The organism is Arhodomonas aquaeolei DSM 8974 (assembly GCF_000374645.1).
Lineage (GTDB): Bacteria > Pseudomonadota > Gammaproteobacteria > Nitrococcales > Nitrococcaceae > Arhodomonas > Arhodomonas aquaeolei.
The window spans coordinates 112,738-169,331 of sequence record NZ_KB894804.1 but is presented as its reverse complement, the minus strand read 5'-3'; the positions used below and the strand labels follow the sequence as shown (position 1 = coordinate 169,331).

Annotated in this window: 54 protein-coding genes and 1 pseudogene (2 of these 55 only partly in view); 27 read left to right on the top strand and 28 right to left on the bottom strand. The window is 69.9% G+C overall.

Annotated features, from left to right (window positions below; all coding sequences use genetic code 11):
• From C516_RS0107615 to C516_RS0107590, 6 genes are all read right to left on the bottom strand, one after another.
• Positions 1–568, bottom strand: partial view of an NUDIX hydrolase gene (locus tag C516_RS0107615; RefSeq protein WP_018717771.1) — the 5' portion only. Its footprint begins 104 nt before the window's first position; the window shows 568 of its 672 coding nt (coding positions 1–568); it begins with the start codon at positions 566–568; its stop codon lies off the left edge, out of view.
• A 365-nt stretch (positions 569–933) separates the two neighbouring features.
• The gene (locus C516_RS18940) at positions 934–1,950 is read right to left on the bottom strand and encodes an NAD-dependent epimerase/dehydratase family protein (RefSeq protein WP_040409329.1); all 1,017 of its coding nucleotides are present in this window, start codon (positions 1,948–1,950) and stop codon (positions 934–936) included.
• Positions 1,951–2,115: 165 nt separating this feature from the next.
• Positions 2,116–4,458 (bottom strand): xanthine dehydrogenase family protein molybdopterin-binding subunit, encoded by a 2,343-nt coding sequence (locus C516_RS0107605; protein WP_018717769.1) that lies wholly within the window; start codon positions 4,456–4,458, stop codon positions 2,116–2,118.
• The gene (locus C516_RS0107600) at positions 4,455–4,922 is read right to left on the bottom strand and encodes a (2Fe-2S)-binding protein (RefSeq protein WP_018717768.1); all 468 of its coding nucleotides are present in this window, start codon (positions 4,920–4,922) and stop codon (positions 4,455–4,457) included. The genes C516_RS0107605 and C516_RS0107600 overlap by 4 nt, the downstream gene beginning before the upstream one ends.
• 265 nt (positions 4,923–5,187) lie before the next feature.
• Positions 5,188–5,958 (bottom strand): carboxymuconolactone decarboxylase family protein, encoded by a 771-nt coding sequence (locus tag C516_RS0107595; protein ID WP_018717767.1) that lies wholly within the window; start codon positions 5,956–5,958, stop codon positions 5,188–5,190.
• A 245-nt stretch (positions 5,959–6,203) separates the two neighbouring features.
• Positions 6,204–7,097 carry a LysR family transcriptional regulator gene (locus tag C516_RS0107590; protein WP_018717766.1) on the bottom strand — a complete coding sequence of 298 codons (894 nt, stop codon included), beginning with the start codon at positions 7,095–7,097 and terminating at the stop codon, positions 6,204–6,206.
• 101 nt (positions 7,098–7,198) lie between these two features.
• Between C516_RS0107590 and C516_RS0107585 the strand changes: the two genes are divergently transcribed.
• The 5 genes and pseudogenes from C516_RS0107585 to C516_RS21680 all read left to right on the top strand — a co-directional run.
• Entirely contained in the window at positions 7,199–7,846 is a 648-nt protein-coding gene (locus C516_RS0107585; RefSeq protein ID WP_018717765.1) for an NADPH-dependent F420 reductase, read from the top strand.
• Between the two features lie 183 nt (positions 7,847–8,029).
• Positions 8,030–8,740, top strand: a complete 711-nt coding sequence (locus tag C516_RS0107580; RefSeq protein ID WP_026321016.1) for a dihydrofolate reductase family protein — start codon at positions 8,030–8,032, stop codon at positions 8,738–8,740.
• A gap of 119 nt (positions 8,741–8,859) precedes the next feature.
• Positions 8,860–9,336 (top strand): (R)-mandelonitrile lyase, encoded by a 477-nt coding sequence (locus C516_RS0107575; protein ID WP_018717763.1) that lies wholly within the window; start codon positions 8,860–8,862, stop codon positions 9,334–9,336.
• Between the two features lie 56 nt (positions 9,337–9,392).
• Positions 9,393–10,154 carry an SDR family oxidoreductase gene (locus C516_RS0107570; protein ID WP_018717762.1) on the top strand — a complete coding sequence of 254 codons (762 nt, stop codon included), beginning with the start codon at positions 9,393–9,395 and terminating at the stop codon, positions 10,152–10,154.
• Between the two features lie 60 nt (positions 10,155–10,214).
• A pseudogene (locus C516_RS21680) lies at positions 10,215–10,313 on the top strand (twin-arginine translocation signal domain-containing protein); the annotation flags it as partial.
• 9 nt (positions 10,314–10,322) lie between these two features.
• Here C516_RS21680 and C516_RS21365 read toward each other — a convergent pair.
• Entirely contained in the window at positions 10,323–10,523 is a 201-nt protein-coding gene (locus tag C516_RS21365) for a hypothetical protein (protein ID WP_211210586.1), read from the bottom strand.
• Between the two features lie 265 nt (positions 10,524–10,788).
• Between C516_RS21365 and C516_RS21360 the strand changes: the two genes are divergently transcribed.
• The 10 genes from C516_RS21360 to C516_RS0107520 all read left to right on the top strand — a co-directional run bounded on the left by C516_RS21360 (position 10,789) and on the right by C516_RS0107520 (position 19,106).
• A complete protein-coding gene (locus C516_RS21360) occupies positions 10,789–11,298 on the top strand; it encodes a zinc-binding dehydrogenase (protein ID WP_211210585.1) in 510 nt (169 codons plus the stop codon).
• A 224-nt stretch (positions 11,299–11,522) separates the two neighbouring features.
• Positions 11,523–11,882 (top strand): cyclophilin-like fold protein, encoded by a 360-nt coding sequence (locus C516_RS0107560; protein WP_018717760.1) that lies wholly within the window; start codon positions 11,523–11,525, stop codon positions 11,880–11,882.
• 144 nt (positions 11,883–12,026) lie between these two features.
• Complete coding sequence (locus C516_RS0107555; protein ID WP_018717759.1) at positions 12,027–12,443, top strand: (R)-mandelonitrile lyase; 417 nt, start codon at positions 12,027–12,029, stop codon at positions 12,441–12,443.
• 43 nt (positions 12,444–12,486) lie between these two features.
• Positions 12,487–13,368 (top strand): aldo/keto reductase, encoded by an 882-nt coding sequence (locus C516_RS0107550; RefSeq protein WP_018717758.1) that lies wholly within the window; start codon positions 12,487–12,489, stop codon positions 13,366–13,368.
• Positions 13,369–13,530: 162 nt separating this feature from the next.
• Entirely contained in the window at positions 13,531–14,520 is a 990-nt protein-coding gene (locus C516_RS0107545; RefSeq protein WP_026321015.1) for an aldo/keto reductase, read from the top strand.
• 207 nt (positions 14,521–14,727) lie between these two features.
• Positions 14,728–16,155 carry an MFS transporter gene (locus C516_RS0107540; RefSeq protein WP_018717756.1) on the top strand — a complete coding sequence of 476 codons (1,428 nt, stop codon included), beginning with the start codon at positions 14,728–14,730 and terminating at the stop codon, positions 16,153–16,155.
• Positions 16,156–16,186: 31 nt separating this feature from the next.
• Positions 16,187–16,417, top strand: coding sequence for a tautomerase family protein (locus C516_RS0107535; RefSeq protein ID WP_018717755.1), 231 nt, complete (start codon positions 16,187–16,189; stop codon positions 16,415–16,417).
• A 95-nt stretch (positions 16,418–16,512) separates the two neighbouring features.
• Positions 16,513–17,529, top strand: coding sequence for a zinc-dependent alcohol dehydrogenase family protein (locus C516_RS0107530; protein ID WP_026321014.1), 1,017 nt, complete (start codon positions 16,513–16,515; stop codon positions 17,527–17,529).
• A 154-nt stretch (positions 17,530–17,683) separates the two neighbouring features.
• Positions 17,684–18,634 carry a quinone oxidoreductase family protein gene (locus C516_RS0107525; RefSeq protein ID WP_026321013.1) on the top strand — a complete coding sequence of 317 codons (951 nt, stop codon included), beginning with the start codon at positions 17,684–17,686 and terminating at the stop codon, positions 18,632–18,634.
• A gap of 100 nt (positions 18,635–18,734) precedes the next feature.
• Positions 18,735–19,106 carry a DUF2255 family protein gene (locus C516_RS0107520; RefSeq protein WP_018717752.1) on the top strand — a complete coding sequence of 124 codons (372 nt, stop codon included), beginning with the start codon at positions 18,735–18,737 and terminating at the stop codon, positions 19,104–19,106.
• Between the two features lie 138 nt (positions 19,107–19,244).
• On the opposite strand, the gene C516_RS0107515 is transcribed toward C516_RS0107520, so the two are convergent.
• The 6 genes from C516_RS0107515 to C516_RS0107490 all read right to left on the bottom strand — a co-directional run bounded on the left by C516_RS0107515 (position 19,245) and on the right by C516_RS0107490 (position 24,844).
• On the bottom strand, positions 19,245–20,045 hold the full coding sequence (locus C516_RS0107515; protein ID WP_018717751.1) for a lipoate--protein ligase family protein: 801 nt from the start codon (positions 20,043–20,045) through the stop codon (positions 19,245–19,247).
• Entirely contained in the window at positions 20,035–20,277 is a 243-nt protein-coding gene (locus C516_RS0107510; RefSeq protein ID WP_018717750.1) for a biotin/lipoyl-containing protein, read from the bottom strand. The genes C516_RS0107515 and C516_RS0107510 overlap by 11 nt, the downstream gene beginning before the upstream one ends.
• 3 nt (positions 20,278–20,280) lie before the next feature.
• Positions 20,281–21,303 carry an alpha-ketoacid dehydrogenase subunit beta gene (locus C516_RS0107505; RefSeq protein ID WP_084594124.1) on the bottom strand — a complete coding sequence of 341 codons (1,023 nt, stop codon included), beginning with the start codon at positions 21,301–21,303 and terminating at the stop codon, positions 20,281–20,283.
• 18 nt (positions 21,304–21,321) lie between these two features.
• On the bottom strand, positions 21,322–22,308 hold the full coding sequence (locus C516_RS0107500; protein ID WP_018717748.1) for a thiamine pyrophosphate-dependent dehydrogenase E1 component subunit alpha: 987 nt from the start codon (positions 22,306–22,308) through the stop codon (positions 21,322–21,324).
• Between the two features lie 248 nt (positions 22,309–22,556).
• Positions 22,557–23,690: an NnrS family protein gene (locus C516_RS18930; protein WP_018717747.1), complete on the bottom strand. Its 1,134-nt coding sequence runs from the start codon at positions 23,688–23,690 to the stop codon at positions 22,557–22,559.
• A 2-nt stretch (positions 23,691–23,692) separates the two neighbouring features.
• Complete coding sequence (locus C516_RS0107490; protein ID WP_018717746.1) at positions 23,693–24,844, bottom strand: cytochrome P450; 1,152 nt, start codon at positions 24,842–24,844, stop codon at positions 23,693–23,695.
• Positions 24,845–25,151: 307 nt separating this feature from the next.
• Here C516_RS0107490 and C516_RS21610 point away from each other — a divergent pair, with 307 nt between their 5' ends.
• Positions 25,152–26,270, top strand: coding sequence for a methyl-accepting chemotaxis protein (locus tag C516_RS21610; protein ID WP_018717745.1), 1,119 nt, complete (start codon positions 25,152–25,154; stop codon positions 26,268–26,270).
• A gap of 165 nt (positions 26,271–26,435) precedes the next feature.
• On the opposite strand, the gene C516_RS0107480 is transcribed toward C516_RS21610, so the two are convergent.
• Complete coding sequence (locus tag C516_RS0107480; protein ID WP_018717744.1) at positions 26,436–27,089, bottom strand: hypothetical protein; 654 nt, start codon at positions 27,087–27,089, stop codon at positions 26,436–26,438.
• 47 nt (positions 27,090–27,136) lie between these two features.
• Positions 27,137–27,562 carry an OsmC family protein gene (locus C516_RS0107475; RefSeq protein ID WP_018717743.1) on the bottom strand — a complete coding sequence of 142 codons (426 nt, stop codon included), beginning with the start codon at positions 27,560–27,562 and terminating at the stop codon, positions 27,137–27,139.
• Positions 27,563–28,232: 670 nt separating this feature from the next.
• Here C516_RS0107475 and C516_RS0107470 point away from each other — a divergent pair.
• A complete protein-coding gene (locus tag C516_RS0107470) occupies positions 28,233–29,333 on the top strand; it encodes a branched-chain amino acid aminotransferase (protein ID WP_018717742.1) in 1,101 nt (366 codons plus the stop codon).
• A gap of 51 nt (positions 29,334–29,384) precedes the next feature.
• Here the strand turns inward: C516_RS0107470 and C516_RS0107465 are convergent, their stop codons facing one another.
• The 3 genes from C516_RS0107465 to C516_RS0107455 all read right to left on the bottom strand — a co-directional run bounded on the left by C516_RS0107465 (position 29,385) and on the right by C516_RS0107455 (position 34,026).
• Positions 29,385–30,377: an ABC transporter permease gene (locus C516_RS0107465; RefSeq protein WP_018717741.1), complete on the bottom strand. Its 993-nt coding sequence runs from the start codon at positions 30,375–30,377 to the stop codon at positions 29,385–29,387.
• Positions 30,374–32,917 (bottom strand): ATP-binding cassette domain-containing protein, encoded by a 2,544-nt coding sequence (locus C516_RS0107460; protein ID WP_018717740.1) that lies wholly within the window; start codon positions 32,915–32,917, stop codon positions 30,374–30,376. The genes C516_RS0107465 and C516_RS0107460 overlap by 4 nt, the downstream gene beginning before the upstream one ends.
• A gap of 62 nt (positions 32,918–32,979) precedes the next feature.
• Positions 32,980–34,026 carry an ABC transporter substrate-binding protein gene (locus tag C516_RS0107455; protein WP_018717739.1) on the bottom strand — a complete coding sequence of 349 codons (1,047 nt, stop codon included), beginning with the start codon at positions 34,024–34,026 and terminating at the stop codon, positions 32,980–32,982.
• Between the two features lie 251 nt (positions 34,027–34,277).
• On the opposite strand from C516_RS0107455, the gene C516_RS18920 reads away from it, so the two are divergent.
• Entirely contained in the window at positions 34,278–36,212 is a 1,935-nt protein-coding gene (locus tag C516_RS18920; RefSeq protein ID WP_018717738.1) for a D-apionate lactonase family protein, read from the top strand.
• Here the strand turns inward: C516_RS18920 and C516_RS0107445 are convergent.
• Positions 36,209–36,934, bottom strand: coding sequence for a transcriptional regulator NanR (locus tag C516_RS0107445; RefSeq protein ID WP_018717737.1), 726 nt, complete (start codon positions 36,932–36,934; stop codon positions 36,209–36,211). The genes C516_RS18920 and C516_RS0107445 overlap by 4 nt on opposite strands.
• A gap of 375 nt (positions 36,935–37,309) precedes the next feature.
• Between C516_RS0107445 and C516_RS0107440 the strand changes: the two genes are divergently transcribed.
• The 6 genes from C516_RS0107440 to C516_RS0107415 all read left to right on the top strand — a co-directional run bounded on the left by C516_RS0107440 (position 37,310) and on the right by C516_RS0107415 (position 44,794).
• The gene (locus tag C516_RS0107440; protein ID WP_018717736.1) at positions 37,310–38,578 is read left to right on the top strand and encodes a ribulose-bisphosphate carboxylase large subunit family protein; all 1,269 of its coding nucleotides are present in this window, start codon (positions 37,310–37,312) and stop codon (positions 38,576–38,578) included.
• Positions 38,575–39,921 carry a four-carbon acid sugar kinase family protein gene (locus tag C516_RS0107435; protein WP_018717735.1) on the top strand — a complete coding sequence of 449 codons (1,347 nt, stop codon included), beginning with the start codon at positions 38,575–38,577 and terminating at the stop codon, positions 39,919–39,921. Before C516_RS0107440 ends, C516_RS0107435 begins: the two co-directional genes overlap by 4 nt.
• Positions 39,922–39,965: 44 nt before the next feature.
• Positions 39,966–40,793 carry a phosphogluconate dehydrogenase C-terminal domain-containing protein gene (locus C516_RS0107430; RefSeq protein WP_018717734.1) on the top strand — a complete coding sequence of 276 codons (828 nt, stop codon included), beginning with the start codon at positions 39,966–39,968 and terminating at the stop codon, positions 40,791–40,793.
• 93 nt (positions 40,794–40,886) lie between these two features.
• A complete protein-coding gene (locus C516_RS0107425) occupies positions 40,887–41,759 on the top strand; it encodes a cyclase family protein (protein ID WP_018717733.1) in 873 nt (290 codons plus the stop codon).
• A 232-nt stretch (positions 41,760–41,991) separates the two neighbouring features.
• Positions 41,992–42,603: a DUF1826 domain-containing protein gene (locus tag C516_RS18915; RefSeq protein WP_018717732.1), complete on the top strand. Its 612-nt coding sequence runs from the start codon at positions 41,992–41,994 to the stop codon at positions 42,601–42,603.
• A gap of 52 nt (positions 42,604–42,655) precedes the next feature.
• A complete protein-coding gene (locus C516_RS0107415; protein ID WP_018717731.1) occupies positions 42,656–44,794 on the top strand; it encodes a TonB-dependent receptor plug domain-containing protein in 2,139 nt (712 codons plus the stop codon).
• A 325-nt stretch (positions 44,795–45,119) separates the two neighbouring features.
• Here C516_RS0107415 and C516_RS18910 read toward each other — a convergent pair whose 3' ends face one another.
• From C516_RS18910 to C516_RS0107375, 8 genes are all read right to left on the bottom strand, one after another.
• On the bottom strand, positions 45,120–46,070 hold the full coding sequence (locus C516_RS18910) for a LysR family transcriptional regulator (protein ID WP_018717730.1): 951 nt from the start codon (positions 46,068–46,070) through the stop codon (positions 45,120–45,122).
• 105 nt (positions 46,071–46,175) lie between these two features.
• The gene (locus C516_RS21675) at positions 46,176–46,292 is read right to left on the bottom strand and encodes an MFS transporter small subunit (RefSeq protein ID WP_018717729.1); all 117 of its coding nucleotides are present in this window, start codon (positions 46,290–46,292) and stop codon (positions 46,176–46,178) included.
• A gap of 25 nt (positions 46,293–46,317) precedes the next feature.
• A complete protein-coding gene (locus tag C516_RS0107400) occupies positions 46,318–47,745 on the bottom strand; it encodes an L-lactate MFS transporter (protein ID WP_018717728.1) in 1,428 nt (475 codons plus the stop codon).
• Between the two features lie 131 nt (positions 47,746–47,876).
• A complete protein-coding gene (locus C516_RS0107395) occupies positions 47,877–48,080 on the bottom strand; it encodes a formate dehydrogenase subunit delta (RefSeq protein WP_018717727.1) in 204 nt (67 codons plus the stop codon).
• A 38-nt stretch (positions 48,081–48,118) separates the two neighbouring features.
• Entirely contained in the window at positions 48,119–49,024 is a 906-nt protein-coding gene (gene fdhD / locus C516_RS18905; protein WP_084594121.1) for a formate dehydrogenase accessory sulfurtransferase FdhD, read from the bottom strand.
• Entirely contained in the window at positions 49,021–51,912 is a 2,892-nt protein-coding gene (gene fdhF, locus C516_RS18900; protein WP_051088201.1) for a formate dehydrogenase subunit alpha, read from the bottom strand. The genes fdhD and fdhF overlap by 4 nt, the downstream gene beginning before the upstream one ends.
• 18 nt (positions 51,913–51,930) lie before the next feature.
• Positions 51,931–53,475, bottom strand: coding sequence for a formate dehydrogenase beta subunit (locus tag C516_RS0107380; RefSeq protein WP_018717724.1), 1,545 nt, complete (start codon positions 53,473–53,475; stop codon positions 51,931–51,933).
• A complete protein-coding gene (locus tag C516_RS0107375; RefSeq protein WP_018717723.1) occupies positions 53,472–53,939 on the bottom strand; it encodes an NAD(P)H-dependent oxidoreductase subunit E in 468 nt (155 codons plus the stop codon). The genes C516_RS0107380 and C516_RS0107375 overlap by 4 nt, the downstream gene beginning before the upstream one ends.
• 279 nt (positions 53,940–54,218) lie before the next feature.
• On the opposite strand from C516_RS0107375, the gene C516_RS0107370 reads away from it, so the two are divergent.
• The gene (locus C516_RS0107370) at positions 54,219–55,544 is read left to right on the top strand and encodes an MFS transporter (protein WP_018717722.1); all 1,326 of its coding nucleotides are present in this window, start codon (positions 54,219–54,221) and stop codon (positions 55,542–55,544) included.
• 16 nt (positions 55,545–55,560) lie between these two features.
• Here the strand turns inward: C516_RS0107370 and C516_RS0107365 are convergent, their stop codons facing one another.
• Positions 55,561–55,977, bottom strand: a complete 417-nt coding sequence (locus tag C516_RS0107365; RefSeq protein ID WP_018717721.1) for a MerR family transcriptional regulator — start codon at positions 55,975–55,977, stop codon at positions 55,561–55,563.
• Between the two features lie 56 nt (positions 55,978–56,033).
• Here C516_RS0107365 and C516_RS21000 point away from each other — a divergent pair, with 56 nt between their 5' ends.
• Together C516_RS21000 and C516_RS0107360 are read left to right on the top strand one after the other, a co-directional pair.
• The gene (locus C516_RS21000; RefSeq protein WP_156831161.1) at positions 56,034–56,342 is read left to right on the top strand and encodes a hypothetical protein; all 309 of its coding nucleotides are present in this window, start codon (positions 56,034–56,036) and stop codon (positions 56,340–56,342) included.
• Between the two features lie 61 nt (positions 56,343–56,403).
• A protein-coding gene (locus C516_RS0107360; RefSeq protein WP_018717720.1) for a cation diffusion facilitator family transporter crosses the window boundary here: on the top strand, positions 56,404–56,594 show its beginning. The gene runs 769 nt beyond the window's last position; the window shows 191 of its 960 coding nt (coding positions 1–191); the start codon lies at positions 56,404–56,406; the stop codon falls past the right edge of the window.

Here is a 56,594-nt window from a genome sequence, read left to right as displayed (position 1 = left end):
GCGCACCAATGCGCTTGCGAAAGTTGCGCTTGTCCAGCGGTTCGCCGCCGATGACCTCGTAAACGCCCTGCAGGTGGCTGAGGGTAAAACGCTCCGGCATCAGCTCCAGGGCGATGGTGGAATAGGCGAGCTTGGCCGACAGCCGGCGGTGCGCCATGGCCACCATCTCCGCGTGATCGAAGGCGAGCGGCGGGAGCGCGTCCACCGCGTGCCAGGCGGCGTCCGGCCCGTCCGGCAGCCCCGCCGCCACGCTCGCCGGCACCAGCGCGAAGTACGCCACCGCCACCACCCGCCCGCGGGGATCGCGTCCGGGACGGCCGAAGGTGTAGAGCTGCTCGCGGTAGACACGGTCCAGTCCCACGTCGCCGCCGAGCACCCGCTGGGCCCCCTCCTCCGGGGACTCATCGTCGCGAAGCAGCGTGCCGGGCAGCGCCAGGCTGCCGGCAAACGGCGTGCGGTGCCGGCGCTGCAGGCGCACCCGCAACGCGTCGTCGCCGACACTGAAGACCACCACATCCGCGGACACCCCCAGCCAGCCGGCCGGGCACACCGCCTCCGCCTCGCGCACCGTCGTGTCCCTCCACGTACAGGAGCCTCCAACTTAGTGTCGAATCAACACTATGTCAATTCGGTTGCACCCGCCCTCACCGGTACCGCCGCACCGCCGGAGCGCACGAAAACGAGAAGACACCATCACCGGATGCGAGGATATGCGCCCTGCCCGGGGTAGACACGGCCGCTGCCATGGGAACGGCGGTCATGGCGCATCACGATCAGGGCGACGCCCGGATGAAGGGCCATCGGCCGCCGCAGAGGCAACCCCGACACCATGGACCGGGGCCTCTATCGATCGTGGCCAGAAAGGGCGTGCCGCCTGTGTACGACGAAGATGACGCGATCAATGCCGTGGGAACGTCCCTGCGGCCGGTGCCCCTACCCCTGCCCGACGGCACCGCCGAAGGGATGGCCCTTCAGCCACTCGCAGGTCTCGGCGATGGTCGTGGGGATATCGCGCATGGCCACACCCAGGCTGTCGCGGCGGGTGAAATCGAAGCGTGTCGGCGCTTCGGGCTCGCCGTCGAGCGGCGCAGGCAGCCCGGACGCCGGCACATGCCGGGCGAACTCCGCATAGAGGTCACGCCACGACCAGCTGTCGTACACGGCGAAATAGCGGCCCTGCGCCCGCGGATCCTCGTAAGCGGCGAGGAACAGCGCGGCCACGTCGGCCACGTGGGAAACGGACATGGACCCCGCCGGCACGGACTGATGCCAGCCCTGCTCACCGCGGCTCAGCCGCACGAGGAGGCTGTGACTGCCGTTCTCGAGGTGCCGGGGCAGGACCACCGGCCCGAGCATCATGGTCGGCAGGAGGATGCACAGCCGCTGGCCGTGGCCCTCGCAGAACTCGCGGACCGCGCGCTCCATCACGATCTTCTCGGCGGCGGTGAACTTTCCCGCCGCGATCTGCCGCTCCGGATCCGAGACGGCGTTCGCCTCGGTCTTCACCGCGACGGGTTCGGGCGGGTTGGTGCTCGAGGTCGAGGAGCACAGGATGACGTTGCCGACCCCCTGGCGGTCGGTGGCGCGCAGGACGTTAAGGCATCCCTCCTCGACGGGTCGGACGATCTCGTCGTAGCCCCGCTGGCGGTCGAGCCCGCTCGCCGGCGTGCCGTCCTGCGCCCGATAGATCGGCGGGAGGCAGGCGATGAACACCGCATCGGCCCCCTCGAGCGCGGCATCGAAGCTCGTGCTGTCCCCGGCGTCCGCGGAGAACAGCGTCAGCCGCTCCCCGGCCCCCGGCAATGCCATGAGATAGCGGCGTTTATCGTCGTCGCCGGCATCGCGCATCGTGCCGTTGACGTGATAGCCCCGTTCGAGTGCCGCCTTGACGATATTGGAGCCGACCAGGCCGCTGGCTCCCGCCACGCAGAGTGTTTTCCGGCTAGTCATGTCGAATTCCGATCCGTTCTGGATGATGTGCAGGCTGAAGCCGTGACCTCCGCCCCGGCACCCCGGGCTCGCGGGGCCGTGCCCGCCGCGGATCCGCTCCAGAAAGGCGCCTGCCGTGGGGCCGGCGCAGGCACGGTCCGTGGCGGGTCACGGGAAGACCGCCCATCAGGCGGACAGCTGGTCGCCGACCGGCAGCCGGCGGATGCGCCTGCCTGTCGCGGCGTGGATCGCATTGCACAGTGCCGGCGCCACCGGCGGGAGCCCGGGCTCTCCGACGCCGCCGATCGCGGCCTCGCTGTCGGGGTTGATCAGATGCACACGCGTCTCGCGAGGCGCCCTGTCGATGCGGGGGACCAGGTACTGGTGGAAGTTGTCCTGCTGGACCCGTCCCTCGCTGAAGGTGATCTCGCTCTGCATCGCGATACCGATACCCATGACGCAGGCCCCCTCGAGCTGTGCCCGTATGCGCTCGGGATTGACCTGGGGACCGCAGTCGAAGGCGATGTCGGCACTGTGGATGATGAGGCCGCCGCCGTCGCCGAGCTCCACGTCGAACACTACCGCCGTGTACGAGACGAAGCTGTTGTGCACGGCCAGTCCCAGTCCCCTGCCCTTCGGCAGGTCGCGCCCCCACCCGGCCTCGGCCGTGGCCTTCTCGATGACGGCGCGCATCCGGCCGATATCGATGGGGTAACGCTCGGGGTTCTCGCCGTAGTTCCACTGATCGCCGAAGGTCCGGGGGTCGATCTCGCGGGAGGGCCCCAGCAGCTCGAGCAGATAGTCCCGGTGATCACGCCCGGCGGCCTCGGCGAGCTCCGCGGCGAAGCTCTGGATGGCAAAGGCGTGGGGCAGGTTGTAGACGGACCGGAACCAGCCGATTCGCACGTGTGCCGGCGCCTCGGGATTCTCCAGGCGGATGGCCGGGATATCGAAGGGCATGGTGTTGAACCCCTGCCCCAGCTCGAACGGGGCGATGTGCTCCGGGTCGGGGGCGAACAGCGAGCCGATGCTCGGCGACAGGGTTCGGTGGCGCCAGCCGAGTGCCCGACCGTCCGCATCCAGGCCCGCCTCCAGGCGGTCGACGGAGACCGCGTGGAAATACGTGTGGTGGAGGTCGTCGTCCCGTGTCCACTGCACGCGTACCGGTCGGCCGTCGAACGCCTTTGTCAGGCTGGCGGCCTCCTGGGCGAAGTCCGGCTTGGATTTGCGCCCGAAACCACCGCCGAGCAGCGTCACGTTGACCGTGACGTCCTCCGGCTCGAGCCCGAGCCGCTTGGCCACCCCGGAGCGGGTGGCGCCCGGGTTCTGTACCGGGGCCCAGACCTCGGCGCGGCCGTTCACGATGCGCGCCACCGCCACCGGCGGCTCCATCGGCGCCTGTGCCATGTGCGGCATGTAGTAGGTGGCGCTCACGCGCTCCGCGGCATCCGCCAGGGCGCTTTCGATATCCCCCTCGTCACGGATCACCTTGCCCGGCGCGCGGGCGGTCTGCTGCAGCTGCTTGCGGTAGGCCTTCGAGTCATAGGCGGCGTTATCGCCGGCGCTCTCGAGGTTCCAGTCGATCTTCAGCGCCTTGCGCCCCTGGATCGCCGCCCAGGTGTTCTCGGCGACCACGGCGACACCGCCCAATGGCTTGAAGCCCGCCGGCTGACCGGTGCCGTCGATCTCCACCGTCCGCAAGACGCCGGGGACCTTTAGCGCCTCGCCGTCGTCGACGCTGCGCAGCATGGCGCCGTAGACCGGCGGCCGCGCCACGACGGCATACAGCATGTCCTCGAACGCGACATCGGCGCCGTAGACGGCCTGCCCGGTGACGATATCCTCGCCGTCGATCGCCTTCGGGCGCACGACACTGCCCCGCTTCACGTCGTAGGCGGGACCGGCATCCTCGCCGATGTAGCGCCACTCGGACTGCGGCTTGAGCTCGAGACGCTCCCGCGGCGGCACCGACAGCTCCCGGGCCGCGGCGGCCAGATCCCCGAAACCAAGCTCCCGGCCACTGGCAGCGTGGACCACGGCGTGCACCCGGGCATGGCACTCGGAGGCCGGCACGCCCCAGCGCTCGGCAGCGGCGCGCTCCAGCATCATCCTCGCGGCCGCGCCGGCGCGACGTATCGGCGCGAACCAGTGGCGCATGCTGCGCGAGCCGTCCGTGTTCTGGTTACCGTACTTCTCCTGGTCCGCCGGTGCCTGCTCGACACGCACGCGGTCCCAGTCGGCACCGAGCTCGTCGGCGGCCACCATCACGAGGCTGGTGCGTATGCCCTGCCCCATTTCGGCACGATGGTTGGTGACCGTGACCGTGCCGTCCGCGTCGATGCGGATGAACACGTTCGGGTCGTCGACCCAGCCATGGGGCATGGCGTCGGCGCCATACTCCTTCTCCTCCTCGCCGAGCGCGAGGTCCCAGCGGGCCGCGAGCACCAGGGCGCTCCCGGCGGCCAATCCCTTGAGAAAGTGACGGCGGCTGACGTTGGCGAGCAGCAGATCGTCCACCGGGGTGTTCATGCCTCGTCCTCCTGCGTTGCCGCGGCCCTGTGGATGGCCTGGCGGATGCGGGCGTAGGTGCCACAACGGCAGATGTTGCCGCTCATGGCCTGGTTGATCTGCTCGTCATCCGGTGCCGGGTTGTCCCGGAGAAGTGCGGTGGCACTCATGATCTGGCCGGCCTGGCAGTAGCCGCACTGGGCGACGCCGAGATCGAGCCAGGCCTGCTGGACACGCCGGCCCACCGCATCCTCGCTCATGGCCTCGATGGTCGTGACGGCCTTGCCTTCGGCCTGGGAGACCGGTGTGACACAGGAGCGAACCGGTTCGCCGTCGAGATGGACGGTGCAGGTGCCGCACAGCGACATCCCGCAGCCGTACTTCGTGCCCGTCAGGCGACTGACGTCACGCAGATACCAGAGCAGCGGGGTCTGGGGGTCACCGTCGAAGCGGTGGGTCTTTCCATTGACGGTAAAGGTACTCATGGTCGTTCCTCACGATTCAGTGCGGGCATGTCATGCCGGCCCCGCTAACCGTGTTTGCCTTTGATCGAGTGTGGATATGGGAGACGCGCGAAACGGACCATCGCGCGCGGCCGAGCCGGTGGTCACGCTCCCGCCCACCCGGCGGCGGATGCACGGCGTGTCCCCGGCCGGGCCCCGGAGGACGGCCCTGCAAAAGTCGCCATAGGCACGGTGCCCGGGAACCGGACACCGTGCAGATTGCATAGAAGGCGCTACCGGACGTCTTTCATTCCCCTTTCCGCGATTCGAAAACGTCCCGGGCAACGGGCAGCGCCGAGAAGACATTGGGCCAACCGGCGTAGAACGCCAGGTGCGAGAGCATCGCCGAGGCCTCGTCCTTGGTGAGGCCGTTATCCATCGCGCGGTTGAGATGGAACGGGATCTGCTCCACATGGCCGGCGGCGATCAGCGCGGACACCGTGACGAGACTGCGCTCGCGTGGCTCGAGCGCCGGGCGCAGCCACAGGTCACGGAAGAGGAGCTCCTCGGTATTGTCCACCACGCCCTGGGACACATCGCCATAACGCTTCTGCACGTAGGCCTGGCGTTCCGCCTCCGCCTCCTTGTCGAGGGGGAGCATCTCCTGCGGCGCCGCAGCCGGGAGCTCGTCACGGGAGATACCGCGCTGCTCGTACACCGCCGCCGCCGCATCGACGGCGGTCATGGCGTTCTGCCACCCCGCATAAAAGGCGAGATGCGTGATGGTCTCGGAGATCGCCGCGGGGCTGACGCCGTTGTCGAGGGCGACACGGATGTAGTTCGGCAGGTCCTCGCCCTGGTTACGGGCGATGAGCGCCGCCACCGTGACGAGGGACCGGTCCCGTTTCGATAGCGCATCGTCCTGCCACTCACGCCCGAGCAGGTCGTCCCTGGTATAGCGCTCCAGGGCCGGGGCAACACTGGAGAGCTTCCCGGTATCGACGTCGACGCCCGGCTGCGCCATGGCGGCCGGTGCGGCGAGAGACAGGGTGAACGCGGCGAATACGGCTGCTCGCATGGCTCGTTCCTCAGTGGCTACTGAATACCGCGGTTGGGAAACCCGGTGGCAATCACACCGTCCGAGGACCGTAACTGCCTGCCGCCGTTGGATTAACCAGCCCGGCTCCATAGGAGCCATGAGTCGCACTCATCAATACGGGGAAGCGCTCCCCCTCTTTCCGGCGGGGTGAGAGCCGCGTCAGCGAACCGCCGGATTCACCCGGGTCGGTACGGCCCCCATTGCGGGGCCGTCCGGCGACGGGCTCATTCCCCGTGACGCATCGCCTCGAGAATGACGTTGAAGGCCGGCGAGGACCGCCGGCGGTGTGGATAGTAGAGGTAGTAACCGGGGAACGGCGGACTCCAGTCCTCCAGCACCGGCACCAGCCTACCCTCGTCGATATGCTCGCGCACGAGGCCCTCGGGTACGTAGCCGATCCCGTAACCCTCGAGCGCCGCGTCAACGATCGGGCCGATGGTATTAAAGGTCAGCTGCCCGTTCACCCGGACATGGAGCTCCCGCCCGTCCTTCTCGAACTCCCAGGCATAGATGGAACCGTGCGTGGGCAAACGCAGGTTGATGCAGCAGTGGTCCGTGAGGTCCCGCGGCACCCGGGGCAGCTCCCGCCCCTCGAAATAGGACGGCGCCCCCACGGCGAGCATGCGGAAATCCGGTCCAACCCGCACGGCGATCATCCCTTCCGACACCTGCTCCCCGAGGCGCACGCCCGCGTCGAACTTCTCCGCCACGACGTCGGTGAGGGCGTAGTCCGTGACCACCTCGACATTGATATCCGGATAGTGCTTCAGCACCGGCGCCAGCTTCGGCCAGATGACGGTGTCCGCCGCGTGATCGGTCGCGGTGATCCGTATCGTCCCGGCCGGTCGGTCCCGCATCTCGACCAGGGCCTCCAGCTCGTTCTCGATCTCCGCGAAGTGGGGGGCGATGCGCTCGAGTACACGCTCGCCTTCCGTCGTGGGGCTGACCCGGCGCGTGGTGCGCATCAGCAGGCGGATGCCGAGGCGCTCCTCCAGGCCCCGCACGGCGTGGCTCAGGGCAGACTGCGAGACGCCGATCTGCGCCGCGGCACGGGTGAAGCTTCCCACGCGAGCCACGACGACGAAGGACATCAGGTCGACAACATTCTCTCTCAGCATTGATGAACCTTCCTCATTAATCCTTTCTGATTATAGGGGGTTTTCCCGGGACCGCGGGGTGCTACTTTCCCGGCCAGGCAAATCGGCGATCGGAGGCACCCATGAAGATCGGGATACTCGGCTCGGGTTTGATGGGCGGGACGCTCGGGACCATCTGGGCAATGGCGGGGCACGAGGTGACGTTCAGCTACGCGCGAACCCCGGGGAAGCTCGATCGCCTTGCCCGGGGGGCCGGTGCGCGGACCGGAACACCGGCGGAGGCCGTGCAGACCGCCGATGCGGTCCTGCTCGCGGTGCACTGGTCGCGGGTGGAGGACGTGGTCTCCCGGGCCGGGGACATGGACAACACCATCGTACTCAACTGCTGTGTCCCCCTCGACCGCCAGAACCGCGACCTCGTGGTCGGGACGACGACGTCGGGGGCGGAGGAACTGGCACGCCTGCGACCCGACGTGCGCTTCGTTTCCACGTTCAACACCAGCCCGAGCGAGGCGTTGTTCAACGTCTTCAGCGCCCGTGACGAGTCACCCCGCCCCCATCTTCTCTACTACGGCGACGACGCGGACGCCAAAGCGGTAGCCGGGCGGCTCATCGCGGACGTCGGCTACGAGCCGCTGGATGCCGGCCCGCTCCGAACCGCACGCTTCGTCGAGCCCTTCGCGATGGTCACCGCCGAGCTCGCCTACGCCCAGCCGGGCGGCCCGGAACTCGTGTACCGCTTCGACCGGATTCACCGGCACAGCGAATGAGCTAATGAGTGGTGCTCATGACTCCAAGAAACGTACCCCCGTTTATTCGCATCACCCGGCGGACTACGGTTTCCCTCGTAGTCATAGCGCCTGACGTGGATTCGCAAGGCCACTGAATCGCTGCCGACGTGAATAACCCTGCCCGCAACCCGGGCGATGAGCAACCCGAGCCAGCAAGGATCCATGCGCCCGAAGATTACCTGCCACATGATTACCTCTCTCGACGGCCGTCTCTGCCCGGAGCGATGGAGCGATCCGGTGGGCAGTCGCGTCATGGACCTCATCGACGCGCATTACGACACCGCCGCCGAGCGGCTTGGTGGCGAGGGCTGGATCGTCGGGCGCCGGACGATGACCGACTACGTCGATCAGAACCAGAGCCCCCCGCTCCTGGAGACCCCCAGGGAGCGCCCGGCTTACTTCCAGGAACGCGCCGGCCGGGACGTCGCGGTGGCCATCGATCCCTCGGGACGCCTGCGCTTCGACCAGGGCGAGGTCGACGGGGATCACGCGGTGGTGGTGCTCTCGCAGCGGGTCCCGGACGAGCACCTCGAGCGGCTCCGGGAAGCGGGCGTCTCCTATGTGTTCGCCGGCCCCCACGGCGACGACCTCGCCGAGGCGATGGAGATACTGGGTGACGCCTTCGGAATCGGCCATCTCGTCCTCGAAGGCGGCGGGGCGACCAACGGCGCGTTCCTGTCGGCTGGCCTCATCGACGAGGTGAGCACGCTGATCTGCCCGGCGATCGACGGGCTCGCCGGCATTCCGGCCATATTCGAACACTCGGACCCGTCGGGCAGGGCGCCGTCGGAGGGGCAACACCTGCGCCTGCTCTCCTGCCAGACCCTGTCGGGCGGCGTGATCTGGCTGCGACACGAGATCGCGCACGGCTGACCCGGAACGGCACCGCACCGGGCGGCGGCCACCGCCTCGGCGACGACCGTGCCACGGGCGTATCGCGATCCGCACGGGTGTACACGCACCGACACTCGGAGTGACAAGGGAGCCTGTCCATGAAGACCTCCACCCTGACGCTGACCGCGATCCTGACCCTGGCCTGTGCCGGGCGCGCCCTCGCCGAGGGCATGCAGGTCTCCAGGAACGGTAGCCGCGAGGGCTTTATCGGCTCGGGCGAGCACTTCACCGGGACCGCCTACGTGGAACCGCTGTTCGCGGCCAACGATCCGTTCCGGTCCAACGGCGGCGAGGTCACCTTCCTGCCCGGCGCCCGTTCGAACTGGCACACCCACCCCGCCGGGCAGGTGATCATCGTGACCGGCGGTACCGGCTGGGTCCAGGAGGAAGGCGGCAGAAAGGTCGTCATGCAGGCGGGAGACGTCATCTGGACACCACCGGGAGTGAGGCACTGGCACGGCGCGACCGACACGACCGCGGTCACGCACATCGCCGTCCAGCAGTTCAAGGACGGCGAGAACGTCATCTGGGGCGAGCCGGTCAGCGACGAACAGTACGCCGGCGGCACGGAATAGCCCTTCCCGGCCCCGCCGTTGGGGGCCGGTCTCGAACAGCAACGCGGAGGTTCCGAATGAACCACGATTTCACCGGAAAAGTCGCGCTGGTCACCGGCGCCGCGTCCGGCATGGGGCTGGCGACGGCCAGGGCATTCGCGAATGCGGGGGCCTCGGTCACGCTGGCGGATATCGACGGCGCGGGCGTGAGCGCCGCGGCCGAGGAGCTCGCCGAAGGCGGCGCACGGACGCTCGCGGTGACCTGCGACGTGACCCGGGAGAGCGCCGTCCGGGAAATGGTTGAGCGGACCGTCGCGACCTTCGGCCGCCTGGATGCCGCCTTCAACAACGCCGGCGTGCAGTCCATCGCCACCGAGACCGCCGATCTGGAAGGCGAGGAGTTCGACCGGGTACTCGGCATCAACCTGCGCGGCCTGTGGTCGTGCATGAAGTACGAGCTGACCCAGATGCGCAGCCAGGGCAGCGGCGCCATCGTCAACTGCTCCTCGCTCGGCGGCCTGGTCGGTGTCCCCGGCCGCGGCGCCTACCACGCCGCGAAGCACGGCGTGCTCGGACTCACCAAGAGCGCGGCGCTGGAATACGCGGACCGCGGGATCCGCATCAACGCGGTATGCCCCGGCATTATCGACACGCCCATGGTCGCCGGCATGAAGGACACGGAGACCGAGGCCATGGACACTCTGATGGAACAGGTCCCGGCCCGGCGCCTGGGCACGGCGGACGAGATCGCCGAGCCGGTGCTCTGGCTCTGCGGTCCGGGATCGAGCTTCGTCGTCGGCCACGCCCTGGCAGTCGACGGCGGCTATACCGCCCGGTGAACGGGGCACGGGAGACGCGCCGGCGCTGAACGGTCAAGGTCCGCGACGCACCCACAGTCCATGAGCACGCGGGACCCCCGCGGGAGAAAGGAGATCGACATGGATCATTTCAAGCACATATCGAGAAGGGATTTTCTCCGGAACTCCGCACTCGCCGGCGGCGGTGCGCTACTGACCGGTTCGGGCGCCGTCCTCGCCCAGAACGGCACGGGCGGCGGCGAACGGCACGGCGATCAGGCGCAGCCCGTCGGCGCCAAGGGGTACGCCGCCCGCGACGAATCGGGCTCGCTGAGCCCCTGGACGTTCCAGCGCAGGGCGCTGCGGGCGCGCGACATACTGGTCGACATCCAGTACTGCGGGGTGTGCCACTCGGATATCCACCAGATCCGGGGCGACTGGGGTCCCCAGCAGTATCCCCAGGTCCCCGGACACGCTGTACACGTACGGCTACCCCGACCCGCTCGCCCCGACGGGGATCACCCAGGGCGGCTACGCCAACAACATCATCGTCGAGGAAGACTACGCGATCCGGATTCCCGAGGGGATCAGTCTCCAGCACGCGGCCCCGCTGCTGTGTGCCGGGATCACCACGTACACCCCCCTCCTCAACCATTCCGTGCGCAAGGGGGACCGGGTGGGTGTTGCCGGCATCGGCGGCCTCGGCCACCTGGCCGTGAAGCTGGCCGTCTCCAGGGGCGCGGAGGTCTACGCATTCACCACCTCCGAGAGCAAGGTCGAGGACATCCGTGCCTTCGGCGCGAAGGAGGCGGTGGTCGTGGAATCGGCCGAATCGCTCCGCCCCTACTACAACACGCTGGACACCATGATCTCGACGATACCGGCCGCCTACGAGGTCGGCGCCTACATTCCCCTGGTGCGCGCGCACGGCACGTACACGCAGGTGGGCGCACCCGGCGAGGCACTGTCCTTCGATCAGATGGTGTTCCTCTTCAACAGGGTCACTTACGAGGGCTCGCTCACCGGGGGCATCCCCCAGACCCAGGCGCTCGTGGACTACTGCGCCGAGAACGGGATTCACCCGGAGATCGAGGTCATCCAGGCGAACAAGGTGAACGACGCGTGGTCGGACGTCCTGGACAAGGCGGCGCGATACCGCTACGTGATCGATGCGACGACCATCTAGGGACGCCGCATCCGGTCCGCCCCCCGGGGAACGGGCGTGCCCGTCCCACGGGGCAGATACAACGGCGGGTCGGCCCGCCCCGCCCTGATCGGTGATGGCGGCCATTCGGCATGTTGAGGGCCCTGGACCGACGATTCCTGCGCACCGCGATCGGCGGCGTCGCCCTGCTCGGGGCGTGCGTTGCGTACGCCGGGAACACGCGATCCGAACCGACGGAGGACACCATGAGGATACGCATCACGGTGGAGGACACGGAGCTGGTGGCGCGCCTGGAAGACACGCCGGCGGCCCGCGACTTCGCCGCCATGCTGCCCCTCGAGCTCACCCTCGAGGACTTCCATGCGACCGAGAAGATCGCGGACCTGCCGTCCCGGCTGTCGACGGAGGGCGCCCCCAAGGGGGTGGACCCCGACGTGGGCGACGTCACCTACTACGCCCCGTGGGGCAACCTGGCCCTGTTCTACCGCGATTTCGGCTACGCGAACGGACTGGTCCGGCTCGGCCGGATCGAGGGGGACGTGAGCGCGCTCGAGGCCAGGGGAGCGCTGCGGACCCGCATCGAGCTGATCGATCCCCCGCAGTGAACGCGGCCGACCCGCGCGGTACGGCCTTCCCGTCCGATTACCGGGACACCCGGCAGCGGAACCCGGTTCGCACGGCGCCGTCCTGATGACGGCACCCCGTAACCCTGCCCCCATCGGGGGCCCCCTACCAGAGGAGCAAATACCATGCACGACATCCATCGAGCCGGATCACGGCCCTCCAGCGCCGGCCCCGCCGACTACTTCAGTGGCACCGTGCGCATCGACCCGCTCTTCCAGTCGGCCGAGCCGGCACGCGCCTCCGGTGCAAGCGTGACCTTCGAGCCCGGCGCGCGCACCGCGTGGCATACCCACCCCCTCGGCCAGCACCTGATCGTCACGTCCGGCTGCGGCATCGTGAAGTGCGAGGGAGAACCGGCAAGGATCATCCGTCCCGGTGACGTGATCCAGTGCCCGCCGAACGAGAAGCACTGGCACGGCGCCATGCCCGGCACCGCCATGACCCATATCGCTATCCAGGAGTCGCTCGACGGCACGCCCGTCCACTGGCTGGAGAAGGTCACCGACGAGGACTACGACGCCGCGGTCGCGTCGGCGGAGTAAGGGCCTTGTCGCTCGGCCCCCATTTCAACCGAGGACACCTCCCATGAAGGGACCGATGCTGACACTGGGCAATGGACTCGGGATGCCGGCCTTCGGGCTCGGCGTCTTCCAGTCCGGCCCGGCGGAGACCGTCGAGGCGGTCAGGACCGCACTGGCGGACGGCTACCGCCTGATCGACACCGCCACCCGGTACATGAACGAGGCGCAGGTCGGCCAGGGCATCCGCGAGAGCGGCGTGCCCCGGGACGACCTCTTCGTCCAGACGAAGCTCTGGATCAGCGACTACGACTACGACCGGGCCCTGCGGTCGTTCGACCGCTCGATGGAGGAGCTCGGCCTGGAGACGCTCGATCTCTATTTCCTGCACTGGCCGGTGCCGAAACACTTCGAGCGCACCCTCGAAAGCTGGAAAGCGGCAGTGAGGCTGCTGGAGGAGGGCCGGGTCAGGGCGATCGGCGTATGCAATGCCTCGCCCGACGATATCCGGCGGCTCACCGAGGCGAGCGGCGTCACACCGGCGGTCAACCAGGTCGAGCTGCATCCGTATCTGGCCCAGCCGGAACTCCGGAAGGCGAACCGCGAGATGGGGGTCGTCACCCAGGCGTGGTCGCCGATCGGCGGCATCAAACGCTACCTGGGTGAGGCGGCGGCGACGGGCGACCCGCTTCGGGACCCCGTCGTCGTCTCGCTGGCCGAGCGGTACGGCAAGACCCCGGCCCAGATCGTGCTGCGCTGGCACATCGAGCTCGGCAACTCGGTCATCCCGAAGTCGGTCCGTGCCGGCCGCATCCACGAGAACGGCGACATCTTCGACTTCTCGCTGACACGTGACGAGGTCGCCGCGATCGAGGCCCTCGACCGGGGCGAGAGAGGCGGCCCCGACCCCGCCGAGGTCACGCCGGAGACGTTCGGCAGCGGGGACTGATCCGGGCCCTGACGGGCGACACCCGGGTGACCGCAGGGCCCCGCAGTGACGCGGGTGCCCCGCGCCGCCCCCCCGGCCGCGGGGGAACGGACAGGGTTATTGGCGGCCCCGGGATGGCCGTCACACCGGGACATTCTCTTCACGCAACGGAGTGGCACGACCATGCACAAACGCAGACTTGGAAGCAGGGGACCGGAGGTCTCGGCCATCGGGCTGGGCTGCATGAGCGTATCCGGCGCCTATGGCGAAACGCCGGACAGGCAGGACATGGTCCGCCTCATCCGCACGGCCGTGGAGCGCGGCGTCACCTTCTTCGATACCGCGGAAATCTACGGCCCCTTCCGCAGTGAGGAGATCGTCGGCGAGGCGCTGGCGCCGTTCCGTGACCAGGTGGTGATCGCGACCAAGTTCGGCTGGAACATCGACCCCGACACCGGCGATGTCCTCGGCGGCCTCAACAGCCGCCCGCAGCAGATCCGGCGGGCCACCGAGGGGATGCTGAAACGTCTGGGAACGGAGTGCATCGACCTCCTCTACCAGCACCGGGTCGACCCCGAGGTGCCCATGCCGGAGGTCGCAGGCACGGTGAAAGAGCTGATCGACGAGGGCAAGGTCAGGCACTTCGGCCTGTCCGAGGCCGGCGTGCGTTCGATCCGCGAGGCGCATGCGGTTCAGCCCGTCACCGCGCTGCAGAGCGAATACTCGCTGTGGACGCGGGACCCGGAGGCCGAGATCCTCCCCCTGCTGGAAGAACTCGGGATCGGACTCGTGCCGTACAGCCCGCTGGGCAAGGGCTTCCTCACGGGCGGCATCGGCCGGGGGACGCGGTTCGACGGCTCGGACCTGCGTGCCCGCATCCCGCGCTTCGAGCAGCAGAACCTGGAGGCCAACCTGGCGTTGGTCGACGTCCTCCGCCGGATCGCCGAGCGCCGGAACGCCACGCCCGCCCAGATCGCGCTGGCCTGGTTGCTGACCCGCCGGCCGTGGATCGTCCCCATACCGGGCACCACCAGGCCGGCACGCGTGGAAGAGAACGTCGAGGCGACGACGGTGACACTGACCGACGACGATCTCCGCGAGATCGAGGACGCCGACTTCACGGTCCAGGGGGCACGCTATCCGGACGACCTCATGAAGCTCTCCGGCCGGTGACGCGCTCCGCCCTTCCCCGCTCGGGGGACACCGCGACCCGGGACGTCCCCCGAACGGCGGCGCCGGGTCTTCGGCCCTGCGGGGCAGCCCCCCGACACCGGGGCACGCCGTCGACCCACCCGTCACCGAGCCCCTGACCAACACACGAACGCAGCGCGCGCGGGACCGATGGCCCCATGGCCCCGGCCCGCCGGCGCGGAGTGGTGCATGAACGCAGCAACGAACACAGACGCCCCGAGCCCCGGCTCGATCCTGGCCGTCGCGGCCGCCGGCCCCCTGCTGGTGCTCGTGGCGTTCACGCTCCCCCTGACCACGCTGATGAGCACGGCCGGCGCCCTGGGCGTGGGCCCCGGCATCCAGGCCTGGATCATGAGCGGCATGAGCGTCGGGGCCGCCGCCGGCCTGCTGAGCAGCGGCGCCATCGGCGACGACTACGGACGGCGCCGGGTATTCGTCGGCGGGGCCCTGCTACTGGCCATCGCATCGATCCTCGGCGCCCTCGCGCCGACGGCGCTGGTGCTCGTCATCGCCCGTGTCCTGGGGGGACTGGGCGGCGCCGCCATCCTCGCGTGCGGCCTTGGCCTGATCGGTCACACCTTTCCCTCCGGCGCGCCCCGTGCCCGGGCGACCGGGGTCTGGGCCGCCGCGCTCGGGGCCGGTGTGGCGATCGGGCCGCTGCTGTCGGCGGGTCTCGACCACCTGGGCGGCTGGCGCCTCCCCTACGTGTTCACCGCGCTGGCGGCGACCGCGCTCGCCGGGACGGCCCGGCGGGTTCTGCCGGAGTCCCGTGCGCCGGTGCCCCGCCGCATCGACCTGGCCGGCACCCTGCTGCTCGGGGGCGGGATCGCGGCGCTGCTGTCCGCGCTGGTCGAGGGGCGCATGGGCTGGGACCGCCCGCTGGTGGTTGCCCTGCTGGTCCTGGGACTGGTCCTGCTGGCCGGATTCGTGGCGGTCGAACGCCGGATCGAGGGGCCGATGCTCGATATCGCGCTCTTCCGCTGCCCCGATTTCCTCGGCGCGACGACGGCGGCGTTCGCCGCCGGCGCCGGCGTGCTCTCCCTGGTGTCATCCCTGCCGATGCTGCTCGAACGGGCCCTGGGCACCAGCACGCTGCTGTCGGCCCTGATGCTGCTCGCCTGGTCGGCGACCAGCGTCGTGACCGCCTTCGGGGTCCGGTGGCTGCCCACGGGGGTGACGCCCCGGACCCAGCTCATCGCCGGCCTCCTCGGCTCCGCCGCGGGACAGCTCGGCCTGATCGGGCTCTCCCTGGACGGGACGCTCACGCGCCTGCTGCCGGCACTGCTGATCGCCGGGGCCGCCTACGGCGTACTCAACGCCGCCCTCGGCCGTCAGGCGGTGGCGAGCGTGCCCGCCGGCAGGACCGCCATGGGCAGCGGCGCCAATAACACCGCGCGTTACCTCGGCTCCGCCGCGGGGCTGGCGCTGGTCACCGTACTCGTCACCCACGCGGGTCCCGGGTCCGGGCCCGCGGGCCTGCTCGCCGGCTGGAATGTCGCGGTGCTGGTGACCGCGGGATTCTCGCTCCTCGGTGCGCTCGTCGTGTTCTTCGCCCACGAACGCCCGGCACCGGAAACCGCGCCCGCAAGGGAAAACACACCGCCGGGAAGCGCATGAGCTTCGCGGCTGACAGGCACAGGAGAAGGCAATGCCGCATGTCGTCGTCAAGCACCGGCCAGGCAAGTCGGAACGGCAGAAGACCGAACTCGCCGAGGCCATTACCCGGGATGTCGTGAACCATCTCGACGCCGCCGAAGAGGAGGTGTCAGTCGCCTTCGAGGAGATAACGCCCGGCGACTGGGCCGAGCGGGTCTATCGCCCGGAGATCCGGGACAAGTGGGACCAGGTCTACAGGAAACCCGGTTACGAGATGGAGTGACCCGTCCTGCGACACCAGGACGGGGGCAACGCGACGCCCCGGCCTCAACGGGCAGACCCCCGATACACCATCAACGCTCTCAGGGAGTAATCATCATGAAGGGAACAATGCTCTATGGCCCTCGTGACGTTCGTTTCGAGGACATGGAATCCCCCAGGATCGTCCACCCCACGGATGCCGTCGTGCGCCTGGCCGTCACGTCCGTGTGCGGCTCGGACCTCTGGCCCTATCGCGGCCTCCAGCCCCTCGACGGACCGTCGCCGATGGGTCACGAGTACAGCGGGGTCGTCGAGGAGGTCGGCAGCGCCGTGACCTCGGTGAAGCCCGGCCAGTTCGTCATCGGCTCGTTCTTCGCCTCGGACAACACCTGTCCCCACTGCCGCCACGGCTACCAGCCCTCCTGTGAGCACGCGGAGTTCGTCGGCGGCGCGCAGGCGGAGCTGCTGCGCGTTCCCCTCGCCGACGGCACGCTCGTCGCCACGCCGGAAACGCCCGCCGACGATCTGCTGCCGAGCCTGCAGGCGGTCTCCGACGTCTTCGGCACCGGCTGGTTCGCGGCGGAGGCGGCGAACGTGCAGCCCGGCTCCACCGCCGCAGTGGTCGGCGACGGCGCGGTCGGCCTGCTCGGCGTGCTCTCGGCCAGGCTCAAGGGCGCCGAGCGGATCATCGCGATGAGCCGTCACGAAAAGCGCCAGCAGCTGGCGAAGGAGTTCGGCGCGACCGATATCGTGACCGAGCGCGGTGAAGAGGGCATCGCCCGCATCAAGGACATGACCGACGGCGTCGGCGCCGACTCGGTGCTGGAGTGCGTCGGCACCCAGGAGTCCATGTCGCAGGCCATCGGCGCGATGCGTCCCGGCGGATTCGTCGGCTACGTCGGCATGCCGCACGGCGTCTCGCTCGAGGGCGAGAAGCTGTTCTTCACCCACGCCCATCTCCACGGCGGGCCGGCACCGGTGCGCAACTTCCTGGACGAGCTGATCCCGCTCATCTGGGACCGGAAGATCGACCCGGGCAAGGTCTTCGACGTGACGATGCCGCTGGACCAGGTCGCCGAGGCCTACAAGGCCATGGACGAGCGGCGTGCGATCAAGGTCCTGCTTCGCCCTTGAGGCACAGGGCATGACCGGCGCTGGCGGGGCACGCCGCGGGGTCCCGTGGCGAGACCGTGTGGCCCCCGCCACCCGGCGGTACTCATTTCCCGGGACCGGGAGGCTGCCTGCGCCAGCCCCCGGCCCCGGCTTCCTGGCAACATGGAGCAACGAGATGCGTGCAGTAGGTTTGAACGAGTACGGCGGTCCGGACGTGCTTCACCTGGTGGAACTCCCCGACCCGGAGCCCGCCCCCGGCGAGGTCCGCGTGAGGGTGCAGGCGGCCGGTATCAATCCCGCCGACGTAATGCTGCGCCAGGGTGATCTCGCCGACCTCTACGCGGGAGTCGATCCACCCTTCGTGCCCGGCATGGATATCGCCGGTGTCATCGACGCCGTCGGCGACGGGGTCGAGGCGGGGTCCGTTCCCGCGGTCGGGGAGAAGGTCGTGGGGATAGTCGACAACCACGGCCGTTACGGCGGATACAGCGAGTACGTGTGCCTGCCCGCGGCCTCCGTCACTCCGGTGCCGGCGGGCACGGACATCCCCGCTGCGGCGGCATTCCTGATGAACGCCCTCACCGCCCGCAACGCCCTGGACACGCTGGACCTGGCACCGGGCTCGACCCTGCTGGTCACCGGCGCGGCGGGGGCGGTCGGCACCTACACCACGGCCCTGGCGAACGACGACGGCCTCCGTGTCGTGGCCATCGCCTCGCCGCAGGACGAGGCCTATCTGCGCGACCGGGGGGCCACGGACTTCGTCCCGCGGGGTGAAGACGCCGCGGAGCGTGTGCGCGAGGCGTTCCCCGACGGCGTCGACGCCGTCGTCGACGCGGCGAGCCTCGGCGGGCGGATCGCCCCCGCCGTTCGTGACGGCGGCATGTTCATCATCCTGCGTCCGGCGGAGCAGACGAGCTTCGGCCGCGGCATGACCGTGACGTTCGTCAACGTGCGCGAGCGCGCCACCGACCACGAGGCGATCGCCCGGATCGCCCGGCAGGTCGAAAGCGGTCTGCTGCCCCCGCGGGTGGCAGGGACGTTTCCCGCCGCCGAGGCGAGCGAGGCCCATCGGCGACTCGACGCCGGCGGGGCACGCGGGCGGTTCGTGCTCGAGTTCGACTGAGCGGCGACGCGGAACGAGGAACCGGGGTCGCCGGCTTCGGCGGCACGACGCCGGCCGAAGCCCGCGATCCCGGACGTGAAACCCACCGGAGGTTACTGCAATGACGGCATGGTCAGAAGATGTCCTTCACCGGATCGTCGGGGCCGACGATCTGCACATCGCCCCCTTCCGCGACGACGGCAGGACGTACGGGACCCCGACCTGGATCTGGTCGGTGACCGTCGACGGCGCCCTCTATGTCCGCGCCTACAACGGCCGGAACTCCCGCTGGTACCAGGCCGCTGTCGCGCAGAAAGCGGGACGGATCGCCGCCGCGGACATGACGCTGGAGGTCGCGTTCGAGCCCGTCACCGGGGCCGTCAACGACCGCATCGACGACGCCTACCGGGCGAAGTACGGGGCCAGCCCCTACCTCGCAGCGATGATCGGGGATCGTGCCCGCCCGGCAACGGTCAGGATCACGCCGCGCTGAGGCCGGCATCGCGCCTGCCGCCGATCCGCAATCCGAGGGGGCAGACGGGTCCCAGCAGGCGTGGCCGCTTTCGTGAGCACATCGTGGGCTACACGCGCGGGGCGCGTTTGGCCAACGGCAATCAGACCGGTCTATCCGTTACGGCGACCCGACGGCCTGTTCCGGCAAAGCCCGCGGGACTGTGTCCCCTGCCTCCGGGGACAGCGCCTCCGCCAGCGCGGCGTCGAAGGCCGCGGCAAGACCGGAACCGTCCGGTACCCCCCCGAGCTCCCGGCACACCGAGGTCACCGCCTGCGGCCGGCACCGCAGGGTACCGCCGGCCAGCTCGTGGAACCGGTTCACCGCATGGCACAGGGCCTCCGGTTCGCCGTCCAGGAGCACGGAGGCGGTGATCATCACGTAGCCGCCCCTGTCCACCGGGCCCCGCCACACCTGGGCCAGACCGGCGAGCTTGCGCCCGCCCACGGCGATATCCCGGCTCCCGGCACAGAAGGCGTCCGGCACCGTCCCCGTCGCCGCGCCCAGGCCGAGCCGCGCAAGCACGGCAACCACCGGCTCGGCCATGCAACGGTAGAACCGCTCCAGCGACGCCCCCGAGCGCCGCGGCAGGATGCGGGCGAGCTGAACGCTGTGCAGCCCCACGGGAAACGCGCTGCCGCCAATGTCGCGCCCGCACACCGGCCAGCCTTCGGCCGCCAGCCGCTCGCAGGCATCGCCGAAGCCCGGCAGTCCGCGCTCCGCCCCACCGACGACCAGTGCCGGTGCACAGCGCCAGATCAGGGTCGCCGGCGGCCGGTGCCCGGCCCCCACCGCCGCGGCCACGTCGCGCTGCCAGTCGAGGCCCGCCGCGGCCGTGAGTCCGTCGCGCCGGAACGGCCCGGTACCGGGCGACCCCGGCCGGTCCCGACCGGCGCCGCCAAGTACCGCGTCACTGCTCATCGATGCGGCCGATCACCGTGCCCGGACGGACCACACCGTCCTTCGCCACCGTGATCGCCAGCCGCCCGGCCGCCGGCGCGGTGATCTCCATGGTGGCCTTCTCCACCATGATCTCCGCGACCGTCTCACCGGCGTCGACCTCGCTGCCGTCCCGGTAGAGCCAGTTGGCCACCACCCCCTCCGGCGTTATGTCGGCGTCCCAGAGCCCCTCCGGTATGCGTACGTCCGCCATCGTTCAGGCCACCGCCCGGTTCAGGGTCTGCTGCACGGCAGCCCGGATCTTTTCGGCGTCGGGCAGCGCGAACCGTTCCATCGGCCGGCTGTAGGGGATGGGGATATCCGGGCAGGCCACGCGGCGGGGCGCGCTCTTGAGCAGGCCCGGGTCGGTCTCCGCCACCGAGGCGATGATCTCGGCGGTCAGGCCGAAGCTGCGGTAGTCCTCGTCGGCCACCACCAGGCGCCCGGTCTTGCGCACCGACGCCAGTACCGCCTCCCGGTCCAGGGGCACCAGGCTGCGCAGGTCGATGACCTCCGCGTCGACGCCGTCCTTCGCCAGTGCCTCGGCGGCGGCGAGTGCGTGGTGCACCGTCATGCTGATCGCGACGATGGTGACGTCGCCCCCCTCGCGCACCACCCTGGCCTCGCCGAAGGGGATGGCGTAGGGATCCTCGGGCACCTCGGTGGACGCCCCTTCCGGCGCGGCCATCCAGGCCAGGCCCTGCAGCCCCTTGTGGAACATGTAGAGCACCGGAGCGTCATCGCGGATCGCCGAGGTCATCAGTCCCTTGGCGTCGTAGGCGTTCGACGGTGCCACCACCTTCATCCCCGGCAGATGGGCGAACGTGGCGTGCAGCGTCTGCGAGTGCTGGCCGGCGTCGCTGTAGCCGCCTCCGGTCGCGGTCATCAGCACCATCGGCACCTTGCTGTTGCCGCCTGAGAAATAGGTGTTCTTGGCCGCCAGGTTGTAGATGGCGTCCATGCAGACGCCGAAGAAGTCGACGAACATGAGCTCGACGATGGGGCGCATGCCGGCCATGGCCGCGCCCACGCCCGCCCCGATGAAGGCCGTCTCCGAGATCGGGGTGTCGCGCACCCGTTCCTCGCCGAACTCGTCGAGCAGCCCCGTGGTGGAACTGAATATCCCCCCGTAAGGCCCCACGTCCTCGCCCATGACGAAGACCGTGGGGTCGACGCGCATCTCCTGCGCGATCGCTTCCACCATCGCGCGCGAACCTGTCAGTACTCGATTCCTGGACATCTGACCCACCTCCTCGGGTTACGCGAACACGTGCTCCAGCGCGTCCTCGGGCGCCGGCTCCCCGCTCTGGCGCGCGAACTCGAACGCCGCGTCTACCTCGGCCCGGACCCGGGTCAGCGCCTCGTCCGCCTCGGCCTCGGTGACGCCGGCGTTGTCGAGCATGTGCCCGCGCAGCCGATCGATGGGGTCCCGGGCCTTGAGCCGCGCCACCTCGTCCTTCGGCCGGTAGACCTCCGGGTCGCCCTGGAAATGGCCGTAGTAGCGGTAGGTCTGGACCTCGATCAGGGTCGGACCCTCGCCCCGGCGTGCCCGTGCCACGGCCTCGCCGGCGGCATCGAACACGGCCAGCGTGTCGTTGTCGGCCACGTGCACGCCGGGCATGTCGTAGCCCCGGGCGCGCACGCTGTTGTCCGGCACCGCGGTGGACCGGCTCTTCGGCACCGAGATCCCCCAGGCGTTGTCCTCGATGACGAACACGACCGGCAGGCGCCACAGCGACGCCAGGTTGAGCGCCTCGTGGAAGGCGCCCTGGTTGGCAGCGCCGTCGCCCAGGTAGGCCACCGCGACCGCGTCGCTACCCTGCAGCCTGGCGGCCAGGGCCGCGCCGGTGGCGGGACCGGCGCTCTCGCCGATGATGCCGCTGCAGGCGAAGTTCACGGCCGGATCGAACAGGTGCATGTGCCCGCCGCGCCCGCCCGCCAGGCCGTCTCGCCGGCCGTAGATCTCGGCGGTCATCCGGTTGAGGTCCACGCCCTTGGCGATGGCCACGTGGTGGGGGCGGTGGGTCGCCGTCACCGTGTCGCCGGCACGCAGGTGCACGCACACGCCGGCGGCGCAAGGCTCCTGGCCGGCGGCCAGGTGCATCTCGCCGGGCACCAGCCCGGCACCGATGTCGAACTTCGGGGTCTTTCCCTCCATGTAGGCCCTGGCCATCGTGTCCTCGTAATGGCGCGCCTTTGCCATGGCGGCGTACATCCACAGCAGCTGGTCCTTGCTCGGTTCCATTGCCACTCCTCCGGCCGGGGCGATATCCGGGCGTTTCTGCGGTTGACCGGATTTCAGAATAGCGCCGGATTCAGCACACCGGGGTTGACGACGGTCAATACGCGGAATAAAGGGGGGATTGGCGTGGGGAGGGCCGGGGGCTTGTCCGGACGCTTCAGGGTCTCCCGGCACGCCGGCCACTACATTCAACCCGCTGCAAACGCGCGCTTGTACGGGAATCGGCAAAAGCCGAACGGGGGGCGGGTGGTTCAACCCGACTGCCGGGCGCCGGGCGCGGGCCCGTTCAGGCGCAGCAGATGCACCAGCGCAATGGTGTAGGCGAGCGACCACAGCAGCGAGGCGGCCATCCACCACCCCGGTAGCGTCAGCCTCAGGGCCGCGGCGACACCGACCAGCAGCACCGCGAGCACGATATCGGGCATGAACGCGGTCTGGCGCTTCGTGGCGATCCGGCGCGTCCTCGCCATGACCGTGATCGTGAGCGTCCCCAGCGCCCCCACGGTCAACGCGTGCAGCGCGGTCGTCGGCATCGGGCTGCCGGCCACCCAGGCCGCCCCGAGCAGCGCCAGGCCGAGCGCCAGCCAGGCATACCCGGCGCCGAGCAGGAACAGGTCGTGCCGGTCGAGGCAGCGCCACAGCCGCCAGCGTACGAGCCGCAGCGCGGCGGCCGCGGCCGCCAGCAGCAGGGCGCTGCCGGCGACCAGGTGGCCAGCGGGAACCGCCCGGAGCAGCACGGCGACGCCCCCGAGCAGCAGCAACGCCCCCTCCAGCCGGGGCTGTACCCGGGCCGACAGCACGACCCCCTGCAGGCGCAGGTGTCCGGCCGCCGCGGGCGCGATCAGGCGCCCTCCCATGAAGAGCATGAGTACGGCGAGCAGCACCACCGCCTCTCTCAGGACACCGTGCTCGGGACCGGACAGTTCTGCGACATCGCTCACCTGCGTCAGCACCGCGGCCAGGGCGATGGCGATCAGAAGCGGCCCGGTTGCGCGGTTCCGCCATTTCTTCGCCGCCCGCATGAACGGCGGTGCCGCGAGCACGACCACGGCCGAGGCGAACAGTCCGTTGGCGAGCAGCGCCACCGTACCCCCGGGTGCAGCCAGGAAGGCGAGACGCCCCGCCAGCCAGAACGTCAGTAGCGCGGCGAGCACCGGCCGCCGGATACGGTTGATGGTGAAGCCGGCAACGACGGCGAGGGCGAAGCCGAACAGCATTTCGTGGGCATGGCCCGTGCTCGTGGCGAGCCCCGGCAGCAGGGCGGCGCCGCCGGTCAGCGCATGCACGGACAGCGGCACGACGAGCAGGGCATGGGCGGCGGCCAGGGGAAAGAACAGCGCCTGCGCCGCAACGCGCCGCCCGGACGGGCCGCCTCGGCCTCCCACGCTCACTCCACGGCCACGGGCAGCGTGGCGAAACCCGCCGCGGGGAATCCGGCCCGTTCGGGCAGACGCTGCGGATCGGGGCGAAGCCAGGCCGTGCCGTCCAGCAATGCCTCCAGCATGACGCGGAGTTCCATCCTCGCGAGCGCCGCCCCCGGGCAGACATGGATGCCGTCACCGTAGAGCAGGTTCCGGTCCTGACGGCGGGTGAGATCGATCCGGTGGGCCTGATCGAACGCCGCCTCGTCGCGATTCGCCGCGATCCAGTTGATCGACACGGTAGCCCCGGCGGGGATGGTCCGGCCGCCCAGCGTGACCTCGCGGGTGGTGCGGCGCCGGTTGGACACCAGCGGGCCATCCGCGCGCAGGATCTCCTCGACCGCCGCCGATACCAAAGTGCGATCACGCCGCAGCAGTGCCTGCAGCGCCTCGTCCGCCGCCAGGTGGTGGACGAGAATACCCACGGCGGCGGATAGCGTGCCCACCTCGCCCATCGTCCAGTTGCGCAGCACGCTCACCAGCTCATCGCGTCCAAGCGGCCGGCCGGCGACGCGCCCGGCCATGAGCTCACCGGTCACATCGTCCCCCGGGATTTCTCCGCGGCGCCGCCGGCCGATCATGTCATCGACGTAGTCCTCGAACTCTTCGGCGATCCCGGCCATGGCGATACGGTCGCGCGCGAGGGTTGCGGCATGATTGCGGGCGGTCCATCGCAGCAGCGACGGGGCCATGGAGTCCGGCCAGCCGAGAAAGGCGCACTGGGCGCGCGCGGCGAAGGGCCCGGCGACAGCGGCCATGATCTCCACGGCGCCATGCGCCGGCACCGCCCCGATACACGAGCGGGCCACCGCGGCACACCGCGCCTCGAACGCCGCGACCCGGCCGGGGGAGAGGAGCCGCTCGACGACCCGCCTGTAGGCCGTGTGCTCCGGCGGGTCCATACCGTTCGGTACCGACAGGTGCCGCGAGACGCGATTGCTGAACGTCTCGGTATCGTGGAGGACACGCTCGACGTCCTCGTGGCGGAGGACACTCCAGCCGGCGAAGTCGCTGAACGCCACGGGACAGCGCTCGCGCATGTCGTCGTAGCGCCCGACGGGACCCCGGGACGCATCCGGGACCGTGGGATCCCAGTCCTGCTCGCAGCATTCACTCATTACAGCTCCCTTGAACCTATCGCCGCCCGGTGCCTTTGGGTTATCCGGGCGGCTTCCCACCCCATTGCCGACACCGGGGCGTTAACACAAACACAGGCCGGCACCGCGGCTCGCCTACGCGTCAGTCCCGCGCAGGTCGGCTGCTATCGGCACCGACGTTTAGCTGGCATACGACGTGATGTCGGCCGCCAGGAGCGGCCGGTCAACGGAGGACCGTCCCGGACGGCCGGACACACCTCGTTTGCCATTGAAACTTTCTCCCGGCCGCTATAAGATTCATATAAAATACTTATTCTAAGGCGACGACATGCTGCAGGCAATCAGACGCCGGCGGAACCGGCCGGAAACACCGCCCCCTGTCCACGAGGACGAGGACGATACGCTGCACCAGCGGATCGCCGCGCTCGAACAGGAGCGGGACACGGCCCTGCGGCGTTGCCGCGAGCTCGACGACGCACTGCAGCTACGCGGCCGGGTCGTACGCGGATTCGACCAGTTCGGCCAGTCCCTCGGCGCCCTGCGCGGCTCGTTCCAGCAGCTCTCCGCCATGCTGAACAGCCGGCGTGAGGACGCGGAGACCACCGCCGGCGAATCGACCACCAGCGGCACGGCGGTCGCGGACCTGGTCGCCCGTCTCACCCACGTCAGCGAAACGATCGGCCAGACCTCGGAGCACGTGGAGACCCTCGACCGCGAGGCCGGCGCGATCCGGGAGCTCGTCGATATCGTTGACGGCGTCTCCCGCCAGACCAACCTGCTGGCACTCAACGCGAGCATCGAGGCCGCCCGTGCGGGCGCCCACGGCCGGGGTTTCAGCGTGGTCGCCGAGGAGGTACGCAACCTGGCCTCGCGGGCCGGCGAGGCGACCGAACAGATCGGCACCGCCGTGGCGCGGGTTCAGGATCGGGTGACGACGACCACGACCGTGACCCGCGACAACGCGGAACAGGTCGCCGCGCTCAGCGACGAGGCGCAGCAGGTACGCGACCGCCTGGCCCACCTGCTGGAACTGGCCCGGGGCACCAGCACGACCCTCGGCTGGGCCGGGCTGCTCGCGGAGGTGGAACTGGCCAACCTTGAAGAGCTGGAGATCAAGCTCACCGTCTACCAGGTCCTCGGCGGCGCGTCCGGGCAGGGGGCGGACGATCTGCCGGACGAGACACAATGCCCGCTCGGCCAGTGGTACTACGCCGGCGAGGGACGCGCCCTGTTCGGTGACGATCCGGACTTCGGGGCGATCGAAGCACCCCACCGCGAGGTGCACGTCCAGGCCGGGGCGGCGGTCGCCGCGTACTGGCGCGGTGACATCGAGGCCGCCGTTACCGCCATGGAGCGCATGGAGGCGAACAACCTCGACGTGATGGCGCGGTTGCGGCGACTCGTGCACCGGCGCGTCGGCGGCGAAGGACCCACCGGCCGGGGATGACGCCCCGGCCGGGGGATCGCGTTACGGCCCGGGGAAGGGCGAACGCCGGACACGGGGGTAACCGGCGGGAGCCCGTCAGCCGTGAGCGGGAGAGCATGGCCGACACCGATACGCCGAACCATGCGGGCCTCGCCCGGCATGCCGGGCACGACCGGCGGCGGGGACTCAGCCGGCCGGTGCCGGCCACCCGCCGGGGTCCGGCCTCAGCCGCGTAACCCTGACCATCGCCGGATCGTCGGCATGGTCCACGAGGATGCGGCGCACCCGGTCCTGCCAGGCCGTGGCGAAGGCGGCGTTCTCCGTCGTATCGGCCCGCCCCTGCAGTATGGTCATCAGGCGCCCCTTCTGCCGTCCGTCGGCCGGTACCACGCCGGCGTCGAAGCGCACGGCGACGGCTTCACCGCTATCGAGGCGCCGGAGGCACACGCCCCCGCCGGCCCCCTCGACGGGCATATCGAAGCGGAGCAGGCCGTTGCGGGCGAACCGCCCGCCGATCCCCCTGAAGCCGCCCTCCGCTGCGGCACCGGTGAGCAGGGTCAGCACCTGGGCGACCACCCCGGTAGTGCCGTCGTCGGCGCGGGCCGGCATGTCCACGGCGACCCCGCCGCGCTCCGGCAACGTGTCCGGATACAGCGCCGCCAGGGCCGCGCGGCCGGTGAGAAAGGCACCGGCCACGGTAGGACAGGAATGCCCCGCGAGACGGACCGCGTCCGCGTAGCGGTATTCGAGAACGCCGTCCTCGCTGGCACCGAGCAGCCCGGCCAGCGGATCCCGGACCCGCACGACCGGCACCCGGTCAAAGAACGCGGGAAATTGCATGGTCACTCCCTGGCAGCCGGCATCCACGCCTCCGGTGCGGAACGCCGTCACTCCTGCAGCCGCGCATCCATCGTGATCTCCGCGTTGAACAGCTTCGAGACGGGACAGCCCGCCTTAGCGGCCTCGGCCGCGGCGCTGAAGCGCTGCCTGTCCGCACCCGGGATACGCGCCCGGACGTCCAGGTGGACCGTGGTGATGGTAAAGCCGCTATCGTCGGGCTCGATGGTCACCGTCGCCGTGGTATCGATTCGTTCCGGCGTGAGGCCGTCCTGCCCGAGCACCATCGACAGGGCCATCGAATAGCAGCCCGCGTGGGCGGCCGCCAGGAGCTCCTCGGGATTGGTCCCCTCGCCCTGCTCGAAACGGGTGCCGAAGGAATAGCCGGCCCCCGCCACGGTGCCGCTCTGCGTGGAGACGGTACCACTCCCCTCCTTGAGTCCGCCCTGCCAGACCGCGGTTGCATTGCGTTTCATGGTGCCTCCTGAAAGGCTCGCGGGTGTTGACTGCCCGGCTCCGGCATCGCGCCGGCGGGCACGGAGATAGTGTTTCAGATAACTGTAGGCACCGATCAGGCGAACGCGATGGGCCGGCTCACCGGCAGGGGCGGAACGCCGCACCACCGCACTCCGGTAACACGCCATCGTACGTTCGGCGAAACACCTCGCCGCATCGTCGCCGCGCTCTGTCTCCAGATACCGCAGCCGGTCGCGCTCGCATTCCATGCTCGCCACGAGAAGCCGGGCCACTTCCATGGATTCACCACTCGCCGTCACGAACCGGACTGCCGCCCGCTCCGTGGATCGGATACATCTTCCGGATTCGCTCCGGGTCAGCGGCTTCGCCGGAAGCCGCCCTTGCACTCAATAATAAAAAGTATAATAGATAAATCTTATTGTGCAACGACAGCCCCCGCGAACGCGAACACCGAATCACCACTGCAAAGCCGGCTCCCTACCCCGCGCCGCCGTGCTGGAAACGACAGGACAGGCGTTGGCATCGGCGTTTCAAAACCGGGCGTGACAGGCAGTGCCGTTTCACGGGATTATTGGAGAGGCGGGGATGGCTTGCGTCCTGCAGCAAAGCCCGTTGAAGGGTGCGCGGGCGGCGCACCGGGATCCGACCACGACAACACGGGAGGTCAAATTGTCCGTCACCAGCTTCCGGATCACTCCGAACACCGAACCGACCAGCGCCGGGGACAGGGCGGCGATACTGGCGGATCCCGGTTTCGGGCGTTTCTTCACCGACCACATGGTCCACGTGCGCTGGAGCGCCTCCGGAGGCTGGGAGACCGGCGAGGTACGGCCCTACGGACCGCTGAGCCTGGATCCCGCCACCGCCGCCCTGCATTACGGCCAGACCGTTTTCGAGGGGATCAAGGCCTATCGCCATCCCGACGGCTCCGTATGGACCTTCCGCCCGGAACGCAACGCCGAGCGCCTGCGTGCCTCGGCACGCCGCCTGGCGCTGCCGGAGCCGGACACCGGGACCTTCCTCGAAGCCCTCGAAGCCCTGGTCCGCCAGGACGTCGACTGGGTGCCCACACCGCAGCATCACGGTGCGGAATCCAGCCTGTACCTGCGTCCGTTCATGATCGCCAGCGAGCCGTTCCTCGGGGTACGCCCCTCGCGCACAGTGGACTTCCACGTGATCGCCTGCCCCACCGCCGCCTACTTCGCCGGGGGCGTGAAGCCGGTCCGCATCTGGCTGTCGAGTCACTACACCCGCGCCGCCCCCGGGGGTACCGGCGCGGCCAAGTGCGGCGGCAACTACGCCGCCTCCCTCGCCGCCCAGCAGGAGGCGTCGGCACACGACTGCGAGCAGGTGGTCTTCCTCGATGCCAGCGAGCACCGCTGGGTCGAGGAGCTCGGCGGCATGAACGTCTGCTTCGTGTTCGACAACGAGCGGCTGGTGACCCCGCCCGTCTCCGGGACCATTCTCGAAGGTGTCACCCGCGCCTCGCTGCTGGAGCTCGCAGCGGACGCCGGCCTGAGCGTCGAGGAACGCCCGGTGAGCATCGGGGAATGGATCGAGGCGGCGGACTCCGGCGCGCTCACGGAGGTCTTCGCCTGCGGGACCGCGGCGGTCGTGACCCCCATCGGCGAGCTGGTCACCGAGGAGCGCACCATCGCCTGCGGCGACAGTGACGGCGGCACCGTCGGCCCGATGCTGCGCCGTGCCCTCCTCGACCTGCAGTACGGCCACCGCCGCGACGAGCGCGGCTGGATGACGCGCCTGGCGTGACGACCGGGTCGTGGCCCGCCGCCATGGTGGCGGGCCGCCCGGGGCCCGGCGTCAGCCGCCGGCCGCCTCCTTGCCGGTGGTCCGGCGGCGGGGACGCCCGGCGGCCTTGAGGTCCCCGGCCAGTGCCAGCACGCCGATGATCACCGCCCCCTGGACGATGTCCTGCATGCCGGCGGGCAGGCCGGCGATCTGCATGGTCGTGACGATGAGCACCAGCAGCAGTGCCCCGAAGAACGTACCCAGCGCCGTCGAGCTGCCGCCGTAGATGAGCGTCCCGCCGACCACGACCGCGCCCACCGACTGGAGCAGATAGGGCTTGCCCATCTCCAGGAAGGCGCCGCCGACGTAGGCCGAGAGCAGCACGCCGGTCACCGCCGCGAGCACACTGCTGGTGAAGAACGCCAGGAAGATGGTGCGATCGGTCCGGACGCCGGCGAGCCCCGCCGCGCGGAGGTTCTGCCCCACCGCCATCAGGCTGCGCCCGTACGCCCGTGTGCGCAGCACCCAGGCGGCAAAGGCCACGATCACCAGGCTCACCAGCGTGATCACCGGAAAGCCGAGCAGCTTGCCGGTGGTGAGTGTCTTCAGCACCGGATCCACCGCGAACGTCGAGAAGTGCTGGTTGGCGAGCAGGACCGCCGTCGCCATGATGTAGCCGGTGGCCAGCGTCGCGATGATGGCGGGGATGCCGAGGCGCAGGACCAGGAAGGCATTGACCGAGCCGACCACGGCACCGATGACGACCACCGCCAGCAGCCCGGCGGGCACCATCGCCACCGAGCCCTGGATGATGCTCATGCCGACGAAGGCGCTGAAGGTGACCACGCTGGGGATGGACAGATCGATATTCCCCCGGCCGGTGGAGACCACGAACATCTGGCCGATGGCCACCATGGTCAGGAATGCCGTCGAGGTCAGCACGCCGCTGAGGCTCTGGAGGCTGAAGCTCTCGGCGAACACGCTGAGGATCCCCCACAGCACCACCACGCCGATCGCCGACCAGATCCAGCGATTGCCGGCCGCCCAGCTGAAAAACACGCTCATTCCGCCGTCTCCTTCTGCCCGACCAGCGTCCGCAACGCCAGAATGCCGATCAGCAGCGCCCCCTGGACCGAGGCGTTGTAATCCGTACTGATCCCGATGAAGCCCAGCAGCGCCCCGATCAGCGAGAGCGTGAGCGCGCCGAAGACCACCCCCACCGGGGTGACCGAGCCGCCGACCAGCCGGCAACCGCCGATTACCACCGCGGCGACGCTGAGCAGCGTGAACGAGCCGCTGGCGTTGATATCCGAGGCCGTGTTCACCGCCGTGAGGGAGAGCCCGGCGAACAGGCCGAACACGCCGGCGACGACGTAGCGCGCGACGGTGTAGGTGAACGCCGACCAGCCCATGTGGCTGAGGGCCTGGGCGTTGTTGCCGAAGCCCCGCAGGACCACGCCCAGCCGCGAGCGGTTGACCGCCCAGGCGAGCGCCCCCGCGCCGGCGATCATGACCACCGAGGCGGGGACACCGGCGAGCGACCACGAGAACAGCGCGCTGAGCCACGCCGGGCTGCTCCCGCCCGGGCTTTCCTGCAGCGTATAGCCGATCCCGAGCCAGATGAACGAGGCACCCAGGGTCACAACGATGGCGGGCAGCTTGCGCCCCTCGATCAGGGCGCCCAGACTCCCGTAGCCCGCAACCAGCGCGAGCAGGGCCAGCGCCCCCGGGCCGGGATGGGCGACCAGCACCGTGGCGCTGACCACGTTGACCAGCCCGGCGAAGGCCCCGACGCCCAGGTCGATATGACTGCCCCCGACCACGAACATCTGCGCGGCGGCCACCAGCACCAGCGGCACCGCCGGCCCCAGCAGCAGGTCGAGGCCGAACGCGCTGACCGCCATCGGGTTCATCGAGCCGATGATGGCGAAGATCACCATCGTGCTCAGGAACGGCGCGACCCGGAACAGCCACTGCCGCCATTGCCCCTGGCGCGCCCGGCCCGCACCGGCGGCGGCAGGCGTGGCCTCCTCCACGATCTCGCTGAACGCGGAGCTCACGATCGCCTCCTCGCTGATGTCCTCGCCGCGGAGCTCGCACGCGATCGCGGCCTCGCTGAAGACCAGGACCCGGTCGCACTCCAGGAACTCGATATCCTCGCTGCTGTACCAGATGATGAGCTTGCCGGCCTCGGCCAGCTCGCGGACCACGTCGTAGAAATCGCGCTTGACCGAGACGTCCACGCCGCGGGTGGGATCATCGAGCAGGATCACGTCCGCATCGGCGAACAGCGCCCGTGCCACCAGCGCCTTCTGCTGGTTGCCGCCGCTGAGCTCCAGGATCGGCGAGGGCAGGCGCTCGCGGTCCAGGCGCAGCTTCTCCAGCCACCGGTCGATGCGCCCGAGCTCGCCGCGCCCGGCGAGCGGCGCCAGCGGGCCGCGCTTGCCGGTCTGTCCCACGGCGATGTTCTCCTCCACGCTCCACAGGGGGAAGACCCCCTCCCGGCGGCGGTCCCCGGAGACGAAGCCCACGGACCCGAGGCACTGCACGTTGCCCCTGCGTGCCTGACGGAAGACCTCGTGGAGCATCTCGCGCTGGCCGCTGCCCTCCAGTCCGGCGAAGCCGACGATCTCGCCGGCGTGAAGCACCAGGGCCTGCTCGCCGGCACCGCGGAGATGATCGCCACCGATGCGCACCAGCGGCTCGCGCGCCGCCGCGGCGCGCTCCCGGCCGCGGGCCCCGGCATCGGCGTGATGGCTCTCCAGCTCCCGGCCCGCGTCACCGCCCATCCAGTCGACGAGCTGACTCACCGAGGTCTCCGCCGAATCGCCCTCCCAGACCTTCTCGCCGTTGCGCATCACGGCGATCCGCGAGGCGATGTCCACGACCTCGCCAAGCTTGTGGCTGATGAACACGAACGACACACCGTCCCCGGAGCGCGCCTCCATGTACCGCCGCAGCTGCATGCTGCGCTCGGAGTCCAGCGACGAGGTGGGCTCGTCGAGGATGAGCAGCCGCAGGGCGGGATCGCTCGCGGCCCGGGCGATCTCTACCATCTGCCGCTGCCCGATGGGCAGGTCGCCGACCCGCGCGTGGACATCGATGCCGGCGTCCGGAAAGACCCGGTCGATGCTCCGGCGGGCGCGCCGCCCGTAATGGGCATGCCACAGGGGGCCACCACCGGCGATCCGGGCGTCCTCGAGGAAGAAGTTCTCCGTGACCGACAGGTTGGTGCACAGGGACAGCTCCTGGTGGACGATCCGGATCCCCTGCGCCCGGGCGTGCCGCGGCGAGAAGCGCTGGAAGTCCACCGGCTCGCCGGCGATCGCAAGACTGCCCCGATCGGGCACGGTCACGCCACAGAGGATGCGCATCAGCGTGCTCTTGCCGGCGCCGTTGGCGCCGACGAGGCCGAGGACATCACCGGCGGCGAGCACGATGCCGACGTCGCGGTTGGCCGTCGTCGGACCGTAGGCCTTGGTGACGCCCTCGAGGGCGACGACGTTCGGGGCGGAAGGCCCGGGCGGCGGTACCGCGTGCGCGGCACCGGTCTCCCCGGTCGCCGTTTCCGGGCGGTGATCGCGTGGGGACTCGCTGAGGCTCATAGCGGCTCCTGGACATGCATGTCGGCCCGGTCACCCCGCCGGGGCGACCGGGCTCGGGCCGGTCACTTGTCGAGCAGGTGCTCGGTGACCCAGTCGTGCGTGTACTCGGGACTGACGATGACGCCGGGCTTCATGTCCCTGTACTCGCCCAGGTTGTCGTTGGTGACCGTCGCCACCGGCATGAGCATGGTCTTCTGGGGCGTGGCGCCCTGCTCGATCTCGTAGGCGAGCCAGAACGCGGCACTGCCGATGCCCGGCGCGGTGTTCTTGGAGATCGTGCTGTAGCCGGTCTTCTCGCGGCGATCGGCCCACCAGTGGATGAAGTTCGAGCTGCCGCCACCCACGATGATCGGCATGTCGTCGGCGTACTCGCCGCCATACTGCTCGAAGGCCTTGGCGACACCGTAATCGTCGCCGCCGCCCTGGGTGAGCACCGCGTCGACGTGGGGGAGGCTCGGCAGGATGTTCGCCACCGCCGACTGGGCCACCGAACCCGTGGCCTGACCGTACACCGTCCCCACGACCTCGAGGTCCGGGTACTTCTTGAGCACGCTCATCTGGCCCTTGTACATGTCGTGGTCCGGCGCGGAGCCCTTCACCCCCCGGACGACCAGGACGTTGCCCTCGCCGTCGAGACGGTCCGCGACGTACTCGGCGAGGTCCGCCTGATACTTCACGAAGCTGAAGTTGAGCTTGTAGGCGCACGGTGCGGAGGCGACCGAATCGAAGGCCACCACCTTCACACCGGCACTGCAGGCCTTCTTGATAACGCCGTTGAGCGCGGACTCGGAGGCGGCATCGATGGCGATGGCGTCGACGCCCTTGAGTATCAGGCTGCCCATCTGGGACATCTGCTGATTCACCGAGCCGTCGCCGTTGAGGATGATGTAGTCCTCGATCACCCCCTGCTCCTTGGCCTTCTTCGCCACCGCCTCGAACGAGTCGACCATCTGCCGGCGCCAGGTATTGCCGTAGTAGGCGTTCGACAGGGCGATGACCGGCTTGTCCGCGGCCTGGGCGGATGCCGGGGCGAAGGCGGGGACGGTGAGGGCCACGGCGCACAGCGAGAGCGCGGCACGGCGCGTAACCTTGAATAGATTCGTCGACATAGGGGCTTCTCCTCCTCAGGACTGTCGCCGCGTGACCGCGGCCTGTTTTGCTCTTCGATACGGCGCGACCGGGGCGCCGATCTGGCCGGACTCATTCGGTCCGATCATTATGTCGTACACTCATTACACCAGTAATCTCCCGGCCGTCAAGGCTCGGTCGGCCAGCCAGGCGTTTGACCGACTGGTGTGATGACGTTATTTCTAGCCTGAATTCAACAACAATGCATCCGGCGCAGGAGGAGAGCGCAGCCATGGAGTCCAGTGACGCCGAGGCCCTGTTCGGAACCGATGCCACCCCGCCTTCCCCCACGGCCCTCCGGGCCGGCGCATTCGAGCTCACGGTCGATGACGGCTGGCTCCGGCATATCCGCATCGGCGGGCGCGAGATCCTCCGCGGTATCGGGCTGACGATACGCGACGATCAGTGGGGCACCTGCCTGCTCCGGCGCGAGGACACCTTCGAGCACCGCGACGACGGCACCTGGGTGTTCCGCTTCGAGGCCACCACCGCCGGGGCCGGCACGCTGGAGGCGGCGTTCGAGGCCCGGATCCGCGACCGCGAGCTCACGGTGACCGCCAGGCTCCGCTCCCCCGGCGGCTTCACCACCAGCCGCAGCGGGCTCGTGGTCCTGCATCCCATCGAGGGCATCGCGGGCGGTCCGGTCACCGTCGTACACACGGACGGCGGCCACGAGGAGGGCCGTTTCCCGGACCGGATCAGCCCCGGCCAGCCCTTTTTCGACATCGCCGCCATCCGCCACCAGCCCCGACCCGGGATCACCGTGGAGTGCGCCTTCGAAGGCGACGTCTTCGAAATGGAGGACCAGCGCAACTGGACAGACGCCTCGTTCAAGACCTACAACCGTCCACTGGCATGGCCGACGCCCTACCGCATCGAGGCGGGCGACACGGTGGTGCAGCGCGTACGCGTGCGCATCGACGGCCCCGCCCCGGGCGACGCCCCTGCGGCGCGCCGGGACCGCGCTGTGGTTCCCGTGCACGTGGACCCCAATGCACGCTCTGCGCTGCCCGCGCTGGGTATGGGCCACGACCTCGGGGAACCGGTCTCGGAGACCGCCCGGCGCACCCTCGCCGGTATCCGGCCGGACCACCTGCACATGCGCGTGGACCTGCGCAGTCCCTCGGCGGCGGACCACCTGCGCGCCGCCGCCGCGCTGCTGGACGACGTGGGGGTCGGAGCCGCACTGGACCTGGGCGTGATCCTCCCGGACGACGCCGAGCCACGGGCGGCCCTGCAGTGGCTCGCGGACACCCTCGAGGCGCTCGGCGTGGTGCCCTCCGGCGTGCTGGCACTGCCCGCGGCCTACCTCAGGAGCTACCAGCCCGACGGCCGGTGGCCGGAGACACCGACACCGGACGCCGTGACCGAGGCGGTGCGCGAGGTGTTTCCCCGCGCCGCCGCCGGCGGCGGCATGCTCACCTACTTCACCGAGCTGAACCGCTGCCCGCCGCGCGCACGGATCGACTTCCTGAGCCACGCCACGGCCGCGATCGTCCATGCCGCGGACGACCTCTCGGTGATGGAGACCCTGGAGGCGCTGCCCCACGTGTTCCGTTCGGCCCGGGCCATGGCGCCGGCGGGGACGCCGTACCGGGTCGGCATGAGCGCGATCGGCATGTGGAGCAACCCCTACGGCGTGCACACCTTCGACAACCGGGACCGGCTCCGGCTGCCGATGGCACGCAACGACCCGCGCCAGACCGCCCAGTTCGCCGCAGCCTGGAACCTCGGCTACTACGCCCGTGCCCGTGCCGCCGGGGTCGACGCGGTGGCGCTGTCGTCGCTGGACGCCCCCTTTGCGACGATGGACGCGCGGGGCCCGTACCCGGTGTTCCACGTACTCCGGGGGCTCGCCCGCGCCCCGCGGGCGCGGGGACTCGGCACCGCAATCGGGGACCCGCAGCGCGTCGACGCCGTCGCCTGGACGCGGACCGATGGCCGCGCGGAGCTCTGGCTCGCGAACCGCCGGCCGGAGACCACCCCGGTGCGGATCGAGGGATTCAACGTAAAGGAGGCGCAACGCCTGGACGCGACGGTGGCGGCGAGCGCCCGCGAGGCCCGGGACTGGATGGACCGCACCGCCGCAATGGCAGGGCCGGAGGCGACCCTGCCGCCCTACGGCGTGCTCCGCGTCATCGGCACGGCCCCGGGGGAAGAGGTCTAGCGCTCGCCCCGGGCGCGGGCCGTGTACAGGGAGCTGGCGCGGGTGAGATGGTCCGTCATCGCCTGGGCGGCGCCGTCCGGGTCGTTCGCCTTGACCCGCTCGAGGAGCTCGTAGTGCTCCTTCAGGGTCACGTCCTCGGCACCGGGGAAGCTGACCATGTCCACATGGAACTCCGAGAGCCACTGCAGCATGGCCTGGGAGACGGCCGCGTAGATGGGATTGCCGGGGATCTCGGCGATGATGCGGTGAAAGCGCATATCCGCCTCGATGAACGTCCGGCCCTTGCCGAGGTTGCGCTCCATCTCGCGGACCGCCTCCTCCAGCCGGGCGACGTCGTCGGGCCCGGCCCGCTCGGCGGCGATACGGATCATGCCCACCTCGAAGAACAGCCGCGCCTCCTTGAGGTGATCGACGTTCTTGGGGAAGGTCGAGAGCAGATACCGCGCCGAGCGGTCGATCTGGTTGATCATCGACTGCGCGGTGACGGCGGTCACCCGTGCCCGTTCACCATGCTGAATGGTGATCATGCCCATGGAGGCCAGGCTCTGGAGCGCCTCGCGCACCGCCGGCCGGCCGACGTTGAAGGTCTCCATGAGCTCGCGCTCGGAGGGCATCTGGTCGCCGGCCTTGAGCTGGCCACTCTCGATCAGGTCCACGAGCCGCTCCAGCACCTCGTCGGAGAGCTTCCTGCGGGCAATCGGGGTCGTCTTGATCGTGCTCATCCACTCGCTCCTGTTCACCGGACCGCGCCGTCTCAAGCAGGATGGCCGGCTCCCGTCCGCTACGGGAGAGATCGGCCCGCCGTCCCTGCGCGCGCAGGTCATCATACCATGTGTGCTGATTACATAAGTTAACCGCAAACACCCGCAGCAGGCCCGGCGACTCACCCACGTCACGCCGGCGATGCGACTTCCTCCGCCCCATAGCGTCAGCATGGGCTTCTTGACGCGAACTGGTATGATGAGCTAATCATTGCCTGACGTGATGCCTAGCCGGCCCTCCTGGACCGGCATGCGCCACGCAGGCGTGGTGACGGGCGAAAAAACGACAGGCGGGATACGAAAAGCCGTTCCCGCGACGAGGAGAGGCCCTTCAGGATGCCGGAGAGAATCCAAGCGACCTACTGGATCGAGACCGCCTTCCCGCTGGAGGATGCCGCGGCCGCCATGGCCGGCGAGCAGTCGTCGGGGACATTCCTGGCCGTCCCCGGCGAGACCGACGAGATCAAGGCACGCAGCGGCGCCAGGGTCGAGGCGATCACCGAGCTGGAAACGGCGGACAGCCCCTCGCTGCCCGGGGCCGCCACGCCGGCGGGCAACGCACCGGCGAGTTGGCGGCGCGCGACGGTGACGCTCTCCTGGCCCCTGGCGAACATGGGGCCGTCACTGCCCAACCTGCTCGCGACCATCGCCGGCAACCTCTTCGAGCTCAAGCAGTTCTCCGGCCTGCGCCTGCTCGATGTGCAGCTGCCGGGCGCATTCGCCGACGCGTATGCAGGGCCCGCATTCGGCATCGAGGGCACGCGGCGACTCGTGAACGTCCACGACCGGCCCCTGATCGGCACGATCATCAAGCCGTCCGTCGGCCTCTCCCCCGACGAGACCGCGGCCGCCACCCGCACCCTGGTGGACGCGGGCATCGATTTCATCAAGGACGACGAGCTCCAGGCGGACGGTCCGCACTGCCCCTTCGAGGCACGCGCCCGGGCGGTGATCGAGGTGATTCGCGAGCACGAGGCGCGCACCGGCCGCAGCGTGATGTACGCGCTCAACCTCACCGGCGAAGTCGACGAGATGCGCCGCCGGCACGACCTCGTCCGCGACCTCGGCGGCAACTGCGTCATGGTCAGCCTCCACAGCGTCGGTCTCAGCGGCCTCACGGCACTGCGCCGGCACAGCGAGCTGCCGATCCACGCCCACCGCAACGGCTGGGGGCTGTACTCACGCTCCCCGGCGGTCGGCATCAGCTACGTCGCCTGGCAGAAGCTCTGGCGTCTGGCCGGTGCCGATCACATGCACGTCAACGGATTGCGCAACAAGTTCTGCGAGCCGGACGACAGCGTGATCGCCTCCGCCCGCACCTGCCTGAGCCCGCTGTTCGACACCCCCCGGCCCGCCTGCCTGGCGATGCCGGTGTTCTCCTCCGGCCAGTCCGCCTGGCAGGCGCCGGACACCTACGCGGCGCTCGGCAGCAGCGACCTCATCTACTGCTGCGGTGGCGGCATCGTCGGCCACCCGGACGGCGTCGCCGCCGGGGTGCGCAGCGTCCGCGAGGGCTGGGAGGCGGCGACCGCCGGCGTTCCCCTCGCCGACTACGCCAGGGAACACCCGGCCCTGGCCCGGGCCCTGGAGACGTTCGCGCGATGACCGAGGCACCACTGATCGCCTACTACGGCGACGACTTCACCGGCTCCACCGATGTCATGGAGGCGCTCAGCGTCAACGGCGTGCCCACGGTCCTGTTCCTGCGGCGGCCGACGGCCGCGGAGCTGGCGAGGTTCCCGGAGGCCCGCGCCGTCGGCATCGCCGGCATCAGCCGGGGCAAGTCCCCCGCCTGGATGGACGAGCACCTGCCCGGGATATTCACGGACCTGCGCGCGCTCGGTGCCCCACTGGTGCACTACAAGATCTGCTCGACCTTCGACAGCGCGCCGGAGATCGGCAGCGTCGGCCGTGCCGTCGACATCGGCGCCCGTGTCCTCGGCACGCGCCAGACACCGGTGGTCGTGGGCGCGCCGGTGCTGCGCCGCTACCAGGCGTTCGGCAACCTCTTCGCCACCGTCGACGGCGAGACCTACCGCATCGACCGCCACCCGACCATGCGCTGCCACCCGGTCACCCCCATGACCGAGGGCGACCTGCGCCGGCACCTGGCCCGGCAGACGGACAAATCCATCGCCCTGATGGACGTGCTCGCCCTCTGGTCGGAGGACTACCCCGCCCGGCACCGGGCGCTGCTCGACGGCGACGCCGGCGTGCTGCTCTACGACGTCCTCGACGACGTCACCCAGCGCCGGACCGGCGAGCTGCTCTGGCGGGACGTCACCGACGGACCGGACAGCCGCTTCTGCGTCGGCTCCTCGGGCGTCGAGTACGCCCTCATCGCCCACTGGCGGGACAGCGGCGCGGTCCCGCTGCCGGCGCCCCGGGCCGACGCCGCGGCGCAGAGCGACCGGGTCATGGTGGTCTCCGGCAGCTGCTCGCCGGTCACCGCCGGGCAGATCCGGTGGGCCCTGGAGAACGGGTTCGAGGGCTACACGCTGGACCCGGCGGCGCTGCTGTCGCCGCAGACCGGCGAAGCCGCCCTCGAGCAGGCCATCGGGCACTGCAGCGCCGCGCTGGATCAGGGGCGCAGCGTCATCGCCTTCTCCTCGCTGGGGGCACCGGACGAGCGCACCCGGGCCCTGTTCAACGACGATCCCGAGGGCTTCTCGCACCGGCTCGGCCGGGCCCAGGGCCGCCTGCTCACCGAGACGCTCCGGCGCACCGGAGTGCGCCGTGCCGTCGTCGCCGGCGGCGACACCTCCGGCCACGCCATGAACGAAATGGGGGCGTATGCACTGACGACGCTCGCCCCCATCGCCCCCGGCTCACCGCTGTGCACCGTCCACGCCGACGACCCGGACCTGAACGGCCTGCAGATCGCGCTCAAGGGCGGTCAGGTCGGGCAGCCACCGTACTTCGAACACGTTCGGGCCGGCCACGCCTGAACGATCCATCACCGACCCACAACGAATCCCTGGAGGAGTTTCCCATGACGGCAATCACCCTCATCGGCGCCGGCGGCAAGATGGGCTACCGGCTCAGCCGGAACCTCAAGAGCTCCGAGTTCGAGACGCGCCACGTGGAGAACAGCCCGCAGGCCCGCGAACGGCTGAAGGCCGATCTCGGCGTGGACTGCATGGACGTCGACGAGGCCCTGGCCGGTACCGACGCCGTGATCCTGGCCGTACCGGACACCCTGATCGGCAAGGTCTCCCACGCCATCGACGACAAGCTCGCCGCGGGCACGATGGTGGTGACACTGGACGCCGCCGCACCGTTCGCCGGGCACCTGCCGGAGCGCGACGATCTCGTCTACTTCGTCACCCACCCCTGCCACCCCTCGATCTTCAACTACGAGCCCACCGAGGAGGCGCAGCGGGACTTCTTCGGCGGCCTCGCCGCCAAGCAGAACATCGTCTCCGCGCTCATGCAGGGCCCCGAGGAGAGCTGGGCGCTGGGCGAGGAGATCGCGCGCACCATCTACGCGCCGGTGAACCGCTCCCACCGCGTGAGCGTCGAGCACATGGCGATCCTGGAGCCGGGGCTCTCCGAGACCGTGGCCGCCACGCTGTTCGCCACCCTGCGCGAGGCCCTGGACGAGTGCGTCGCCCGCGGCGTCTCCCGGGAGGCGGCCCGGGACTTCGTTCTCGGTCATGCCAACATCGAGCTGGCCGTGCTCTTCGAGGAGATCGACGGGGTGTTCTCGGATGCCGCCAACAAGGCCATCGAGAACGGCAAGCCGGCGATCATCCGCGACGACTGGAAGCAGGTCTTCGAGCCGGAGGCCATCCGCGAGAGCATCCGCCGGATCACCTGATCCCGGCCCCCGTTCCGGACCGCCCGGCGCACACCGCCCGGGCGGCGACACCTTCACGCCCGTCCCCGCGGGACGGAACCGCCCGGAGCCCCTATGAACACGGACAGCCACCCGGAGCCGGCCAAGCTGCTCGGCGACCTCCGCGCCCCGTCCCTGGGGCGGGTCTTCGACCTGGACCCGGGACGCTTCCCGGGCATGCCCATGTGGGCGGGCCACCCGCCGTTCCAGGTGGTCACCTACCGCACCCCGAAGGGCCTGCGTATCCGCCAGGACCAGGACTGGCTCGCGCCGGAGGTCAACCGCGAGAACATCGGCATCGTCTCGGAAATGCTGGTGGCGACCTGTCACTCCGGCGCCCACATCGACGCCCTCGCCCATATCACCTGCGGCGCGGATGACCACTGGCACGGCGGCTCCAGCGCCGCCGACGCGCTCGGGGACTTCGGGCCGACCGACCACGACGCCTCCACCCTGCCGCCCATCGTCACCCGCGCGGTGCTCGCCGACGTCGCCGGTTACCTGGGCGTCGACCGTCTCGGCCGGTCGCACCCGGTCTCGCTGGACGAGTTCGAGGGTGCCATGGCGCGGCAGGACACCGCCCCGCCCGAACGGGGGGACGTCGTCCTCGTCCGCACGGGACAGATGTCGGTGTGGCCGGATCAGCAGCGCATGGCGGAGACCCAGGGATCGGGTATAACCCGTGCCATCGCGGACATGGCCGCCGACCTCGGCGTGACCGCGGTGGGCGTGGACACCGAGTCCTGCGAGGTCGTGCCCTCCATTGAGCCCGGCAATCCCCACCCGGTGCACCAGCGGCTGCTGATCGAGGCCGGCATCTACATCATGGAGAACGTCTACCTCGAGGAGCTCGCCGCCGCCGGGGTATACGAGTTCCTGTTCATCGCCCTGCCACCCCGCATCGAGGGCGCGACCGGCTCCATGCTGCGCCCGATCGCCATCGCCTGAGACACGGGTCACCGCGGGGCCCGCGGTCACATAGTCGCCGCCCTCGGGCGCACGAGCCCGCCGGGCGGCCACGCGCCCCGGCTCCCGCCGCCATGTCCCGACGCTTAACCGGACCGATATTGTTATGATATAACATATTTAAATCATAACGGGCACTTCACCGATGACACCACTGACCGCCGCTATCGCCCCGCCAGCGAAGCACGCGCCGCGCCGGCCTCACGTAACCGCCATGGACGCCTCGGACCTCGCGGCCGTACGGGACCCTGATGTCAACATGTGCATCTGGCACCGCCAGGTGCCGGCGGCACTCCACGACGAGCTCGCGCCCCTCGCCCCCGGCGACCTTCCGGACGTACGCCGACGCATCAGTACGACGGGCTGTCATGGCGAGGTCGCCCGGGTGCTCGCGGCGCACGGACTCGACCCCGGTGCCTGTCCGCACTGGATCGAGGACATCGCCCTGCTCGCCCGGCTGTTCTCCGGGCTGATCGATACGGACGCCATGGCGCTGCGTCTCGAGACAAGCACCGGCGACGGCTGCCGCCGCTTCCACGTGGACCAGGTCGGCCTGCGCCTGGTGTGCACCTACCGGGGCCCGGGCACGGAGTGGCTGGGCAACGACGAGGTCGCGCGCAGCGCGCTCTATGCGGGGGCGTCGAACGGGGCGATCTGCCGTACGCACACCCCGCGGCGCCTGTCAGCGCCGGACGTCGCCATCATGAAGGGCGAGCGTTTCCCCGGGAACGAGGGAAACGGACTGGTTCACCGATCGCCGCCACTACGGGGCAGCGGCCGGACACGCGTCCTGCTGTGCCTGGACGCGCTCCCGCGCCAAGCCTGACAAAGCGGCAAAAAAACCACTATCGATACGATATAACGTAAAAGGAGGCGACATGCCGTTACCGTTGCGCAAACCCGTAAACCATGCGATTGCGACCGTGACACTGGCCGCCTGCGCGCCGCTGCCGGGCACGGCGGCGGAGGCAGGCGCCACCGCACTGGCGCTGGATCCCCTCACGGTCACCGGCACCCCGGTGCCGGGGGCGCTGTCGGAACAGGCCGCGAGCCTGGACGTCGTCACGTCCGATTCGATCGTGGCGGACGGCGACGCCAACCTGGGGGAAGCGCTGGCGGACCTGCCGGGCGTGGAGAACATCGCCACCGGCAACAGCGCCGGCAAGCCGGTCATCCGCGGGCTGTCGGGGGAACGCATCCGGATGCTGTCCAACGGCGTCGGACTGGATCACCAGCAGTACGGCGTACGTCACATGCCGGGCTACGATCCATTCCTGCTCGAGCGTGTCGAGGTCGTTCGCGGCGCCTCCAGCGTGCTCTACGGCTCCAGCGCCCTCGGCGGTGCAGTCAACCTGATCCCCCGTGAAATCGACTACGACACCGACTTCCACGGCGAGGCGATGACCCGCTACTACAGCAATAACGGCCAGTGGGACACGGGCCTGCGCGCCGGCGCCGGCAACGGCCGGTTCGGCATCTCCGTGGGCGTCATCCGGCGGGACGCGGGCAACATCGAAACCCCCGACGAGAGGACCTACTTCCCGCCGCCGCCGAGCCCGGAGCACCAGGATGCGCCGGCCTACACCGGCGATCTCGACTACACCGACTTCGAACAGGCGGCCGGCGATATCGCCGTGGGCGTACGTGACGACCGCGGCGGCGAGTGGCGGCTGCGCTACACGCGCTGGAACGACGAGCACAATTTCCTGCTGCCGCCGCCGGCCGGCATCAAGCCCCCGTCAGCGGGCGCCGAGGGGATCGGCCAGTACATCGACGACGAACAGCTCAGCCTCTCCGGGCGCACCCGTATCGGCAACATCACCTGGAAGCCCAGGCTGCTCTGGCAGAACAACGAGCGCCGCTCCAACGCGGCAGGCTATCCGCGTTCCGCCGGATTCGATCACACCATCGATATCGAGTTCGACCAGTACACGGCCCGCCTGGAGGGCGAACACGGCGCCATTGCCGGACTGGACGGGGGCACGGTGGGCGTGGAATACCGCTACAGGACCCAGGAGTCACGCGGGAGCACGCAGCTCTCGCCGGGCGGCAACGTGCACAACGCGGCGGTATTCGCCTTCGAGGAGAAACGCCTTGGCCCGCTGCTGCTGCAGAGCGGGGTGCGCTATGACCACCACACCACGGAGGCCCGCGCCTCCCGGACACGCGCGCCGTCGGCAAGCGTCCGCAATGCCGAGGAAAACAGCTACGGCGTCGCCACCGGTTCGCTCGGCGGGGTCCTCAGCATGACCGACAGGCTCTCGCTCGCCGCCAACGTGGAGCGCGGGTTCCGGGCACCGTCGCTGTTCGAGCTCTACGTCGCCGGCCAGCACGGGGGCGTGGCCGCCTACCAGGCGGGCAATCCGGACCTGGACGAGGAGACCTCGCTGAACACGGACCTCTCGCTGCGCTGGCAGTCCCCGGGACTGAGGGCCACAGCGACCGTCTACCGCAACGTGATCAACGACTACATCATGCTCCAGGATACCGGCGGCACCCACGGCGGCCTGCCGGTGCTCCGTTACGAGCAGGCGGATGCGACACTCCATGGCGTCGAGCTCAGCGTGGAGAAAACGCTGGCCCCGTGGCTGACACTCACCGCGGTCGCCGAGATGGTGGACGGCGAGCGTGACGACAACGGCGATGACCTGCCGCTGCTCCCGGCGGACAACCTCAGCGTCGGCGCCCGTTTCACGCCGGCGAGCCGGGGCTGGCTGCGTAATCCGCACGCCGCGGTCACCGTCCGCCACTATGCGAGCAAGGACGCGGCCCCGGGCGAGCCCTTCTCGCAGTTCGACGACGCCCCGTTCGGCAGCGCCTCCACGGACAGCTACACGCTGGTCGGTATGAGCGCCGGCTTCTCGCCACGCGTCGGCAACCGGGTGATCCACCTGGACCTGAGCGTGAGCAACCTGCTCAACGAGGACTATCGCGCCTTCCTGGACACCTACAAGGGCTACGCCCTCTCTCCCGGGCGGGATATACGCCTGACGCTGCGCGTACCGTTCGGCGGCTAACCGTTTACCCCCTCGATCCCGGGATATACAGGGTCGGCCACACCCGAGAGCCGACATCGTCACGGACTGGATCCCGGGCGGGTAGGTCGCACACGGCCGCAGGCCGTGTGCGACGCCGCCGGGACCGGCCCGGAATGTCGCACGCCCGTGGTGCTCGATCTACCCGACATTCCATTCCCTACCCGGGAGCAGGATCAGCACACGAGGTCGTTCACCCGGGCCTCCTGGCGGAGTGGTCTGACTCGCACCACCGGTCTTCCGGGTAGATCCCGGGTGAACGACCTACCGGAAGGTCACGGCCAGGCCCGCCACGCACCCCCGGCAGTCACTCCCCCACGGGCAGGCCGCCGGAACCCGCCGGCTCCACCGGCTCCACCGGTTCCCCCAGCGGCAGCAGCTCGTTGGCCCGGCAGGCCTCGAACAGGGCATGGATGGTCGGCGAGAGCGGCTCCCTGGCGAGCGCCACGAGACCTACCGCGTACTCGACATCCGGCTCGTGCAGCGGGATGCCGCGGATACCGCTGTCGCTGCCGAACAGCTCACTGAAGTATTCCGGCATCACGCTGGCCCAGCCGGAGAAACGGACCTGGGCCCAGAGATGGACCACGGAATCGGTCTCGATCTCCGCCTCCGGATTGCAGTCCACGCTGCGGAACGCCTTGGCGATGATGCGGCGGTTTTGCATGTCCGGGGTGAGCAGGCACAGCGGTAGTTGCGCGGCCTCCGCCCAGGTCACCTGCTCCCTGCCCGCCCAGGCATGGTGTTTGGGCAGGAACAGGCAATAGCGCTCCATGTACAGCGGCAGGGTTTCCACGCGTTCCACGGGCTCGTTGTCCAGATAGGTGATACCGGCATCGATATGGAACTCCTGGACATCGCGCAGGATTTCGTTGGAGGTCGCCGAGTGCACGGTAAAGGACACGCTCGGGTGCTCGCGGCGCACCACGCGGGTCACCGAGGTCGCCATGGGCAGCGCCGACGGGATGACCCCCAGCACCAGGCGTCCGCTCAGCCCACCCTTGAGCTCGCTGAGATCCTGCATCATCGACGAGCGGTATTCCAGGATCACCTGGGCCCACTTGAGCACCCGCTGTCCCTCGGCGGTGAGGCCGTGGTAGCGCTGACCGCGCTCGACGATGGGCACACCGAGCTCCTGCTCGAGCTGGCGGATCCGCCCCGAGAGCGTGGGCTGGGTGACGTTGCACCGCGCCGCGGCGCGGGTGAAGTGCTTCTCCTGGGCCAGTGCGGCGAGGTATTCGAGCTGTCGGATGTCCATGGATACCCTGGTCGGCCCCTCCGGGCGCCGGTGGCGCCTGTGCGTGCCTTGTTGATGAGGGCGCCCCGGGGGGCGGCACCGCCGCCCCGCCGGGTGTGCGGCGGTTCAGAACAGCTTGACCGCCTTGGACAGGGTCGAGACAACCCCGATGACGAGCGGAATCAGCACGACCAACCAGGTGACGGTCAGCTGTACACGGTGTTCACCATTGCCGTTGGCCATGGGTAGTCCTCCTCCGGGGATTTATTCAGTTCTGGGCATCCGCCGCAACCGTCGGGCCACCACGGACCGGACGAACGGGTTCGGCCTCCTCGTCTATGAGGTGGTGGTCGGCTATTTGGCGGATCTTAAGATTGCACAGCAGGCCGGCGAACAGCAGCGCCGCCATGATGTACATGGTGATGGTGTAGGCGTCTGCCTTGGCCACGCCCTGGTCGATCTGGTACTGGCGGATATAGTTAACCAGCGTCGGGCCGACCACACCCGCCGCCGACCAAGCGGTGAGGATCCGGCCATGGATGCCGCCCACGAACCGGGTGCCGAACACATCGGCGAGGTAGGCGGGGATCGTGGAGAAGCCGCCGCCGTACATGCTGATGATCACCATGTAGCCGATCACGAACAGCGTCACCGCACCGAGATTCCCCGTCTGCGGCACCAGCGCGAACAGCACCATGCCGAGGATGAAGAACGTACTGAAGGTGGTCTTGCGGCCGATGCGGTCGGACAGCGACGCCCAGAAGAACCGGCCCGCCATGTTGAACAGGCTGAGCATGCCCACGAAGCCCGCCGCCGCACCCGCGGTGATCACGCCGGGGAACATCTCCTGGCTCATCGCCGAGGCCTGTCCGAGCACGCCGATGCCGGCGGTGACGTTGAGGAACAGCGCCGCCCACATCAGGTAGAACTGCGGGGTCCTCATCGCCTGGTTGATGTGTACGTGGCCGTCGGTAACCAGGCTCGCCTTGCCGGAGCCGCCAGCGACCTGACCGTCCCAGCCCTCGGGCTTCCAGCCCTCCGGCGGTACCCGCACGATCAGCGCGCCGAATCCGATGGCGATGAAGTAGACAATGCCGAGGACCACGAACGCCCCCGCCACGCCGACCGACTCCGGCGTGGAGAAGTAGTCCATCAGTGCCACGGACATGGGTGAGGCGAGCATCGCGCCGCCGCCGAAGCCCATGATCGCCATGCCAGTGGCCAGGCCACGCCGATCCGGGAACCACTTGAGCAATGTCGAGACCGGCGAGACATAACCGAAACCGAGACCGATGCCGCCGAGTACGCCGTAACCGAGGTACAGCAACCACAGCTGGTGGGTCTGCACGCCAAGCGCCGAGACCAGGAAGCCGCCGCCGAAGGTCACGGCGCTCACCGCCATGGCCTTGCGCGGGCCGACCCGCTCAACCCAATGGCCGCCGAAGGCCGCCGCCAGGCCGAGCACCAGAATGGCGATGCTGAATATCCATCCGAGGCTGGTGAGGCGCCAGTCCGCCGGTGTCTGCTCGGTGACGCCGAGAACCCGGGTCAACGGCAGGTTGAACACGCTCAGTGCATAGACCTGGCCGATGGACAGGTGCACCGCCAGGGCGGCAGGTGGTATCAGCCATCGGTTGAAATTGCGTGGCGCGGTGATGCGTTCCTTCGACAGGAACCCTGCGTCGGTGGTGCTCATAATCTCTCTCCTCCGCTACGCCTTTGGCAGTTGGCCTGTGGCCTGTTCGTTGTCTCCCCCTGAACGGCCGGCAGCGGCGGCCCCGGCGGGGACCGCCCGGGCTGCCATGACCGGCCTGCGGCGGGGCGCCGCTACAACTGTTCCGCCGCCCAGTGCGCCAGCGCTCGGAGCCCGTCCCCGCCCGCGCGGGCGTGCTCGCCCAGCGCCGAACGCATGCGCGGCTCCCAGAACGCCCGGATGTGGCCCAGCGTCTCGCGCCGGGCCCGGTCCTCCGGGTAGGCCTCGAAGTAGGTGGCGATCTCGTTGGCCATGTGCACGAGCTTGTCGGTATGCATAGGGCGTCCTTTGGTCGTCCCGTCTCTGCCCGGGCGGATCACCGCCCACCCGCGGCGGCATCCGCGACGCGGCCGGTGAGCACGCTGAAGCCGTCACCCCTCGCCTGGGCGATGAGGGTCATACCGGCCTCGCCGGCGAGGCGGATGGCCAGCCCCGTCGGCGCGGAGACCGTGCACAGCGTGGCCGTCCCCAGCCGGGCGGCCTTCTGGACCAGCTCGTAGCTGCAGCGGCTGGTCATCACCACGAAGCCGTCGCCGGGATCGGTGCCGTCGCGCAGTAACGCGCCAACGAGCTTGTCCAGCGCGTTGTGGCGGCCGACGTCCTCCCGCGCGGTCACGACCGTGCCGTCGGCAGCGGCGAAGGCCGCGGCATGCAGCGCGCCGGTGCTCGCATTCAGGGGCTGCCACTCGCGCAGCCCGGCCACCGCGCGGTGCACCGCCCTGGCGTCCACCGCCGCCGAGGCGGGCACGCGCCGCACCGGGCGCACGGCGTCGCTCAGGGCCTCCACCCCGCAGAGCCCGCAGCCCGTGGCGCCGGCCAGCCGGCGTCCGCCCTCGCGGACGTCGGCGATCGGCGCGGCACCGGAGCGGCGCTCGACGCGCAGGACGATGCCCGCGTCGTGCTCGCTGTGCGACAGCACGGCGATGTCCCCGGGACCGTCGATGACGCCCTCGGTGTAGAAGAAGCCGACGCCGAAGTCCGCCAGGTCCGTGGGGCTGGCGAGCATGACCGCGTAGTCCGCGCAGTCCACGCGCATCGCCACCGGCACCTCCTCGGGCACGCGCCGGCGGCCTTTGGCCGGGGCTCCGCCGGACCAGCGGGCCACGGGAACCTCGCGATACGGCGCTGCCCGGGGCGGCCCGGACACGGCGGCGCCGTCCGCGATCACGGGCACGTCCACGGGCACACGGCCGGGCCGCCCGGTGGCGGGAGCGGGGCTCATCGGCCCGCCCCCGCCGCGGCGATCACGGCACCGTCCGCCGTCTCCATCTCCGCGGACTCGGCGGGCAGGCCGAGGGTCCGCTCGCGGTGCTCGCGGTAGTGCACCTGCCACTCGGAATCGGTGACACTGGGCGTGACCTCCACCGCCGTGACCTTGTACTCGGGGCAGTTGGTCGCCCAGTCGGACTGCTCCGTGGTCACCACGTTGGCCGCGGTCTCCGGGAAATGGAACGTGGTGTAGACCACCCCCGGCGGCACGCGATCGGTGATCAGCGCCCGCAGCGTGGTCTCGCCGATGCGGCTGCGCACCGCGACTCGGGCACCGTCGCCGATGCCGCGCTGCTCGGCGTCGTGGGGGTGGATCTCCAGACGATCCTCGGCGTGCCAGACCCGGTTGTCCGTGCGCCGGGTCTGGGCGCCGACGTTGTACTGCGAGAGGATCCGCCCGGTGGTGAGCAGCAGCGGGAACCTGCGGTTGCTGCGCTCCTCGGTGGGGATGTAGGGCGTGAGCATGAACTGCCCCAGGCCGCGCACGAAGGTGTCCACGTGCATGGTTGGCGTGCCTTCCGGATGGGCCTCGTTGCACGGCCACTGGATGCTGCCCAAGTGTTCGAGCTTATCGTAGGTCACACCGGCGAAGGTGGGTGTGGTGCGGGCGATCTCGTCCATGATCTCCGAGGGATGACCGTAGTCCATCTGCGAGCCCAGCGCCCTGGCCAGGGCCAGGGTGATCTCCCAGTCCGCCATGCCCCCCGGCGGCGCCACCGCGCGGCGCACGCGGTTGATCCGGCGCTCGGCGTTGGTGAAGGTGCCGTCCTTCTCCAGGAAGGTCGAGCCGGGCAGGAAGACGTGGGCATAGCTCGCCGTCTCGTTGAGGAAGAGATCCTGGACGATGACGCAGTCCATGTTCTCCAGCCCGGCGGCGATGTGCTTGATGTTCGGATCGGACTGGAGGATGTCCTCGCCCTGGATGTAGAGCGCCTTGAAGCTGCCGGCGATGGCGGCGTCGATCATGTTGGGGATCCGCAGCCCCGGCTCGTTGTCCAGGGACAGGCCCCACTCGCGCTCGAAGACCCCGCGCACCTCGTCGTTGGCGACATGCCGGTAGCCCGGGAACTCGTGGGGGAAGGAACCCATGTCGCAGGAGCCCTGGACGTTGTTCTGCCCGCGCAGCGGGTTCACACCGACACCGCGCCGCCCCAGGTTGCCGGTGAGCATGGCCAGGTTGGCCATGCCCATGACCATGGTCGAGCCCTGGCTGTGCTCGGTCACCCCGAGGCCGTAGTAGATCGCGGCGTTGCCCCCGGTGGCGTAGAGCCGGGCGGCACCGCGCAGTGCCTCCGCGGGCACGCCGGTAACCCCTTCCACCGCCTCCGGGGCGTTCTCCGGGCGCACGATGAACTCCCGCCAGTCGGCGTACGCCTCGGACTCGCAGCGCTCGGCGACGAAGGCCTCGTCCGCCAGACCCTCGGTGACGATCACGTGGGCCAGGGCGTTAACCAGCGCGACATTGGTGCCCGGGCGGAGCTGGAGGTGGTAGTCGGCCTCGACGTGGGGCGTACGCACCAGGTCGATGCGGCGCGGGTCCACCACGATGAGCCGCGCGCCCTCGCGCAGCCGGCGCTTCATCTGCGAGGCGAACACCGGATGGGCGTCCGTGGGATTGGCGCCGATGACCAGGATGACGTCGGAGTCCTCCACCGAATCGAAGTCCTGGGTGCCGGCGGAGGTGCCGAAGGCGGTCTTCAGACCGTAGCCCGTGGGTGAATGGCACACCCGCGCGCAGGTGTCGACGTTGTTGGTGCCGAACACCGCCCGGGCGAGCTTCTGCACCAGGTACGTCTCCTCGTTGGTGCAGCGCGAGGAGGTGATCGCCCCGGCCGCCCCGCGCCCGTGCTCCGCCTGGATGCCGCGGATACGCCCGGCGGCGAAATCGATGGCCTCCTCCCAGCTCACCTCGCGCCAGGCGTCGGTGATGCGCTCGCGGATCATCGGTGTGGTGATCCGGTCCGGGTGGGTGGCGTAGCCCCAGGCGAAACGCCCCTTCACGCAGGAGTGGCCGTGGTTCGCCTGGCCGTCCTTGTAGGGCACCATGCGGATGACCTGGTCACCGCGCAGCTCCGCCTTGAACGAACAGCCCACGCCGCAATAGCCGCAGGTGGTGATCACGCTGCGCTCGGGCTGACCATGCTCGACGATGGTCTTCTCCTGCAGGGTCGCGGTGGGGCAGGCCTGCACGCAGGCGCCGCAGGAGACGCACTCGGAGTCGAGGAAGTCATCCTCGGCGGTGCCGGCGCTGATCACGGAGTCGAAGCCGCGCCCGTCGATGGTCAGCGCGAAGGTGCCCTGCACCTCCTCGCAGGCGCGCACGCAGCGCGAGCACACGATGCACTTGCTCGGGTCGAAGCTGAAATACGGGTTGGAGTCGTCCACCGGGGCGTCCAGGTGGTTCGCCCCGTCGTAGCCGTAGCGCACCTCGCGCAGGCCCACCGCGCCGGCCATGTCCTGGAGCTCGCAGTTGCCGTTGGCCGAGCAGGTCAGGCAGTCCAGGGGGTGATCGGAGATGTACAGCTCCATGACCCCGCGGCGCAGCTTCTCCAGCGCCGGCGTCTGGGTGCGCACCACCATCCCCGGCTCGACGTTGGTGTGGCAGGAGGCGGGGTAGCCCTTGCGCCCCTCGATCTCCACGGTACACAGCCGGCAGGAGCCGAACGGCTCCAGGCTGTCGGTGGCGCACAGCCGGGGGATCGCGATGTCCGCCGTCATCGCCGCACGCATCACCGAGGTGCCGGCGGGCACGGTCACGCTGTGGCCGTCCACCTCCAGGGTGACCGTGCGGGCGTCGGTGCTCACCGGGGTTCCGTAGTCCGTTTCCTGTACGACAGCCATGGCTACCTCTTTGCCGGATCAGCCCGCCGCAGCGGCGGCCGGGGTCCCGAAGTCCTCGGGAAAGTGTTCGAGCGCGCTGCGCACGGGATACGGGGTCAGCCCGCCCAGGGCGCAGAGCGAGCCCTGCTCCATGACGTCGCAGAGATCGCCGAGCAGGGCCAGGTTGGCGTCGGCGTCGGTGCCGGCACGGATGCGGTCGATGACCTCCACCCCGCGGGTGGAGCCGATCCGGCACGGAGTGCACTTGCCGCAGGACTCGATGGCGCAGAACTCCATGGCGAAGCGCGCCTGCTCGGCCATGTCCACGGTGTCGTCGAAGACCACGACGCCGCCGTGACCGATCATCCCGCCGCGCTCGGCCAGCGCCTCGTAATCCAGCGGCACGTCCAGCGCCGGGGCCGGCAGGTAGGCCCCCAGCGGGCCGCCGGCCTGCACCGCGCGCACCGGCCGCCCGGAGGCAGTGCCGCCGCCGAGCTCGTCGATGACGTGGGCCAGCGACACCCCGAAGGGCACCTCGTAGAGCCCGGGGCGGCGGACGTTGCCGCACAGCTGTACGGTGAGGGTGCCGCGGGACTTGCCGTGGCCGAGGGCGGCGTAGGCCTCGGCGCCGTCGGCGAGGATCGCCGGCACGGTGGCCAGGGTGATGACGTTGTTCACCACCGTGGGTACACCGAAGGCGCCCTGCACCGCCGGCAGTGGCGGCTTGAAGCGGATCACCCCGCGCCGGCCCTCGAGGCTCTCCAGCAGCGAGGTCTCCTCGCCGCAGATGTAGGCCCCGGCACCCATGCGCAGGGCGATATCGAAGCGGCGTCCGGAGCCGAGCAGGTCCGCGCCGAGCAGGCCGTTGTCGTAGGCGATCCCGATCGCCCGCTCCAGGGCCTCGCGGGCGTGGGGGTATTCGGAGCGCAGGTAGATGTAGCCCTCCTCCGCCCCCACCGCGACGGCGGCGATGGCCATGCCCTCGATGAGGGCGAGGGGATCGCCCTCCATGAGCATGCGGTCGGCGAAGGTGCCGCTGTCGCCCTCGTCGGCGTTGCAGACCACGACCTTGCGCGGGGCGGTCGCCTCGTGGGTGGTGCGCCACTTCACGCCGGTGGGGAAGCCGGCACCGCCGCGGCCGCGCAGCCCGGAGGCGGTTACCGCCTCCACCACGTCCGCCGGCGCCATCTCCAGCGCGGCCCGCAGGCCCCGGGTACCGCCGGTGACCACGTAATCCTCCCAGGACGCCGGGTCGACGACGCCGCAGCGCCGGAAGTTGATCCGGCGCTGCCCCTGGGCGGCAAGCAGCTCCTCGATGCGGCCCAGATGGAGGGGGTGGGTACCGCCATCGGCCAGCGCGGCGACGAGCCCGGGGACGTCCGCGGGGGTGACCGGGCCGAAGCCCTCGCGCCGGCCGTCGCGCTCGATCTCGATCATGGGCTCGAGCCAGAACAGCCCGCGCGAGCCCGTGCGCACCAGCTCCAGCGGCTCACCGCGCTCCGCCGCCACCCGGGCCAGGGCACGGGCGACGGCCTCGGCACCGATGGACTGCGCGCTGCTGTCCCGGGAGAGGAAGACCTTCATGCCGGCACCTCCCCGTCCGTGCCTGCGACCAGCCGGGTCACCCGCTCGGTGTCGAGCCGCCCCAGGGTCTCGCCGTCCACCTGGGCGGCGGGACTGCAGGCGCAGTTGCCCAGGCAGTAGACCGCCTCCACCTCCACCGTACCGCCGGCGGCCTCGGCGGCGGCGACCGCGGCGCGGTAGACCTCGCGACCACCCACGGCCTGGCAGGCCTCGGCGCGGCAGACCTTCACCACCCGCGCGGGGGCCGGTTCGCGGCGGAAGTCGGTATAGAACCCCACCACCCCGTCGACCTCGGCGCGGGTGAGGTTGAGCCGTTCGGCGACGCCGGCAACGGCATCCCCCGGGATATGGCCGAGGCGCTCCTGCACCTCGTGGAGGATAGGCAGCAACGCACCGGGTGCGTCGGCATGGCGTCGGCAGATCGCATCGAGGATCGCCGCGCGTGATTCGCTGTATTCCGGCATGCATCTCCTCCACACCGTGCCCCGTCCACAGGGGCGGGCACCCTGTCTCCGGCCGGGGGCGTATAGTTTGATCAGAACGCTAGTTCCGGGGCGGATAAGCGTCAAATCGCTGATTTCAATGACTTCATCGCCGCCCCCTATGGTGCGGCGCAGCTTGGCACCGGCGAGGTTACGACCCCGCGACCGCGCCCGCCGGAAGGAACGGGCGACGGCGTTCGCCGGTCTGCCCGGAAAAGGGGGCGGACATTCACTCACGACGTGTCACGACAAGGAGAACGAATGACCTCGACAGCCGGGGACGACACACCCCAACAGAAACCCACGCGTACCAACGCCTATACCGGTCGCGCGCATACACCGAAGACGGTCGTCGGCGGGACCATCGGCAATGTCATGGAGTGGTACGATTTCGCCCTCTACGGCTTCTTCGCGCCGGTGATCTCCCAGCTCTTCTTCCCGTCGGACAACCACCTGGCGTCGCTGATCGCGACCTTCGGCGTATTCGCCGCGGGGTTCGTGATGCGGCCCATCGGCGGCGTGGTGTTCGGCTACGTGGGCGACCGTCTCGGCCGGGCGGCGGTGCTGAAGATCTCCATCATCACGATGGGCACGGCCACCACCCTGCTCGGGCTGCTGCCCACCCATGCCAGCGCCGGGCTGTGGGCGGCGGTGCTGCTGGTCGGGGTGCGCCTGCTGCAGGGACTGTCCGTGGGCGGCGAATTCAGCGGCTCGGTGACCTACATGGTGGAGACCTCGCCGTTGCACCGGCGCGGCTTCTCCGGCAGCTGGGCGAACTTCGGCAGCCTGGCCGGGACCCTGGTGGGCTCGGGGCTGGCCGCGCTGGTGAGCACGCTACTGCCGCAGGGCGCCGTCGACGCCTGGGGCTGGCGGGTACCGTTCATCCTCGGCGGCGTGTTCGCGCTGCTGGCCTATCTCTATGTACGCGACCTCCACGCCTCGCCGCACATGACACACCATCAGGCGCAACACGAGGACGACTCGCCGCTGCACGAGGCGCTGACACAGAACCTGCGGGAGACGGTACTGGCGGTGATCTTCGCCTCGGGCTACGGCATCGTGTTCTACATCCCGCTGGTCTACCTGCCCACCTATGCCAGCGAGATCGGGGGCATCGGCAACGACGTGGCGCTGCAGGTGAACTCGCTGGGTCTGGCGCTCGCCATGCCGATCATCCCCCTGAGCGGCTGGCTCACCGACCATGTCATGCGGCGACGCACCCTGCTGGTCGGTGCGTTCGTACTGGTCGCGCTGTGCGGCTGGGCCCTGGTGGTGCTGGCCGCCCGGGGGCTGCCGGACCTGATCGCCGCGCAGGTGATCCTGGCACTGCTGATCGCGCTGCCGCTGGGCTCCGCGCCGGCGATGCTGGTGGAGCTGTTCCCGGTGGCGGACCGGCTCACCGGCTACTCCCTGGCCTACAACCTGGGGCTCGGCGTCGCCGGCGGTACCGCACCGATGATGGCGAGCTGGCTGATGTCGGCCACCGGCTACCAGGGGGCGCCGGGACTCTATCTCGTCGTCGCCGCACTCGTCGCCGCCGCTGCACTGTGGCTGATGCAGGACCGCAGCCGCGAACCCCTGCGCTGAGCCTGGCCCGGCGGGCTCACTGCCCGGCGGTGGTCGCCTCCGGTGAGAGCGCGGCGAGGATGCCGCACTGATCGATGGGGTGACGGCCGTTGCAGGCCGCCTGAAGCCGTTCCAGCCGCGCCTGCAGGGCGGTGAGCTGCTCGATGCGCTCGCGTACCGCGGCGAGCTGGCCGGCGATCTTCTCGTCCACGGCCTGGCACGGCTGGTCGTGATGCGCGGCGAGCGCCAGAAGCTCGCCGATATCGCTCAGCCCGAAGCCGAGCTCACGGGCGCGGACCACGAACGCCAGGCGCTCGACGTCCGCCCCGGTGTAATAGCGGTAACCGTTCGTCCCCCGGGCCGGCTGCGGCAGCAGCCCGATACGCTCGTAGTAACGGATGGTCACGGCCGGGCACCCGGCCCGACGCCCCGCCTCGCTGATGGTGTAGTGCACGGTACGTGCCTCCCGGGCTTTACCTTATAGGTACTATAAGGTCTAGGCTTTGGATTATGAACCATGCCCAGCGGCAAATCGCGACCACCTGGCGCCGGCCCCTCGCGGCGCTGGTGGCCGCGCTCGCGCTCTCACTGGCCGCACACGCCGCCGATACCGGTCCGCATCCCCCGAGCGCGCACGATCATGGCCACCCGGAGGTGGTCACCGCGACGCCGGTGTGTCACATCGCGAGCCACGTCCCCGCACTGCCGGTACGCGCCGCACCGGCGAGATCCCCGAACACCGTTCACCCACCACCGACGGACACGCCGGTACCGGTGCGTCTCGTCACCGCACCGCCCACGCCCCCACCCCGCGGCTGAGCCGGTCCGCTTGTGCGGCTCACATGCGTCAATCCATCAGCGACGGGGAACAGGCTCTGAAATGACCGACACGACCCACGATCACACGCACGACCATGACCACAGGCATGGTCACGGACACGATCACGACCACACCCCATCAAGCGGCCGGGCGTTGCTCATCGGGCTCGTGCTTACCGGCGGCTTCGCCCTGGTGGAGCTGGTCGCCGGCTGGTTGTCCGGCTCGCTGGCGCTCATCGGCGACGCCGGGCA

Coding starts and splice junctions, on each gene's coding strand:
- C516_RS0107605 (WP_018717769.1), bottom strand. CDS start 4,458: ATGAACACCCCGGTGGACGATCTGCTGCTCGCCAACGTCAGCCGCCGT.
- C516_RS18940 (WP_040409329.1), bottom strand. CDS start 1,950: ATGACTAGCCGGAAAACACTCTGCGTGGCGGGAGCCAGCGGCCTGGTC.
- C516_RS0107415 (WP_018717731.1), top strand. CDS start 42,656: ATGCCGTTACCGTTGCGCAAACCCGTAAACCATGCGATTGCGACCGTG.
- C516_RS0107585 (WP_018717765.1), top strand. CDS start 7,199: ATGAAGATCGGGATACTCGGCTCGGGTTTGATGGGCGGGACGCTCGGG.
- C516_RS0107530 (WP_026321014.1), top strand. CDS start 16,513: ATGAAGGGAACAATGCTCTATGGCCCTCGTGACGTTCGTTTCGAGGAC.
- C516_RS0107600 (WP_018717768.1), bottom strand. CDS start 4,922: ATGAGTACCTTTACCGTCAATGGAAAGACCCACCGCTTCGACGGTGAC.
- C516_RS0107515 (WP_018717751.1), bottom strand. CDS start 20,045: ATGAGCAGTGACGCGGTACTTGGCGGCGCCGGTCGGGACCGGCCGGGG.
- C516_RS0107535 (WP_018717755.1), top strand. CDS start 16,187: ATGCCGCATGTCGTCGTCAAGCACCGGCCAGGCAAGTCGGAACGGCAG.
- C516_RS0107480 (WP_018717744.1), bottom strand. CDS start 27,089: ATGCAATTTCCCGCGTTCTTTGACCGGGTGCCGGTCGTGCGGGTCCGG.
- fdhD (WP_084594121.1), bottom strand. CDS start 49,024: ATGAGCCCCGCTCCCGCCACCGGGCGGCCCGGCCGTGTGCCCGTGGAC.
- C516_RS0107380 (WP_018717724.1), bottom strand. CDS start 53,475: ATGAAGGTCTTCCTCTCCCGGGACAGCAGCGCGCAGTCCATCGGTGCC.
- fdhF (WP_051088201.1), bottom strand. CDS start 51,912: ATGGCTGTCGTACAGGAAACGGACTACGGAACCCCGGTGAGCACCGAC.
- C516_RS21675 (WP_018717729.1), bottom strand. CDS start 46,292: ATGGCCAACGGCAATGGTGAACACCGTGTACAGCTGACCGTCACCTGG.
- C516_RS0107465 (WP_018717741.1), bottom strand. CDS start 30,377: ATGAGCGTGTTTTTCAGCTGGGCGGCCGGCAATCGCTGGATCTGGTCG.
- C516_RS0107440 (WP_018717736.1), top strand. CDS start 37,310: ATGCCGGAGAGAATCCAAGCGACCTACTGGATCGAGACCGCCTTCCCG.
- C516_RS0107540 (WP_018717756.1), top strand. CDS start 14,728: ATGAACGCAGCAACGAACACAGACGCCCCGAGCCCCGGCTCGATCCTG.
- C516_RS0107375 (WP_018717723.1), bottom strand. CDS start 53,939: ATGCCGGAATACAGCGAATCACGCGCGGCGATCCTCGATGCGATCTGC.
- C516_RS18910 (WP_018717730.1), bottom strand. CDS start 46,070: ATGGACATCCGACAGCTCGAATACCTCGCCGCACTGGCCCAGGAGAAG.
- C516_RS21000 (WP_156831161.1), top strand. CDS start 56,034: ATGAACCATGCCCAGCGGCAAATCGCGACCACCTGGCGCCGGCCCCTC.
- C516_RS0107510 (WP_018717750.1), bottom strand. CDS start 20,277: ATGGCGGACGTACGCATACCGGAGGGGCTCTGGGACGCCGACATAACG.
- C516_RS0107490 (WP_018717746.1), bottom strand. CDS start 24,844: ATGAGTGAATGCTGCGAGCAGGACTGGGATCCCACGGTCCCGGATGCG.
- C516_RS0107555 (WP_018717759.1), top strand. CDS start 12,027: ATGCACGACATCCATCGAGCCGGATCACGGCCCTCCAGCGCCGGCCCC.
- C516_RS0107370 (WP_018717722.1), top strand. CDS start 54,219: ATGACCTCGACAGCCGGGGACGACACACCCCAACAGAAACCCACGCGT.
- C516_RS18915 (WP_018717732.1), top strand. CDS start 41,992: ATGGACGCCTCGGACCTCGCGGCCGTACGGGACCCTGATGTCAACATG.
- C516_RS0107575 (WP_018717763.1), top strand. CDS start 8,860: ATGAAGACCTCCACCCTGACGCTGACCGCGATCCTGACCCTGGCCTGT.
- C516_RS0107520 (WP_018717752.1), top strand. CDS start 18,735: ATGACGGCATGGTCAGAAGATGTCCTTCACCGGATCGTCGGGGCCGAC.
- C516_RS18920 (WP_018717738.1), top strand. CDS start 34,278: ATGGAGTCCAGTGACGCCGAGGCCCTGTTCGGAACCGATGCCACCCCG.
- C516_RS0107425 (WP_018717733.1), top strand. CDS start 40,887: ATGAACACGGACAGCCACCCGGAGCCGGCCAAGCTGCTCGGCGACCTC.
- C516_RS0107570 (WP_018717762.1), top strand. CDS start 9,393: ATGAACCACGATTTCACCGGAAAAGTCGCGCTGGTCACCGGCGCCGCG.
- C516_RS0107590 (WP_018717766.1), bottom strand. CDS start 7,097: ATGCTGAGAGAGAATGTTGTCGACCTGATGTCCTTCGTCGTCGTGGCT.
- C516_RS21610 (WP_018717745.1), top strand. CDS start 25,152: ATGCTGCAGGCAATCAGACGCCGGCGGAACCGGCCGGAAACACCGCCC.
- C516_RS0107550 (WP_018717758.1), top strand. CDS start 12,487: ATGAAGGGACCGATGCTGACACTGGGCAATGGACTCGGGATGCCGGCC.
- C516_RS0107560 (WP_018717760.1), top strand. CDS start 11,523: ATGAGGATACGCATCACGGTGGAGGACACGGAGCTGGTGGCGCGCCTG.
- C516_RS0107500 (WP_018717748.1), bottom strand. CDS start 22,308: ATGGAACCGAGCAAGGACCAGCTGCTGTGGATGTACGCCGCCATGGCA.
- C516_RS0107475 (WP_018717743.1), bottom strand. CDS start 27,562: ATGAAACGCAATGCAACCGCGGTCTGGCAGGGCGGACTCAAGGAGGGG.
- C516_RS0107395 (WP_018717727.1), bottom strand. CDS start 48,080: ATGCATACCGACAAGCTCGTGCACATGGCCAACGAGATCGCCACCTAC.
- C516_RS0107525 (WP_026321013.1), top strand. CDS start 17,684: ATGCGTGCAGTAGGTTTGAACGAGTACGGCGGTCCGGACGTGCTTCAC.
- C516_RS0107505 (WP_084594124.1), bottom strand. CDS start 21,303: ATGTCCAGGAATCGAGTACTGACAGGTTCGCGCGCGATGGTGGAAGCG.
- C516_RS0107430 (WP_018717734.1), top strand. CDS start 39,966: ATGACGGCAATCACCCTCATCGGCGCCGGCGGCAAGATGGGCTACCGG.
- C516_RS0107445 (WP_018717737.1), bottom strand. CDS start 36,934: ATGAGCACGATCAAGACGACCCCGATTGCCCGCAGGAAGCTCTCCGAC.
- C516_RS0107595 (WP_018717767.1), bottom strand. CDS start 5,958: ATGCGAGCAGCCGTATTCGCCGCGTTCACCCTGTCTCTCGCCGCACCG.
- C516_RS0107460 (WP_018717740.1), bottom strand. CDS start 32,917: ATGAGCCTCAGCGAGTCCCCACGCGATCACCGCCCGGAAACGGCGACC.
- C516_RS0107580 (WP_026321016.1), top strand. CDS start 8,030: ATGCGCCCGAAGATTACCTGCCACATGATTACCTCTCTCGACGGCCGT.
- C516_RS0107435 (WP_018717735.1), top strand. CDS start 38,575: ATGACCGAGGCACCACTGATCGCCTACTACGGCGACGACTTCACCGGC.
- C516_RS0107400 (WP_018717728.1), bottom strand. CDS start 47,745: ATGAGCACCACCGACGCAGGGTTCCTGTCGAAGGAACGCATCACCGCG.
- C516_RS0107545 (WP_026321015.1), top strand. CDS start 13,531: ATGCACAAACGCAGACTTGGAAGCAGGGGACCGGAGGTCTCGGCCATC.
- C516_RS0107455 (WP_018717739.1), bottom strand. CDS start 34,026: ATGTCGACGAATCTATTCAAGGTTACGCGCCGTGCCGCGCTCTCGCTG.